The sequence below is a fragment of the Marinobacter sp. GH_1 genome (assembly GCF_048595985.1).
Taxonomy (GTDB): domain Bacteria; phylum Pseudomonadota; class Gammaproteobacteria; order Pseudomonadales; family Oleiphilaceae; genus Marinobacter; species Marinobacter shengliensis.
In genome coordinates, this window is the sequence record NZ_CP184460.1 from 2126230 (window position 1) to 2181496 (window position 55267).

Consider the following 55267-nt stretch of genomic DNA (forward strand, 5'->3'; position numbering starts at 1 on the left):
CACCGCCACCGCGCAACACCACGTGGCCATAGTTGTTGCCCTTGGTGCGGATGATGGCCACCTTGCCTTGCTGGTCGATGCCCAGGAAGCTGTGGGGGTGAGAAACCGATTTCATGGCGTTAACGGCTACGTCCAGGCTGCCATCAGTGCCATTCTTGAAGCCAATGGCCATGGACAGGCCGCTGCTCATTTCCCGGTGGGTTTGAGACTCGGTGGTGCGGGCGCCAATGGCGGACCAGGCAATGGTGTCTTGCAGGTACTGGGGGGAGATCGGGTCAAGGGCCTCGGTGGCGGTTGGCAGGCCCATCTCGTTGATATCCAGCAGCAAGCGACGGCCAATGTGCAGGCCCTGTTCAATATCGAAGGTATCGTTCAGGTGTGGGTCGTTGATCAGGCCTTTCCAGCCAACGGTGGTGCGCGGTTTCTCGAAATATACCCGCATCACCAGCAGCAGGGTATCGCTGACTTCGTCGGCGAGTTTTTTCAGCCGGGCAGCGTAATCGCGGGCTGCCTCCACATCGTGGATAGAGCAGGGGCCAACCACGATAAACAGGCGGTGGTCTTTGCCATCCATGATGTCGTAAATGGCCTGGCGGCCAGAGGCTACGGTTTCGGCAGCTTCATCTGACAGCGGCATTTCGTTCTTCAGCGCTTCAGGAGTGATCAGTGGTTCCTGGCTGGCCACGTTCAGGTTTTCCAGTTTCTTGCCCGACATCTTGTTGTGCTTCCCCGAATCAGATCGTTACATCACCGGGTAACGCTGTCATTATGGGCCCGGTGTTTAATAATTAACGCTAATGGTGCCGGTCTGCAGTTGCTGTAAACCCCGGCGAGTTGGTTATACTGCGTTATTTGAAGACCCTTTTCAACGCTTCCAGTCAACAGGTAACGGATGTCGCCGCCAGCCAGGAAACCACAAGCAGACTCTTCCCCCCGAAAGGTGGTTTCAGAGAGGATTACGCAGGTTCTTTCGGGTATCCGGGTGCCGGATTTACCCTATCCGGCCGGAAAATCGTCACCTGAGTCCAATGCCGATTGGCGCCCGCTGTTGTTTTCCTGTTGGACGGAACAACGGGACGAGCGGGTAACGGACGTTCTGCGGTCGGTGCAGATCGAATGGACCGTGCGCCAGGTCAATGCAGCCTATCTGTCTGACCGGATAATGGACGTGTTCCTGAAAACCAGTGGTTTGCATCGTGCCCTGGTCAGTCGTATTGCCAGATTACGGTTCTGGCTGGCGTGGCAGCTCGATACCCGCGGAACCAATGTGTTCAGCGACGTTGTTCTTGACTGGTTGGACAACCTGCAGGAGTGGCGGGGGTGGAGTGATACCGGGGGGCGATCATCCAGGGTGTTGCTGGACCAATTGGACAGCCTGGTTATCGCGGTGTCCGGCAGCTTTGAAAGTGGCCAGCCCGAACTGGTGGAGAGCTATTGTAAACAATGGCTTGATGACCGGGAGAAAGGTGAGCACCAGGTCAGCCGGTTGCGTGAACGTCTTCTTGAGACCGAGCGTGGTGCTTCGCGGCAGCGTCTTGCCGACCAGGTTTCCCGCGCGCTGATCGGCAGGGCACTGACAGGGCGTGAGTTACCGGTGGTCATCAGTCGATTCATCATCGAAGACTGGTACAAGGTTCTCAAACAGAGCGTCTGGTCCGAGGGCACAGACAGTGAGCTGTATCGACACGCCAACAAACTGCTCGAGTGGTTGGTATGGCTTGGTGATCCTGCACTGTCGGACAGAGACCGGAACCGGCTTTACCATGTAGGCGAGCAGATAGGAGACCGGATACAGGATGTGTGGACCCGGGCCCTCGGCCAGGGGTTACCGGAGAACGCTTTGGCGGATATTCAGACGGTTATCGTAGCGCGTATCCGCGGCGAGGTGCCGGAACTCAAGCCTGCCCTGGGTAGCGGCACCAGTCTGACCTGGGACAGCCGTTGGCTATCGCTGGCTTCGGTAGACCCGCAACAGGCCGAGGGCTTTATCGGCCGCTGGTTTGTCGAAGGTGAGGGCGCCGCTGAGCAAAGGCGTTATTTGTTCGCGCTGCTCGAAGATAGTGGGGAAGTGCTCTGGACCAACGGCGCCGGCGTCAAGCTCGGCCTGCAGGACTGGGCGCTGTTCCTGGCAGATCTTGAAGCCGACACCCTGCGGCCCTTACCGGCTCCGACACCGTTTGGTGAGGTGCTCTCGGAAACCGTGAATCTGTTGTTCAAGGTGTGCGAGAAACAGCAGAAACAACGTGAAGAGGCGGCTCGGGAAGCGAGGGCTCGGGCAGAGGCACTGCGAAAGGAGAAGGAAGCCGCCGAGCGCGCAAGAAAGGCCGAAGAAGAGGCAAAACAGGCAGCCCTGGAGCAACAGAGGGCCGAAGTGGAACGTCAGCGCCAGGAAGATGAGAAAGCGGAGCACGAACGTCTCCAGAAAGAACGTGAGCTGGCGGCGGCCAAACAGGTGGATAGTATTGGTTTGGGAGGCTGGATTGTACTGGCCGCCCAGAAGGATGATGAGGAACCGACCAGGCTGAAACTGGCGGTCAAGATTTCTGCATCCCGGAAGTTCGTGTTCGTGGACCGTCTGGGGCTTAATCGCCGTGAGTTTCTACACGATGAGCTGGTATCCGGGGTTGTATCAGGCCGCATCCGGATATTGGGGAGTGCAGCAGAGTTCGACGACACCCTGAGCCGGGTTGTTGGCCGGATCCGTGTTGGCCGTAACTGAGGATGGCTTATGGTTGATGATAACTACGAGTTCGGAAGCTCCCAGGGGTTACCCGGTGGGCAGGACAATCGCGAGGAATATCGTTTAACCGCCAGGGCTCGGGCATGGCTGTGGCTTGAGTCACCTGAACCGGATGTTGAGGTACAGGATGCCGTTCCTCTTGAATGCCAGATTCGCGATATTTCGGCGAGGGGCCTGAGCCTTGTCTCGTCGGAGCCGTTGGTGCTGAACTCGTTGCTGATGGCGGAGATCAGTCTTGGGCACAAAACGCAGCGGTTTCGGTTAATGGTGGAGGTTGTGTGGTGCCGTGAAACGGGCCAGGAATACCTGATGGGTGTCCAGATTCTGGAATCGGATGAGACGGATTATCTGGAATGGATGGATGCAGTTGCCACAGCCCTTGCTGAGAGTTGAACAAATAAGCCGGCATGGAGCCGGCTTATTTGATGACTTCACAGGATGACAATCAGGATTCCAGTTCGCTCATCCCGGTGATGTTAAAGCCGCCATCCACGTAGAGAATCTCACCAGTAATACCAGAGGCAAGATCGGAAGACATGAACGCTGCGGCGTTACCGACTTCTTCAGTGGTGACGTTGCGGCGCAGGGGAGCCTGCTTGGCGTTCTCGGCCAGCATTCGGCGGAAACTCTTGATGCCGGAAGCAGCCAGAGTCTTGATCGGGCCTGCGGAAATACCGTTTACCCGAATACCTTCCCGGCCAAGGCTGGCGGCCATGTAGCGCACGTTGGCTTCCAGTGAGGCCTTGGCAAGCCCCATGACGTTGTAGTTCTGCAGAACCCTTTCCGCACCGAGATAGCTCAAGGTCAGCAGGCTGCTGCCCTCATGCATCATCTTGCGAGCGCCCTTGGCCAGTGCGACAAAGCTGTAGGAGCTGATGTCGTGGGCGATACGGAAACCGTCACGGGTGGTCACATCCACATAGTTACCGTCGAGTTCATGCGCTGGCGCGTAACCAACAGCGTGAATAATGATGTCGATGTTATCCCAGTGTTTGTTGAGCTCGGTGAACACAGCGTCAATCTGCTCGTCACTGGCCACATCGCAGGGGAACGTCAGCTGACTGCCCCACTGATCCGCGAATTTCTCAACCCGGGACTGAAGCTTTTCGTTCTGGTAAGTGAAGGCCAGTTCAGCGCCTTCACGGGCGAATGCCTCGGCGATGCCGTAGGCGATGGAATGTTTGCTGGCTACACCAACAATCAGTGCTTTCTTGCCACTGAGGATTCCCATGGGTATCTGCTCCCTGTGTTCCTTGGTTTCAGCGCATTATCCCCGACATGCGTCGGCGGGCGTAACGGTCAATTGGTCGTAGGCTGATAAAAGAAAGCCGCGGTCAGCAGTTCCCGGGTGTAGTCCTGTTTCGGTGCCCGGAAAATAGCCTCTGCGGCCCCGTACTCCACTATCTGGCCGTTCTTCAGCACCAGCAATTTGTGGCTGAGTGCCCGAACGACAGCCAGATCATGACTGATAAAGATGTAGCTTAGCTTATATCTGGCCTGAATTTCCCGTAAAAGCTCAATCACTTGCTTCTGGACGGTCCGGTCCAGGGCGGAGGTAGGCTCATCGAGAATGATCAGTTCCGGCTGCAACACCAGTGCCCGGGCAATGGCAATGCGTTGTCGCTGCCCGCCGGAAAATTCGTGGGGGTAACGGTGCCTGGCGTCTGGGTCCAGCCCCACATCCTTCAGTGCCTGAATCACTCTGGCGTCGTGTTGCTCGGCATCGTTGGTGTCGTGTATCTCTAGCCCTTCACGGACAATTTCAGCCACCGACATCCGGGGGCTCAGACTACCGAAAGGATCCTGAAAGACAATCTGGACCCGCTTGCGCCAGGGTCGGAACTGCTTCTGGGACAGAGGCCCAAGTTCGGTTCCCGCCAACCGGATACTCCCGGTGCTGGCGGTTAACTTCAGTAGCGCATGTCCGATGGTGGTTTTGCCACTGCCGCTTTCACCGACAATACCCAGTGTCTCGCCTGGTTGCAGGGCAAAACTCACGTTCTGAACCGCGTGGAAACTCTCCTTGACCTTGCCCAGCAGGTTCTTGCGAATAGGGAACTGAACATTCAGCCCCGTGACTTCCATCAGTGTTCTACCACCATCAGTCGGTGGGAGAGGGTTTTCTGGTGGTTCCGCATCAATGAGCTTCCGGGTATAGGGGTGCGCAGGCGCGGTGAACAGTTGCTCGGTGGCGGCTTCCTCAACGCATTGACCCTGTTCCATAACCACCACTCTATCCGCATAGCGGCGGACAATGCTCAGGTCGTGAGTGATCATCAGAATGGCCATGCCGAGTTTCTGTTTCAGCGATTCCAGCAACTCCAGTACTTGTTTCTGTACGGTCACATCCAGAGCCGTGGTGGGTTCGTCGGCGATTAGCAGATCCGGTTCGTTGGCCAGGGCCATGGCGATCATGATCCTCTGTTTCTGGCCACCGGACAGCTGGTGTGGGTAGCTGTTCAGGCGCCGCTCTGGCTCGGGAATGCCCACCAGGTCGAGCAGTTCAATACAACGCTTTCGGGCCTGGGGGCCACGCATGCCCTTGTGTAGCTCCAGAGTTTCGGTGATCTGCTTTTCAACCGTGTGTAAGGGGTTGAGCGAGGTCATGGGCTCCTGGAAGATCATGCTGATCTCCCGGCCGCGGATTTGCCTCAACCTGCTATCGTTTGCGCCCAGCAAGTCTTCGCCACGATACAGAATCTTGCCAGAAGGATAACGGGCGTGCCGGGCATCCAGTAACCTGAGAACAGACAGGGCCGACACCGATTTGCCAGAGCCGCTTTCGCCCACCAGCGCCAGGGTTTCGCCGAGACCAACCCGCAGCGACAGGCTGTCTACGACCAACGGGCCGTTATCAAAGTGGATGGACAGATCCGAGATGGTCAGGAGGTCGCTCATATCAGTTCTTTCTCGGGTCAAAGGCATCGCGCACTGCTTCGCCTACAAATACCAGCAGCGTCAGCATCACCGACAGGGACACAAAGGCAGAAATGCCCAGCCAGGGGGCATGGAGGTTGGCCTTACCCTGGGCGATCAGCTCCCCCAGGGACGGTGAACCGGACGGCAGGCCAAAGCCCAGGAAATCCAGCGAGGTAAGCCCGGTAATCGCGCCAGTCAGGATAAACGGCAGAAAGGTGAGGGTGGCCACCATGGCGTTCGGCAGAATGTGCCGGAACATAATATGCCGGTTACCCAACCCGAGCGCCCGGGCCGCTTTTACGTATTCGAAGTTTCTCGCCCGCAGGAATTCGGCACGAACCACATCCACCAGCCCCATCCAGCTGAACAGCAACATAATGCCCAGCAACCACCAGAAGTTGGGCTGGACAATGGCGGAGAGGATAATCAGCAAGTACAGCATTGGCAGGCCGGACCAGATCTCAATAAAGCGCTGGCCGAACAGGTCCACCTTGCCGCCGTAAAAGCCCTGAATGGCACCGACGATCACGCCGACAATGCAGCTGGCGATGGTCAAGGTCAGACCAAAAACCACGGAAATCCGGAAGCCGTAGATGACCCGGGCAGCCACGTCCCGGCCCTGGTCGTCTGTACCCAGCCAGTGTTCGGCGCTGGGTGGTGCGGGCGAGGGTACGCTCAGTTCATAGTTGATGGTGTTGTAGCTGAATTTGATCGGCGGCCAGAGGATCCAGCCGTTGGCCTCTATTTCGTCCCGGATGAAGCGATCCCGGTAGTCGGTTTCTGTGGGCAGAAAGCCGCCAAAGGTTTCCTCGGGCACCATCTGGACTACCGGGAAATAGACATCGCCCTGATAGGAGACCACCAGTGGCTTGTCGTTGGCGATTAGCTCTGCCACCAGGGAAAGACCGAACAGGGCCAGGAAAAGCCACAGTGACCAGAAACCACGGCGATTATTCCTGAAATTCCGCAGCCGGCGCTGTTGGATGGGCGTCAGTCGGGGCATGGTTATGCGCCCTCCCGGCTTTCAAAATCGATGCGCGGGTCTACCAGCACATAGGTGATGTCGCTGATCAGCTTCAGAATCAAACCCATCAGGGTGAAGATGTATAGAGTGCCGAAAATCACCGGGTAATCCCGGTTCAGGGCCGCCTCAAAGCCGAGCAGGCCAAGGCCGTCCAGGGAGAAAATCACTTCAATCAGCAAGGACCCGGTAAAGAACAGGGACACCAGAACACCCGGCATGCTGGCGATCACAATCAGCATGGCGTTGCGGAACACATGGCCATACAGCACTTGTTTTTCTCCCAGACCCTTGGCCCGGGCCGTCACCACGTATTGTTTGCCGATCTCATCCAGGAATGAGTTCTTGGTCAGCAGGGTGAGGGTGGCAAAGCCGCCAATCACATTGGCGGTCACCGGCAAGGCAAGGTGCCAGAAGTAATCAGCGATCTTCTGGTACCAGTTGAGCTCATCGAAATTCGGCGAGGTGAGGCCCCGGAGGGGGAACCAGTCGAAATAGCTGCCGCCGGCAAACAGCACGATCAACAGAATGGCAAACAGGAAGCCGGGAATGGCATAGCCAACCACGATGGCAGAGCTTGTCCAGACATCGAATCGGGAGCCGTCAGACACGGCTTTGCGAATGCCCAGGGGGATGGAAATCAGGTAAATGATCAGGGTGGACCAGAGCCCCAGGGAAATGGAAACCGGCATCTTGTCGATGATCAGCTCAACGACGGTACGGTCCCGGAAAAAGGATTCGCCGAAATTGAACGTGGCGTAATCCTTGAGCATCTTCAGGAAGCGTTCATGGGCGGGCTTGTCGAAACCGTACATCACCTCGATTTCTTTCAGCAATTCCGGTGGCAGGCCTCGGGAACCCCGGCTGTCGCCGGAGCTGGTGACGACTTCACCACCGGTATCTCCACCGCCCGCCCGTGCCAGGGCACTGCTGCCGTGGCCTTCCATCTGGGCAATAAGCTGGTCAACCGGGCCGCCCGGTGCAGCCTGAACAATGATGAAATTGAGTAGCATAATCCCCACCAGCGTGGGGATGATCAGTGCTAGCCGCCGGAGAATGTAGATGCCCATTTAGGGGAGGAATCCTTTCGTTACAGCGTTGGTGACAGTCGGCGGATCAACGGTTGATCCACCAGTTGTTCAGGTCGATACCATTTTTCGGTGTGACCTCAGGTCGCTGTAAATGGTTCCAGTAGGCTACCCGGTCTTTGGTCAGGTGCCAGTGCGGAATTACATAGTGGCTGTGCAGAAGCACCCGGTCGAGCGCTCGAACACGGTGCACCAGCTGTTCCCGGTCCGGCGCCTGGATGACCATGTCGACCAGTTGGTCTACCACGGGATCATTAACGCCCATGAAATTCCGGGAGCCGGATACCTCTGCGGTACTGGAGTGCCAGTATTCCCGTTGCTCGTTACCCGGGGAGTCTGATTGCGGCAGCACCTGGGTGATCATGTCGAAGTCAAAGCTGCGCACCCGTTGAATGTACTGGTTGCTGTCAACAAGGCGCACGGTGACGTCTATGCCCAGGCGTTCCAGGTTGCGGGTAAAGGGCAGCACCACCCGCTCAAAACTCTTCTGGAACAGCAGCACTTCAAAGCTCAGTTGCTTGCCGGTTTCCTCATGCACCATTTTGCCGCCACGGATGCTGTAGCCGGCCTCGTTCAGCAGTTCCATGGCCGCCCGCAGATTGTCTCGCATGGACCGGCTGTCGCTGGTGTCCGGTGGGGTGTACTCGCGGGTAAAGACCTCCGGGTTCAGCTGATCCCGGAAGCGTTCCAGGATGTCCAGTTCAGGGCCTTCAGGTAGGCCGGATGAGGCCAGTTCACTGTTTTCAAAATAGCTGTTGGTCCGGGTGTACTGGTCAAAGAACAGGTTACGGTTAGCCCACTGGAAGTCAAAGCCGTAAGCCAGGGCCTGGCGGACCTTCGGGTCACGGAATACCGGCTTTCGGGTGTTGAAGACAAAACCCTGCATACCGCTTGGGCGTTGATGAGGGATGGCCTCGCGAACGATTCGGCCATCTTCGAAACGCCGGCCGGTGTAGGCGGTTGCCCAGTTCTTTGCGGAGGTTTCCTGGCGGAAGTCGAAGTTGCCTGCTTTGAAGGCTTCCAGCGCTACCGTGTCATCGTTGTAGTATTCGTACTGGATGCGCTGGAAATTGAAACGTCCTACACGTACGGGCAGGTCCTTTGCCCAGTAGTCTTCAATTAGCTCATAGGTAACAGAGCGCCCAGCATCAAACGAACCAATGCGGTAGGGCCCACTGCCCACCGGAATGTCCAGACCGTTTCGACCAAACTCCCGCTCTTCCCAGTAATGGGCCGGGAGAATAGGCATTTGCCCCAGGATCAGAGGCAGCTCACGGTTATCGGTTTCGCCGAAATCGAATCGGATACGATGACTGTTCTCGATCGTGACCTTGCGCACATCCGCGTAGTAGTTGCGGTAGAAGGGGTGCCCTTCAGTGGTCAGGATACGGTGCGAGAACTCGACGTCTTTGGCGGTGATCGGGGTGCCGTCCTGAAATCTCGCTTCTTCCCGCAAATTGAATATGACGTACCGGCGGTCTTCGGGAAACTCCACGCTCTCGGCAATCAACCCATACTCGGAGAATGGCTCGTCAGAAGACGATTCCATCAGTGTGTCATAGACGTAAGTGCTGACGCCGGCAGCTGCTACGCCGCGAATCACAAACGGGTTGAAGCTGTCGAACCCGTTGGATACCACGGACAGCTTCAGGGTGCCGCCTTTGGGCGCCTCGGGATTAACGTAATCGAAGTGGCTGAAGCCTTCCGGGTATTTCAACTCACCATGCATGGCGATCCCATGAACGGGCGCTGGCCCGTTTTCATGGTGATCGTCAGCAGCGGAAAAAAGCGGAGTGGCCATCAAGGCCAGGGACGTGATCAGTCCAGACAGGGTCAGGTGAGGTGCTTTCCGTGTTTTTGTCATGGTTCTCGCACGTTATGGGCTGTTTCTTATGTCCACGTAGAGTACCAGACTTTGGCCGGGTTGCAGATAACGGTTGGTATTAAGATCGTTCCATGATGCGATATCCCGCACATTCACCGAGAAGCGGCTTGCAATGGCAGACAGCGAGTCACCCTGGCGCACACGATATCCCACCTTGCGAACCATGGCGCTGTCCCGCTGGCTACTGGCAACATTCTTGGTGGGTTGTGCGGTTTTAGACCAGATCACCAGTTGTTTGCCCGGGATCAGTGGGTCGCCCGGCGCCATACCGTTCCAGGCCGCCACTTCCCGTACCGAAACCCGGTGTTCCCGGGCAATGTCCCAGAAGGTATCGCCACGGCGGACCGTGTAGTTAACCTTGTTGCCATCCCGTTGCCGCTCCTGGGTGCGTTGCAGGCGCTGGCTCTGGCTCAGCGCATAGGTCTCTGAACCCTTGGTGGCCGAGGGAATCAGCAGCTGCTGGCCGATGCGGATGAGATCGCTGTTCAGCTTGTTAACCTGCTGGATGACGGAAGGTGTTGTCGAAAACTTTCGGGCGATGGTGTTCAGGCTATCGCCTTTCTGCACCCGGTAATTCTGCCAGGACACCCGCTGCTCGGTCGGGAAATCGGCAAGCGCTGTACGGAAGCCCTCGGCTTTCTCGACCGGAACCAGCAGCCGGTGAGGGCCATCCGGATTGGTGGCCCAGCGGTTATAGGCGGGGTTGAGCAAATAGATTTCATTGATTTCGACGCCAGCAAGTTCTGCGGCCTGAGCGATATCCAGTTGCGAGCCAGTATCAACCACCTCGAAAAACGGTTCGTTCTTCAGGGCAGGCAACTCGATGCCATAGGCTTCTGGGTCGTCAAAGATCTTGGCCAGCGCAATCAGCTTGGGTACGTAGTGCCGGGTCTCGGTGGGTAGGCTCAGCGACCAGTAGTCTGTGGACTTGCCGGCGTTGCGGTTACGGCGAATGGAGCTGGATACTGTGCCGCCACCCGCGTTGTAGGCAGCCAGGGCCAGGGTGTAGTCGCCATCAAAGCGGTTGGCCAGGCGGTCAAGGTACGTAAGGGCTGCATCGGTTGCCGCAATGACATCCCGGCGGTCATCGTGCCACCAGCTTTGTGTCAACCCGAAATACTTGCCGGTTGACGGGATGAACTGCCATAAGCCTGCCGCACGCCCGTGGGAATAGGCGAAGGGGTCAAAGGCACTTTCAACAACGGGCAGCAGTGCGAGTTCGTTGGGTAGACCCCGTTTTTCGGTTTCTTCCAGGATGTGGTAGAGGTATCGGGAGCCACGTTCAACCACCCGGTCAATGTAGCGGGGGTGGCGGGCATACCAGTCCAGCTGTGCCTGAACCCGGGCGTTGTCAACGGAATGGTCCATCTGGAATCCGGCTCGAAGCCGGTCCCATAAATCGGATTCCGAAGTCGCAACGTCCTGGCTGTTACGGGGGTTATCCAGTTTCTCCCGTGCTTCCCTGGCTTGCTTGCGCAGTTCGGGGGCGATGGCGTCGTCCAGCGGTGCATCGCTGGCCTGGTCACCGTTTCCGGACGCAACCGATTTCTTTAGACCCTCGTCGCCCTGCGCAACCACGACTTCGTCAGAATCCAGGGGGTTGCTGTCTGCGGTGTTGTTGTCTTCACCAAACCAGGCTGACGGTGTGTGCCAGTTTTCAAGAACCTGACTGGTGCTGCAGCCTGAGAGGAGGGTGCTGGCAATCAGCACATAAGACAATCGTTTCACCGACATAAGCACAGCTTCCGGATATTGGCCGGGTATGGACAGAAACCCGGCACATTAATGAGTTACGGTAACAAACAGGCTTGGATTCTATGGGAGCCCTTTTCCGGGGGTCAATACAGCTGATGTTACGGCTGTGAGAAGAAATGTTAAGAACTCAACCATTAACGGCTTAGAAATGGTCCTTGCCGTGTCGAATGGCCGCGAACACCGAATCCGCTGAATCGCATGGCAGACCCTGCCTTGCAGCATATTGACGGGCGCTTTCAATCACTTCCGGCTGGTCCCAGCGCATAAATGGGTTGAGGGTTTTTTCTGCGCCAATACTGGAGGGTACGGTTGGCTCGCCACGGTCTCTCATGGCCTGACAGTCCTGCTCAAACTGCTCGAGGGCCTTGTCGTCTGGCAACCAGCTGCGGGCAAACCGGAGATTGGCCAGGGTGTATTCGTGGGCACAGTAAACCCCGGTCTGATCTGGCAGGGCGCGCAACGACTCCAGGGACTGTCGCATCTGCTCGGGTTTGCCCTCGAACAGCCTCCCGCAGCCGCAAACGAACAACGTGTCGCCGCAGAACAGCACAGGGCGATCATCAATCTCAGTTTCCGAGTAGTAGGCAACATGGTCGAGAGTGTGGCCCGGTACCGCCATGACGTCGAAGGTCAGGCCTTGCCAGACCACTTCGTCACCGGGATGGATCGGGTTGGTGGTGCCCTTGAAGGGGGAATCCTCCGGGCCCGTTATGCGTACATTCGGAAAGGTCTTTGCCAGGCCGGCGATGCCGCCCGTGTGGTCGGGGTGGTGGTGGGTGACCAGTATGGTATCCAGAACCAGCTGCTGACTTTCCAGGTAGTCTTCCACCGGCTGGGCCTGCCCCGGGTCTACCACCAGCGCTTTGCCGGATGACCGGTCGCAGAGGCACCAGATATAGTTATCGGAAAACGCAGGAATGGCCTGGATATCGAACATGCATGACCCCATGTGCTCTTTGGATGTGGCTGTTATGATAGTCCAACGCCGTTTCTATCCCAAGGGTCGTTCGTGAGCCGGGAACAAAAGGCGGTGCAGGGGAATCCGGTTAATGCAGAGATTCAGATTGGGCGCCTCAGGGGCGGTGGACTACTCACAAAGGCATGAGAGTTTCGAACGCTGGTTCCAGACTCCGCTTGGCAGATCGTTGCTGGCCAGCCAGCGCCGGGTACTTGATCATGCATTCGAAGACCTGGCCGGGGCCCGGCAACTGCAGGTGGGGCTAAGCCACAGGCTGCCGCTTGCCAGCGGCGCCGATTTCGTCCAGAAAATCATAACCACGCCTGGCTGGCACCCGCAAATGCCGGATGGAGTAGCGGTTTGTGATGCTGACGAACTGCCGTTTCCAGGGGACTCCATGGACCTGGTGATACTGCACCACACAGCGGATTTCTCCCCGGATCCCCACGAGGTATTGCGGGAATCGGCCCGGGTGCTGAGGGGCGAGGGGCGTATTGCGCTGATTGGATTCAATCCACTGAGCCTTTGGGGTGTCAGGCGTCTGCTTTCAAGGCACCATCAAGGGCCCTGGGGAGGACGCTTCCTGATGCGATCACGGATGGAGGATTGGCTCCGGCTACTCGGCTTTGAGCTTGAGACTTCCTGCACCCATTTCTGCACCCTGCCGGTTCAGAGAAAGGAAGGCTACTCCACCAGGAATCACCGTACCCTGAATGAGAACGGTCATTTCCTGCCGGTCGGCGCATATTACTGTATCCTTGCCCGCAAGCGCGTTTACGCCCCCATCCGCAGGCGGGCGCCCTGGCGCAAGAGCAAAGTGATCTCAATGCCCGGCACCGTGGGCGCCTCGCGGGGGTGTTCAAACCAGAGTGCTGGCGCGACAGAGAATCAATGAATGATTGGGAGAGTAAATGGCTGGCAAGGTGGTGATGTACACCGATGGTGCCTGTAAAGGCAATCCTGGTCCCGGTGGGTGGGGTGTGGTTCTGCGATACGGAGATGCCTGCAAGACCCTGCATGGTGGTGAGCGCCAGACCACGAACAACCGCATGGAGCTCATGGCCGCTATTCGCGGCCTGAGGGCACTGAACCGTGCCTGTGAGGTTGAGCTGTATACAGACTCCCAGTATGTCCGTAAGGGCATCACGGAATGGATGGCGGGCTGGAAGCGAAACGGCTGGAAGAATTCGGCGAAGAAGCCAGTCAAGAATGCCGACTTATGGCAAGAGCTGGACACCGAAACTGCACGACATAAGGTGAGCTGGCACTGGGTCAAGGGCCATTCCGGTAACCCCGACAACGAGCTTGCGGATGAACTGGCCAACCGTGGCGTTGATGAACTGACCAGCGCCTGACGCGGCCTGTGGCGCGGGCGACGACGGAAACAGAGAGCACAGAGACATGAGACAGATCGTACTGGATACCGAAACCACGGGTATCGACCCGAACGACGGACACCGCATTATCGAGATTGGCTGCGTTGAAGTCATTGAGCGTGAGCTGACGGGCCGCAATTACCACGTCTACATCAATCCAGAGCGGGAAGTCGAGGCCGAAGCTATCACCGTTCACGGCATCACCAACGAGTTTCTGACCGACAAGCCCAGGTTTGCTGAAATCGCCGACGAATTTTTCGAGTTTATCAAGGGTGCGGAGCTGGTTATCCATAACGCGGCTTTTGACGTCGGCTTCATGGACGCCGAGTTTGCTCGTCTCAAGCCGGTCCGGAAAACCGCTGACCACTGCGGCATCGTCGACTCGCTGGCCATCGCCCGGGCCAAGCATCCGGGCCAGAAGAACAACCTGGATGCCCTGTGCAAACGTTACGGAGTAGACAACAGCAACCGGGAACTGCACGGCGCGTTGCTGGATGCGGAGATTCTGGCGGACGTTTATCTGTTGATGACCGGCGGGCAAACCGCGTTATCCCTGGATGCCGGGGCTGGCGATGATGGATCTGCCGGCGGCATCCGCCGCCTGACTGGCAGCCGACCGGCTTTGACGGTGATCCGTGCTGATGACGCCGAGGCCTCGGCCCATGAAGAATTTCTGGCGATGATGGAGAAGCAGGCCGGCCACACAGTCTGGAGCAAATTACAGCAATCGGAATGAGAACCACGTCAGGGTGTACCATTTGTTACATTCCGCCTTTCTTGAGGTACTTGAGTTTTATGTTATAAGTAATGATAAGTTCGCCAGTTTTCTGCGAGCTGAATGTTGGCCGGCAGGGTGCATGGCCCATAACAAACGCCGGCCCCATGTCCCCGGCATTAGTTCACGAACAGGATGCGGTAGTCTCCGCAAAGTAACAGGAAGCGTTTATGGTTCAATCGTCTCTGGCGACGAAATCGCAGTCGTTTGATTTGGTCAAAAGCGAAATCGAACAGACCATCAAACAGGCAGAATCCAGCCTTGAGCGCTTTCAGGAAAATCGTGAGAGTGGGGAAGACCTGCAGAACTGTGTTGATTATCTCAATCAGTTGCGGGGCATCTTCATTCTGGTGGAGTTGCGTGGTGGAACCCTGCTGTGTCAGGAAGCAGTGAACCTGGCCAACGACGTGCCCGTTGGCGCCAACGACGACAAGAACATTCTGCTGACGACCCTCAACAGCGCCCTGTTTATCCTGCGTCGCTACGTTGAATATTACCACCAGCAACGGGAAGATCATCCGGAATTGCTGCTGCCGGTTATCAATGATCTGCGCGAGGCGCGGCGCGAGAAACCCTATCCCGAATCCTGTTTCTTTGATGTGGATGTGAAAGAGCGTCCGGATTTTTGTTCCGGGCTCTCGCTTCAGCCGCTTGAAGGCGGCGATGCCGAATACGAAATTCTCGCCCGGCGTATGCGCCTGACCCTCCAGGTCGCTCTGCTTGGCATTCTTCGTGAGCGTAATGAGGTGGTCAGCAAAAAGCTGGTGGCCAGGGCTTCCCGTGGCTTTGCCAGGCTTTGCCAGGGAGCGCCAATGGGGCAGATGTGGTGCTTGCTGTCTGTGGTTGCAGACACCATGCTGGACCGGGCCATGGGCTTCAATAAAGCCCGCAAACGTCTGCTTATGCGAATAGAGAAGTACGCCCGCGAAGTGGTGTACGTTGGCAAAGTGGCCACCACCAAAGATGCCCCTGACTCGGTCATCAAAGACCTTGTCTACCTTTTGTACCGCAGCGGGTCCGCTAATCCCGAGGTGGCGAGCGTTCTTTCCGCCTACCGGCTGGCGCCCTCTGAGTTTCCTGATGCTATCCTTGAAGCCCACTCGCGCCGGCTGTACGGCCCGGGTTCGGATGTACTGAAATCCTTGTCGGAAGCGCTGCAGGAAGAGCTCAATCAACTGAAGGATAAGCTGGACATCATCGAACGGGGTATCGAGCCAGACCTGGCCGAGCTGGCGTCCATCGCTGACGCCCTCGAGCGCCTGGCGAACACCCTGGTGATGCTCGATCTCAATCGCCTGGCCGGTATTGCCCGTGAGGAAGCGACGAAACTCCGTCAGTGGGAGGAGGAGAAGCGCCTGCCGGCAGAGGACGAACTCTATCGCCTGGCCGATTCGGTGCTGGGGGTGGAGGATGCCGTCATGCAGATCGTCATTCGAGGTATTACCTCGGAGACCGATGCGTTGGCAGGCAGTGAACGCAAGCGGGACGAGTCCGTCTACCTGCAGGAAGCCATCTGGGTGGTTGCAGACGAGGCGCGTAGCGCCCTGACCCTGGCCAAGCGTGCTATTACCGCGTTTATCGAATCCGACTACGACAAGTTGCACCTGGCCAACCTGCCGGGCACCCTGCGCAGTATCTGGGGTGGTTTGCAGATGGTGAACGACCCCCAGGCTGCCAGTGTCATTGCGCGGGTAGCGGCATCCATTCAGGAGCAGCTACTGGATGCGAGGGAAGCGCCGGCACCTCAGGTGCTTGAAGCGCTGGCGGACGCGCTTACGTCGCTGGAGTACTACATTGAAAGCATTGGCCGCCGCGAAGAGAGCAACAGCGACCTGCTGAAACTGGCGGAATCGTCGTTGGGCGACGTCGGGCTGTAATAACGGCTTCGGTGTCGTTGAAGCGACCAAAAAAAACCTGCGACTTGCGCAGGTTTTTTTATGGCCTGTTAAGCGGGGCTTAGCCCATTTTGAACAGTTCACCCAGCTTGGTTGCCAGCATCATGTCGCCTTCGGCGCGCAGCTGACCAGCCATGAATGCCTGCATGCCGTCGGTTTCGCCGGAAACGATACCCTGCAGGGTGTCGGAGTTCATGATCAGGGTAACGGAAGGATCGTCGTTCGCGCCTTCGTGCAGCTTGCAAGTGCCGTCGTTGATCACCAGGTGGTAGGTTTTGTCATCTTCGATGTCGAACTGGAACACCAGATCCAGGCCTTGTGCCGCGTCTGCGTTGAAATTCTGTTCGAGTTTTTCAAATACCTGAGCTACAGACATTGTTTTACCCTTTTGAGTGGTTGTCTTGTCATGGTGACGGCTTGGAATCCCTGGCCTCAGAAGCCTGTTTGATAGCCCGGGTAGCGCCGACCTCGCCATCCGACTTTATGGTTAGAACACGGTTGTGTCAAGCTTGATCGAACGCTTGTTTTAATTTTCTTTTGGACTTATCACGCCCCCTGTGAGGGGGTACACTCATGGCTTTGCAACGACGTCTGGAGACTGCATTTTGGAATTTCTGACCGAATACGGACTTTTCCTCGCTAAAGTGGTGACCTTCGTGGTGGCCGCCATCATTCTGGCCTCGGTGATTTTCTCCGCCACCCAGCGGGACCGGAGTGATCATGAAGGAGAGGGCGAGCTCAAAATTCGCAAACTGAACGACCAGTACCGGAAACTGAAAGAGTCCATCCAGTCCCGGTTGATGTCAGACGCCGAACACAAGGCCTGGCAGAAACAAAAGAAAAAAGAAGAGAAAGCCGAGAAAAAATCGGCCAAACAGGATAAAACCGCTGAGGAAGAAAAGGCCTCCAAACCACGCATCTATGTCATCGACTTCGATGGCGACATCAAAGCCAGCGATACCGACACGCTCAGGCGGTCGGTCTCTGCGGTGCTCAGTGTCGCCAACCCGGAGACAGACGAGGTGGTGGTTCGCCTGGAAAGCGGTGGCGGCCTCGTGCACGCCTATGGTCTGGCAGCCGCACAGCTTGACCGGATTCGCAGTAAAGGGGTTCCCCTGACGGCCTGCGTAGACAAGGTGGCGGCCAGCGGTGGTTACATGATGGCTTGCGTTGCCGACAAGATCATTGCGTCGCCCTTTGCAGTTCTGGGTTCGATTGGTGTGGTTGCCCAGCTGCCGAACTTCCATCGTTTCCTGCAGAAGAACGATGTGGATTTTGAAGTGCTGACCGCCGGTGAGCACAAGCGCACACTAACCGTGTTTGGAGAGAACACCGAAAAGGGCCGGCAGAAATTTCTCGCGGACCTTGAAGATACCCACGGCCTGTTCAAGGAATACGTCAGCGAGCGGCGCCCTGCGCTGGATATCCAGGCGGTGGCCAATGGCGACATCTGGTTTGGCAAGCGTGCCCTTGAGGTCAAACTCATTGACGATATCAAGACGTCGGACGAATACCTGATAGAGGCCTGCGACCGGGGTGAGGTGGTCTCGGTGTCATTCCAGCGTAAGAGAACCCTGCCGGAACGGCTTGGCCTGGCCACCAGTGCGGCGCTTGAGCATACCGTTTGGCGGGTGCTCAGTGCTTTCCGTAATCAGAAAATTCAGTAAGTCAGGGCTGGGCGCGGAGAGTTTAACGCTCTGCGCCCACCCGTGATCGCTCAGGAAGCCCTGCGACGGAACAGGGGCTGGTCGGTATCGGTGGCGGCCTGGTAGGCCTGGCTGAAGAAGTTCAGGCAGCGAGCTGCCTTGCTGATGTCCTTGTCGGCCCGCAGCACGTAGGAATCGAAGCCGCACCGTTTCATGAACTGCAACTGGTCCAGCAGTACATCTCCGATAGCTCTCAGCTCTCCCTGGTAGCCAAACCTTTCCCGCAGCAGGCGGGCGATACTGTAACCCCGGCCATCCACAAAGCGTGGAAAGTTCACCGCAATCAACGGTAATTCCTTAACCTTTTCCCCGAGCATTTCGGGCTCGTCATGGCTGTCGAACCAGACTCCGATATCATCCCGGCCTACGTAGTGCTCGTAGCCTGCAAGCCACAGATCCGCGGGAATCAGCGCAGGCTGGCCTGCGGCTACATTGAGGGATTCACCCTCGGCAGGGCGCTCTACGACCACCCAGCTGTCGTTACGGATGCTGCCGTCAGCAGCGATTACATCAGGCATAGACCCGCTCCTTGAATGGTTCAATACCAACACGGCGATAGGTATCCAGGAAGGTTTCTTCCTCGCTCCGTTTGTCGACATATACATCAATGATCTTGGCAATCACTTCGGGCATCTGGTCCCTTGCAAACGAGGGCCCCAGAATCTTGCCAATGGCGGCGTCATGATGGGAGTCGCCACCGAGACTGATCTGGTAGAACTCTTCGCCTTTCTTGTCAACGCCCAGCACGCCAATGTTACCAACGTGGTGGTGGCCACAGGCATTCATGCAGCCGGAGATGTTGAGGTCGATGGGGCCGAGGTCGTACAGGTAATCCAGATCATCAAAGCGACGCTGGATAGCCTCAGCAACGGGAATCGATTTGGCGTTGGCCAGGGCGCAGAAATCGCCGCCCGGGCAGCAGATGACGTCGGTCAGGGTGTTCAGGTTGGCAGTGGCAAAGCCCAAGGGAACGAGGCGCTGCCAGAGCTCGAACAGCTGGTCCTGGCGAACATCGGCCAGAACCACATTCTGCTCGTGTGTCGCGCGGGCCTCACCAAAGCTGAACTGGTCCGCCAGGTCAGCAATCTGCTCAAGCTGATAATCGGTCACGTCACCCGGCGGGGTCCCGGTTTTTTTCAGGGTCAGGGTGACACTGGCATAGCCGGGCTTCTTGTGCTCGCTGACGTTGTGAGTCAGCCACTTGTCGAATTCGCGGTTCTCAAATCGTTGCTCACTCAGCAGGGCAGTGGCGTTCTCCAGTGTCTCGTAGTCAGGCTCGGTGAAATAGCCCTGGAATTTGCGGATCGCTTCCGGGGTCAGCCGAGTCGGGGAGTCTTTGATGTGTGCCCATTCAGCTTCGACTTTCTCGGCGAAACCTTCCGGGGTCAGTGCCTTCACCAGAATCTTGATGCGTGCCTTGAACTTGTTGTCGCGCCGGCCGTAACGGTTATAGACCCGCAGGACCGCCTCCAGGTAAGTCAGAAGGTCGAGTTCCGGCAGGAATTCCCGAATGACTGGCCCCACCATGGGCGTGCGGCCCAGGCCGCCACCGACGTGTACGCGGAAGCCCAGCTCACCCTGATCATTCCGGACCAGTTGCAGGCCGATATCGTGTACCTGAATGGCTGCCCGGTCCGTCTTTTCGGAGGCATTAACCGCCACCTTGAATTTGCGAGGAAGGAAAGCGAATTCCGGGTGGAAGGTAGACCACTGCCGGATAATCTCGCAGTAAGGGCGAGGGTCGGCGATTTCATCGGCCTGAACACCGGAGAACTGGTCTGTGGTGGTGTTACGGATGCAGTTACCGCTGGTCTGGTTGGCATGCATTTCCACTTCGGCCAGTTCGGCCAGGATATCCGGAACGTCTTCCAGGTTTGGCCAGTTCAGCTGGATGTTGGTACGGGTTGTAAAATGCGCATAACCCTTGTCGTAATCACGGGTGATGCGGGCCAGGCGGCGGATCTGGTCTGAACGGAGCATGCCATAGGGCACACAGATACGCAGCATGGGTGCAAGACGCTGAACGTAGAGACCGTTCTGCAGACGAAGTGGAAGAAACTCTTCTTCCGCCAGCTCGCCCGCCAGGGCCCGCTCGGTTTGGTCCCGAAACTGTGCGACACGTTCCGCGGCAATTTGCCGGTCGTGCTCATCATAAACGTACATAGGGTAACGTCCTGCCTGGTAACTTCTGAAATGCGGTTGTTGAATGGCGCCAAAATGACATTGGGCCTTATTCCTGAAGCGGAGGATATCACTGGGTTTTTATTCTTAAAATGATTATTTCAAAATATCATTATCGATTCAGGTGATAAGCAGGAAAATCAGCAGCGGCGGGCAGGACTGGACGAATATCAATTTCCTGCTTTAATAAAAGCCGGGTACTGAAACAATAACAAGACTGGATAACCGAGGAGTAAGCTATGAAAAAGACAGCGGATTCAGATAGCCAGGCCGATGCCGTTGCAGCAGTGTTACTGGTGTTGCTGGCTGTTGCCTTTGCGGTAGTGTGGGTTGCCGGCCAGTAGCGCTACTGGCCTGCCAGCACCACCTTTACCACCAGTATCAGCCCGCCCACAAACGCAGCGCCAAACAGCAGCCCGGCAATGATGTAGGGCACCGGGCTGTGGCTGGCAAAATCCTCTTGTCGGCGCTTTTCAGACTGCACCCCCAAAGCGCCGGCGAGGATACTTTGCATGATTTTCAGAACGCCCGGCGAACCGGGCTTTTTCTTGCTGCTATTATTGTTGTTGTCAGCCATATCGTTCATTGAGTCACCCTGATTTATTCGGCCGGATCGTAGGCCAGGCTGGGCATCAGCCAGCGCTCAGCTTCTGCTTTGGACAGCCCTTTTCGTTCAGCATAGTCTTCAACCTGGTCCACGCCAATTTTGCCGACGGCAAAGTATTTGGATTCCGGGTGGGCAAAGTACCAGCCAGAGACCGCTGCCGTTGGGTACATGGCAAAGTGTTCGGTCAGCTGGAGGCTGGTGTTGGCTGTTGCATCCAGCAGTTTGAACAGGGTGGCTTTCTCTGTATGGTCAGGGCAGGCAGGATAGCCGGGGGCCGGGCGGATGCCCTGGTACCGTTCCTTGATCAGGTCATCGTTGGCCAGCTGTTCATCGGTTGCATAGCCCCAGAATTCTTTGCGAACCCGTTCGTGCATACGCTCGGCAAAGGCTTCTGCAAGCCGGTCTGCCAGAGCCTGGACCATAATGGCGCTGTAATCGTCGTGGGCATCCTTGAACTCTTTGGTCAGTTCGTCCACCCCAATACCGGTGGTTACGGCAAAGCCGCCGACATAGTCACCCACGTGGGAGTCTTCAGGGGCCACAAAATCAGACAGGGCCATCATGGGTTTGCCGGGCGCTTTTTCGTCTTGCTGGCGAAGTTGGTGCAGGGTGGTCAGCTCCTCGGTGCGGGACTCGTCTGTGTAAACGACAATGTCGTCTCCGCGACGGTTGGCCGGCCAGAAGCCAATCACGCCTCTGGCGGTGATGCGTTTATCTTCGATCATCTTCTTGAGCAGTTTCTGGGCGTCGTCGAACAGGGTGCGTGCAGCTTCGCCCCGCTTCGGATCGTCGAAGATTGCCGGGTATTTGCCGGCAATGTCCCAGGAAATGAAAAACGGCGTCCAATCGATGTAGTCCACCAGTTCGTTCAGGTCGTAATCGTTGAACGCCCGCACCCCGGTGAAGGCTGGTTTCGGTGGCTGGTAAGTCTCGAAATCGAGTTCCGGTGCCCGTGCCCGTGCTTCTGACATTGACACCAGCTTTGTACGGTCGCCACGGTTCTTGCGGCGCTCACGGATCTCGTCGTACTCGGTACGGGCGGCTTCCACGAGCGTGGGCTTTGCGGTCTTGCTCAGAAGCTGAGAGGCCACGTTTACGCACCGGGACGCATCGGATACGTACAGGGCAATGTCGTTCTTGTACTGGGGCTCGATCTTCACCGCAGTGTGGGCTTTGGAGGTGGTGGCACCGCCAATCATCAGCGGGATATTGAAATCCAGCCTCTGCATTTCCCGGGCAACATGGACCATTTCATCCAGCGAGGGTGTGATCAGGCCGCTCAGACCAATAATGTCGACATTCTCTTTTTTCGCAACGTCCAGAATCTTCTCGCAGGGCACCATCACGCCTAGGTCGATGACTTCGTAGTTATTGCACTGCAGGACCACGCCCACGATGTTCTTGCCAATGTCGTGTACGTCGCCCTTCACGGTGGCCATCAGAATCTTGCCCTTGGCCTGCTGGTCTTCTGTTTTCTCAGCCTCGATGAACGGGATCAAGTGGGCGACGGCCTGCTTCATTACCCGGGCGCTCTTGACCACCTGGGGCAGGAACATCTTGCCATCACCGAACAGGTCGCCGACCACATTCATACCCGCCATCAGCGGGCCTTCGATCACTTCGATGGGGTGGCTGGCGTTCTGCCGGCAGGCTTCTGTGTCGTCAATAATGTAACTGGTGATGCCTTTCACCAGGGCATGCTCAAGACGCTTCTCGACGGGCCACTCACGCCAGGCAAGGTCTTCTTCTTTGGTCTGGCCGCCTTTGCCTTTGAACTTTTCGGCCGCCTCAAGCAAGCGATCTGTTGAGTCATCGCGGCGGTTCAGGACGACGTCTTCCACCAATTCCTTCAGGTCTGGCTCGATCTCGTCATAGATCACCAACTGGCCCGGGTTCACTATGCCCATGTTCATGCCGGCCTTGACCGCGTGATACAGGAAAACGGAGTGAATGGCCTCACGCACCGCATCGTTACCGCGGAAAGAAAACGAGACGTTACTCACGCCACCGGAGATGGACGCGTGGGGCAGGTTTTCCCTGATCCAGCGGGTGGCATTGATGAAGTCCACCGCATAGTTGTTGTGCTCTTCGATGCCGGTGGCGATGGCGAAGATGTTCGGATCAAAAATAATGTCGGCCGGGTTAAAGCCGATACTGGTCAGCACGTCGTAAGAGCGTTTGCAGATCTCGGTTTTACGCTCGAAGGTGTCGGCCTGGCCGTCTTCGTCAAAGGCCATGACGACAACGGCCGCACCGTAGCGCATGCAGTCTTTTGCCCGCTTGATGAACTCTTCCTCGCCTTCCTTGAGGCTGATGGAGTTCACCACCGCCTTGCCCTGAATGCATCGAAGACCGGCCTCGATCACTTCCCACTTGGAAGAATCGATCATGATCGGCACGCGGGAAATGTCAGGTTCGGATGCCACCAGTTTCAGGAAGGTCTCCATAACCTCCCTTGAATCCAACATGCCCTCGTCCATGTTGATATCGATGATCTGGGCGCCGTTTTCCACCTGGTCCCGGGCCACGCTCAGCGCTTCCTCGTACTGTTCTTCCTTGATCAGCCTCAAAAATCGCTTGGAGCCGGTCACATTAGTGCGTTCGCCCACGTTAATGAACAGCGTGTTTTCGTCACCGGTAAAGGGTTCGAGGCCTGACAGGCGCAGTGCCTTGGGGCGATCGGGAATCTTCCGGGGTGGATACTTGGATACCGCCTTGGCAATGGCTTCAATGTGATCCGGGCGTGAGCCGCAACAACCCCCGATGATGTTCAGGAACCCGTCCTTGGCGAAGCCCTCAATGATATCGGCCATTTCTTCGGGGGTCTGGTCGTATTCGCCAAATTCGTTGGGCAGCCCGGCGTTGGGGTGGGCTGACACATAGGTTTCTGCCTTGTTGGCCAGCTCTTCCACATAAGGGCGCAACGCGTCCGCACCCAGGGCGCAGTTAAGACCCACTGAGATGGGTTTTGCATGGGCGATTGAGTTGTAGAAGGCCTCGGTGGTCTGGCCCGACAGTGTTCGACCGGATGCGTCGGTAATGGTGCCGGAGATCATGATCGGCAGTTCAAAACCGTTGTCCTCAAAGAACTGCTGGGTCGCGTAAATGGCGGCCTTGGCGTTCAGCGTGTCGAAAATGGTTTCAATCAGGATCAGATCGGAGCCGCCTTCCACCAGCCCGGAGACCGCTTCATAGTAATTATCCACCAGGGTCTGGAAATCCACATTCCGGTAGCCCGGGTTATTGACGTCTGGTGAGATGGAGGCGGTGCGCGAGGTAGGGCCCACGGCGCCGGCAACAAACCGTGGTTTGTCCGGATTGCGGGCGGTGAACTCATCAGCGATTTCCCGAGCGATCCTGGCCGCTTCCACGTTCAATTCACGGGCCAGATCTTCCATGCCGTAGTCCGCCTGGGAAAGGCGGGTGGAATTGAAAGTGTTGGTTTCGATGATGTCTGCGCCGGCATCCAGGTAGTCTGCGTGGATATTGCGGAGCAGGGCCGGCTGGGTCAGGTTGAGGAGATCGTTGTTGCCCTGAACGTCCCGGTCGAAATCCTTGAATCGGTCGCCCCGGAATGCGGCTTCGTCCAGCTTCTGGTTCTGGATCATGGTGCCCATGCCACCATCGAGGATGATGATGCGTTCCTTGAGGGCCTTATGAAGCTGGTCCAGGCGGGTAGTACGATCGGTCATAGGGAATTCTTCCGGGGTCATTAATAACGTCGTGTTTGTTCGGACGGCGCGGGATCATAGCAAAATTGTACGTATACGTCTTAATACAGATGATCATTATCAAGCACTGACCACAAAGTTCCTGGCGGGAGGTTATACGTGCAATTCATTATCCTGTTAAAGCCCGACTATTTTACTTGGTCTTTTAAGTTCCTGCGAACTCTCCTAAAATAGAGACTACATTTGAAAACAGGTAGGAAGCATGGCTTTGGTAACTGTCACTGATTCCGCAAGGGATTATCTTGCGCAACTGATTGAAAAGCAGGATGTCGAGGGCATGGGCGTTCGTATCTTCGTCACCCAGCCGGGTACCCGCAATGCCGAGACCTGTCTGGCCTATTGCCCGCCAAACGAAGTCGTCCCTACAGACGAGCAGGTTGATCTGCAGAAATTCACCCTGTTCCTGGACCATAACTCGGTACCGTTTCTGGAAGATGCCTACGTGGACTACTCCAAAGACCAGATGGGCGGCCAGTTGACCATCAAGGCGCCGAACGCCAAAGTGCCCCAGGTGTCTGATGACGCCCCCCTTCCTGAGCGGGTGAACTACGTGCTGGCGTCTGAGATCAACCCCAATCTGGCGGCCCACGGCGGTGATGTATCGCTGGTCGAGATCGTTGAGGAGTCGGTGGCAGTGCTGCGTTTCGGTGGCGGTTGCCAGGGCTGTTCCGCCGTCAGCCTGACCCTCAAGCAAGGTGTTGAGAAAACCCTCAAGGAGCGGGTTCCGGAGATCACTGCGGTTCGTGATGTGACCGACCACTCGAACACTGAAAACGCCTACTATCAGTAAATTCTGCATTACCTCTGCCAGGCCGTCGTTCACCGCGGCGGCTGCCGCAGATGCCTGTCTTTCGTGGCTACACGGCCAATGTCCTGATATCTGCAATACTCCATTATCCTGTTGATTAACAGAACCGTGCACGGTTGCTGTACCGTGCCATAAAAAACAGTGATATCAGCGGCGCCATTGCCGCCAGACTTGAAACCGGGGTAACACTTGCTCGACCTTGCTCTCTTATCCGTACCTGTGATGGCTGCTGTCGTCGGCTGGTTTACGAACTGGCTTGCGATACAGATGTCATTTCACCCGGTGCGTTTCATCGGCATTGGCGTTATTGGTTGGCAGGGTGTTATCCCCCGTAAAGCCGAGAAGATGGCGCACATCTGTATCGACCGGACGCTGCAGCAGTTTGGTGATCTGAATACCGTCTATCAAAAGCTGGAGCCCCAGCGCATTGTTCAACAGGTGGTGGCACAGGTTTCACCACGGATGGATGAATACATCGACGAAGTCATGTACGAAGTGCAGCCGGTGTTGTGGGATAACCTGCCGCTGTTTGTTCGCGCCAGGATCTACCAATGGGCCAGGCAGCAGCTGCCGGACAGGATTGAAGAGCTGGTTGAGGATTTCGGTGACGACCTGAATGAGCTGGTGGATCTGAAAGCACTGCTCAGCCGCGAATTGCAGAATCATCCTGACCTGATGAATCGCATTTTCCGGGAAGCCGGTTCCGTTGAATTGCAATCGGTCATTAACCGTGGTGCCATCATTGGCGGTTTGCTGGGTGCCATCCTGGCGCCGCTGTGGCTGGCCTATCCGGAGCCATGGCTGCTGCCGGTCGGTGGTTTTGCCATTGGCTTTATCACCAACTGGATCGCCATTAATCTGATTTTTGCACCGCTTCGCCCTCGCCGGGTTCTGTTTTGGCGGATTCAGGGGTTGTTTCTGCGCCGTCAGGAGCAGATCAGTGATACCTGGGCACGTCTGGTGGCCGAGGAACTGATCACCGTTGAGAAGGTGGCGGACGCCATGATCAATGGCCAGCACGGAGCACGAACCCGAGCCATCATCCAGAAGCATCTGCGCCCAATGCTCGATAACTCCATGGTTATGAAGCTGGCGGCACAGGTGACGGTTGGTATGACTGGCTACACTGATCTCAAGCGAGTGATGAACCAGAAGGCGGTGATCGCCACCCGGGATGTGTTCAACGATCCCGCTTTTAACAAGGAGCGGGCACCCATTGTGGCCGGTGTGCTGGCGGGCCAGATGAAATCGCTCCGTCCGGAGGAGTTCCAGGACATATTGCGGCCGGCGTTCAGAGAAGAAGAGCTCCAGCTGATGTTTGTTGGGGGGTTGTTCGGCGCAGTGGCCGGCCTGATTCAGTTTATCGCGATGAACCAGCTGCCCATGCCGCCACTGGGTGGCTAACAAGGGAGACAGGTAATGTCTGTGTGGGTTTTGATGATTGTTCAGGTGCTGTTGACCGCTGGTACGGTGGCGGCTGTTCTGTTTGCGTTCTGGTACCTCGTAGTTCGGCCCTGGCTGGCTGAACGCATGCGGGAGTTGGTGGAAGCCGCTGACCAGATCGAGCCCAAGGTGGCCAAGGGCGTCAATAAAGGCGTCGCCGATGCCGTCCGGCAGCTCCCGCAAAATGCATGGGAAGGCGCGACCAAGGAGTCGACCAAGCAATTCCTGAAGTTTGGCTCCAATCTGTTCGAGAACGGGCTCAGCAGCTTTCTGGGCTCGACTGCCGAAATGCAGAAATCCCAATCCAGCAGTGGTAGCCGGCCACCAGGGCAGGGCGATCGCTGATCAAAGGCAGTTGGTTGGCCTGGGTAGCCCGGCAATCCGGCAGGCGGTTTTGGCGGGTGTGCCTGGGAACAACTGCATCAGGTAGATACTGTTGCCCTTGTCGTCCCCGAACGCTTCTTTCACCGCCTTCACAAATAACCGGTTTGACGGCGGAGACATTTCATGTTGTTTGTAGAATTCCCTCAGGAAATCTATGATCTCCCAGTGATTTTCATTTAGCTGTATGCTGTCCTCGGCGGCAATCTCCTGTGCTACGTCAGGGGTCCAGCTGCCAGCGTCTTCCAGAAAACCCTCGTTGTTGCGCAACGGCAAAGTCGTCATTGTATTACCAGCTCACCGTACGTGAATGTTCGGCGGTCAGGCGCACCAGATCGCCATAGCTGATGATTTGTACATTGGGGTTGCCTGCCAGGCCTCTGGCCTCAAGGTCTGCGCCAAGGGCAACACAGTTTCGGGGGAGGCCAGCAGTGCTGTCTGTTACCGCCAGTACCGCATTTTCCGCCAGTGCCAGCGTGTCTCCTTCGTGAAGGGCTGCCAGACAGGTTGCGAACCTTGGGTGACTGGGTGATTTGTTCAGGATATGAAGTGTCGCCTGAATCGTTTGTTCCTGTGTCATTCCGTCATCCTTAGCCTGCAAAAACGATGCGTTCAAAGCGATCAAGGGCGTCTCTGACCGATGGAATCAGTTCCACGCCATTCAGCCTGTCTTCCTCACCAAGCCGAAAACGCTCGCAGGCGGATTGTTCCGCGAGAATCTGTTCGACTCCGAACACCGGTGCCGCAGCAAGGTTCTTTTCAACCGTTTTCTGGCCGATGCCTCCGGCATCCTGGGATTTGCGCAGCCAGTTAACACCAGCGCCGATAAAGAGCAATGCCGCTGGTTGATCGAAGGCTGCCAGGGAAAACACCATATCCAGCGCTTCGCGACCGGACCAGGAGCCATACGGAACCTGATCAATCACAATCAAGGTGGTCATCTTAGTGGCTCCCATGAAAGTAGATCACACGGTCAGACTTCAGGTTGCCTTCCACCCATTCCCCCAAGCCCGCTATCTGGTAAGGCTGACGAAGGTTGTTGGCGCTGAGTTCATACCTTGCCTGTTCGCCCTGGTCGACGATTCCCCGGCGCAAGGCCGAGGCAATGCAGGCGACCCCAGGCGTCTGGTTGTCAGCAAGGAAATCTGCCCACTGGCCTGGCCAGTCGGGTTCATCGGAGGGGGGCGTACTCAGGGCTGAAGCTAGGTGTACGCCCTCGCCATAAAGAAACACCCGGTCGATGTGGTGGCCGGCTGCAATCAGCTCCTGTGCGAATGCCAGTGCTGTTTGTGGTGCCTGGCTAGACCAGGGAGCGCCGGTAATAACCAGGGTGTAAGAAAGGCCAGGGGACATAACGATAGGTTGCCGGTCAGGAATGGATCGGATTTCAGTTTACCGAAAGCAAGAACCCCGGCAAAGGCCGGGGTTCCTGTTCAACGCGTTGCTCTGGCGAATTAATCGTCGCCGCTGAATGCCGCCAGCAGGTGCAGCAGGCTGACAAACAGGTTGTAGATGGCCACGTATAGGCCAACGGTTGCGATCACGTAGTTACGCTCGCCGCCTTTGATGATCCGGCTGGTTTCAAACAGGATCATGATGGAGGCGAAAATGGTGAAGCCAGCGGATACCGCCAGGTGCAGGGCAGAGCTCTGCATGAAGAAGGCCAGCAGCATGGCACCGATTAGCACGAACGCACCGGCCGTCAGGAAGCTGGACATAAAGCTGAAGTCTTTCTTGGTGATCAGCGCGGTGGCTGACAGACCAACAAAGGCTACGGCTGTCAGGGTCAGTGCCTGGGCGACAATCTGAGAGGCACCCGCGGCAACGAACGCGCCGATGATCGGGCCCAGGGTGTACCCCATGAAGCCGGTCAGGGCGAAGGTGGTTACGATGCCCCAGGGGCTGTTCTTGAGCTTATAGGTCGCGAACAGCAGGCCAATATAGCCAACGATGGTGATCAGGAAGCCCGGGTGCGTGCCGTTCATGTTCAGGAACGCAGTCAGGGCCGAGAAGGCCAGGGTCATGCCAAGCAGCATGTAGGTGTTGCGCAGTACCTTCAGCGCATCTTCATCAATGCCCGCTGTTACGCCGGTGGCTTGACCGGACTGCGGGTAGGCAGCCTGGTTGTTCTGAACGCCGAAACGTCTGTCTTCCATTGTCATCTCCGTTTATTGCAACTGGATACTGAGTCCCATGATAATGTCGAATCCGCAACTTTCAATCATTTACGACAGAAAATGCCCCAATGGATTCCATTAAACTGGTGTAATCTTGCTCGCACCGTGACCAGAACCAGTGGAATTTCCAACGTTTTTTCTTCAAGGCGTTGACAGTAATGGCAAATCCGGTATCATTCCACCCGCTGTCGCAATGGCAGCAACGGAAATACGCCTTCTGGCGTTTTTTCGGTAAGACGGTGGGCTGGCAGAGTGGCTGAATGCAGCGGTCTTGAAAACCGCCGACGGTTAATAGCCGTCCCGGGGTTCGAATCCCTGGCCCACCGCCATTTTTCTTCCTGACACCGGTCTCTATACTCCCCAATCGATACCTTCGACAGACTACGTAACTTCCTGCGTATTAAACTTCTTTGCGAATCCAGTACACTGGTGTGAAATCGAATGCCCGTTGTGAGCAGGTGCTTTAATGGATCAGGATCAGAGCCAGATTCCGAAAACCGAGCAGGATCGAAAGAACCGGCGCTATGCCGTCTCTGCCAATCGTGGGAGCCCTAGCCATCGGGTGCGTTACGTGGAAACCGGCGGTGCTGCAGTGGATACCGAGGAATGCACCTTTTGCCAGACGGTTCCCGACCTGGGCCATGCTGGAGGCATCAGAGCCACTCAAGTTCCTGGCCGGTCTGACACCAGCGAGTGTGCTGGTAATGGAGCTCAAACAGGCGCCGCTGATTCTGCACAGTAGCCAGGTCACACAATTCAAACCGGACGCTGGCACCAGGCAGTTGTTGGGCCAGAAGGCCGCAATCCACGGCGGGAACGACGCCGGACTTCGGGTAGCCACCAATGGTCTGGCAATCGTTCAGCAAGACGATAGGTTGACCATCACCGGGAAACTGGACGGCTCCAAGGGCGATGCCTTCGGAAATAATTCCGGGGGGCGGGGAGCTCAGGGGCGTTCCCTGGAGTCGAAAGCCCATGCGGTCGGATTGGTCGCCAACCGTATAGCGGCTGGTTGTTAGCCGGATGATATCCGCTCGCTGAAACTGAGGGTATTGATAGCCCGGAATCAGCCGGATAACCGTTTCTGCATCAAGGTCGGGACGCTGGTGATCGGGTACTTTCCGCTCTGGCACTTGGCGCTTTGGCTGCAACGGCATCAATCGGTCTCCCGCCTGCACCGGGCCCTGGCCCTCGAGCTTTTCCCGAACAACCACCGAATGGCTCCCGAATTGTTCCGGCGCATCCAACCCACCCACCACGGCCAGGTAGACAAGCCGATGGTGCGTTGAGTGGTCAATCGTTAGTTCGTCACCATCGTTGAGGTTCAGGGTTTGCCACAAATCAACCGTTTGCCTGTTCACCGTTACGCGTGTTCTGGCGCCGGTGAGGGCTACCTGAAGCGCACCATGGGCAATGGCACGAAATCCACCCAGCACTATCTCCAGACAGGCGGCATTGCGAGGGTTGTCCAGCAGCTTGTTGGCCCAGGTATAGCTGATCAGGTCCAGCGCGCCGCCTGCGGCCAGCCCATGGTGGCGATAACCCCGACGACCGCTGTCTTGAATGGTGCTTTGTACGCCGGGGCGGACGACTTCAAGAAAGCTCATGGGGTCAGCTCCCCGCCCGCGGCCAGAAACGCCTCCCGGCTTATGGCTTTGAATCTCACCCGGTCGCTGACCCTGAGCAGTGATAGGCTGGTTTGGTCGAACAAGGGTGTCGGGCACCGGCCAATCAATTGCCAGCCGCCAGGGGATGCCTGCGGGTAGACCGCGGTCTGCCGGTTGGCTATGCCAACACTGCCAGCGGGCACCCGTTTGCGGGGGCTGGTCTTTCGGGGCGCGGCGATGGTGGGGTCCACTTGCCCCATAAAGGCAAATCCGGGAGCAAACCCAAGGGCATGGACCCGGTACTCAACGGCGCTGTGTTTGCGGATGATGTCCTCGCACTCCAGGCCGCACTCTGAGGCCAGCCATTGCAGGTCAGGCCCGGTCTCGGTGCTGTAGTAAACCGGCAGCTCAACCAGTCGGCCCTTCTCATCCGGCGCGCGCTTACAGGTGTTTTCGAGGGTAACCAGTGGCCTCAGCTCAGACACAGCCTGCCGAAAGTCGATCTTCAATGGATCGTAGACCACCATCAGCGTTGTATATGAGGGAACTATATCGACTAACCAGGGGGAACCGGCACTGCGAATGTTGTCGGCAAGTCCGGCGATGCGGGCAGGCAGGCTCTCGTCGATGGCCTCGGCCAGGGTAATCAGGATGGTATCTTCCGAAACCGCTTCAATCATTGCCCGGGTTTGCCAAGAGCCTTGCGGATGGCCTTGATCGCCTCAAGCGCGGCTTCGTTGTCGCCATGAACGCACAGGCTGTCTGCAGGAAGTTCAAGCCAGTTACCGGTGGCACTGAATACGCCACCTTTTTCGGCAAAGTACCGGGCCTGGCGCACAATGATTTCAGGGTCTTCGTGCACCGCCCCAGCCTGGCGTCTGGACACCAGTTGGCCTTCGTCGTCGTAGGCTCGGTCGGCAAAGGCTTCCAGCAGCAGGGGAACGCCGACATCGGCGGCCATTTGCTGATGCTCCCGGTATTTCCGGGTGACCGGAATCATCAGGGGCAGATCCTGCCGGAAGGTTCGGGTGGCAACCATGACCGCGTGCAACAGGGTTGGGTCCCGCATCATGTCGTTGTTCAAGGCGCCGTGGGGCTTCACGTAACTCAGGCTTAAACCTTCTTTACGACACATGCCCTCCAGGGCGCCCAACTGATAAAGCAGAAGGGCTTCGATTTCTTCCGGGGTGTGGTGGATAGACCGCCGGCCAAATCCGCTGAGGTCGTGGTACGAAGGGTGAGCGCCAATCTCCACGTGGTAACGCGATGCCAGCGCCAGCGTGTCGCGGATGACCATGGGATCTGCGGCGTGGAACCCGCAGGCCACATTAGCCATGTCGATCAGGGGCATGACCAGATCGTCCTGGCCCATCTGCCAGGCGCCGTAACTCTCGCCGAGATCGCAATTCAGTTTCATAGCGTACCGGTCGTCTCAGATATCCGTCCGGCCGGGAAACGTCGCCTGTTTCCGGGCTTCTGCGCATTTCTGCCTGGCAGCCAGATTGTCCGGGCTGTTGTCAGGCACGGCCCACCCTTTCAGGTTGTCTTCCACCAGTTGCACCAATGCGTCGATATGGCCGGGTGTGGCGTTCAGGCAAGGGATGTAGCCAAAGGCTTCACCCCCGGACTCCATGAAGTATTCCCGGTTTTCTTCGTTGATTTCCTCGATGGTTTCGAGGCAGTCCGAAGAGAACCCCGGGCAGAAGACATCTACAGATTTTACACCTTTTTCCGGTAGGGATTTAAGGGTTTCGTCGGTGTAGGGTTGCAGCCATTCTTCCCGCCCAAAGCGCGATTGGAAGGTCGTCAGGTAGTCGTCCTGGCCAAGGCCAAGCCGTTCGGCCAGCAAGCGTGAGGTTTTATGGCATTCACAGTGATAAGGATCGCCCTTGAGCAGGTATTTCAGGGGGACGCCATGGTACGACAGGATGAGTTTTTCGTGCCGGCCATGATTGGCCCAGTGCGCCTCAATATGGCGTGCCATGGCCTCAATGTAGGGCGGGTAGTCGTGATAGTGAGACACAAACCGGAAATCCGGCAGCCAGCGGCGGCGGGTAAAGTCGGCGGAGATGGCATCAAAGGTAGACGCAGTGGTGGATGCCGAATACTGGGGGTACAGCGGCAGGACAAGCAGCTTGCGAACACCTTGTTGCTGCATGTCTTCCAATACCCGGGAAATTGACGGGTTGCCGTAGCGCATGGCAAAACCCACCACCACGTTGCTGCCATACTTTTTCTTCAGCGCTTCCCGAATGCCTTCCGCCTGTTTGGCGGTGTGTATCAGCAGGGGAGAGCCCTCCGGTTGCCAGACACTGGCATAGGCCTGGGCGCTTTTTCTTGGCCGGATTCTCAGGATGATGCCATGGAGGATCAACCACCAGATGGGGCGTGGTACTTCCACCACCCTTGGGTCCCACAGGAACTCGGCAAGATACTTTCTCAGTGCTGGTGTGGTGGGGGCGTCTGGTGTGCCAAGGTTGGTCACAAGTACCCCCAGGCGTTCGGGCTCGTTATGGCTGAACTGATCCGTCCCTTTATATGGCATTGATGCTATCCGATGGTGGTGGGTTAATGCTTGCCAGCCTGCTGTGCCAATCGCGGTATAAGGCCCGTGATGTCATATCCCGCGCGATGAGCTTTGGACAGAATCTCCTCCGGCTGGGTTTCCCGTGCGGCACTCAGGGCCCACAGCACGGTACAGCGGGTTCCAGAGCGACAGAAGGCCAGTACGGGTTTATCGGCATTCCGGATCATCGGCGCAAACTGGTCAACGTCCTGGTCGGTGATATTGCCAGACTCCACCGGGAGGAATACCCACTCCAGGCCATGTTCCCGCGCTGCCGCTTCTATGTCCGCCATGGCGGGTTGGCCGGGCTCTTCACGGTCCGGGCGATTTGCAACCAGGGTCCGGAAGCCGAGTCGGGCAATTTCGGCAACATCCTGAACCGAAATCTGGGGGGCTACCGATAGGGTTTCATCAATCTTTCTGATATCCACTTAGGGCTCCAATGGTTGATGGCCGGGGATTTAAAGACGGGCCCCTTGGGGCCCGGCACAATGCTGTGATCGGGCCGTGTTGCTCAGGGGTTAGGCATTATGACCGGATGATGCCCGTATACGCTCAGCAATTTCAAACAGAATCATACCTGTGACCATCGATGCAACAAAGACCACAGCTTTGATTTCGCCCGCACCAAAGGCAACCAAAGCCGGCCCCGGGCAGAATCCCGCAATACCCCAGCCGACCCCAAACATCATACTACCGACGATCAGCCGTTTATCGATCTGGGTGTTGGTGGGGAGCTTTATGTTGAAGCCCAGGAATGACAATGTGCGTCTGCGGGCGATGGTGAAGGCTACCAGCCCAACAATAACCGCACCGCCCATGACAAAGGCCAGGGATGGGTCCCAGGCACCGGCGATATCCAGAAATCCGAGGACTTTTTCCGGGTTGGCCATACCGGAAACAATCAAACCAAGGCCAAAAATCAGGCCGGCAAACAGGGAAGCAATATGATATTTCACGGCTTCAGGCTCCAATCAGGTGACGGATAACATAAACGGTCACGAACCCCATGCCCATAAAGCTGAGGGTGGCCACCAGGGAACGAACTGACAGCCGGGACAAACCGCAAACCCCATGACCGCTGGTACAGCCGGACCCATAGCGTGTTCCAATGCCCACCAGCAGGCCGGCGGCAATCAGGGCAGGGTAACCGGCGTTGATTTCGATAGGTGGTAACTGGCCTGCCAGTGTCCAAATCGCTGGTGCCCCAATCAGCCCGGCAAGAAAGGCAATTCGCCACAGAATGTCGCTTCTGGTGGGGGTAAGCAAACCGCCGAGTATGCCGCTGATGCCGGCAATGCGGCCGTTCAGAAGCAGGAAGCTGGCGGCGGCCAGCCCAATCAGAATACCGCCAGTTAGTGCAGTGCCAGGGGTAAACTGGCTCCAGGCAATCTCAATCATTTACGTGCTCCAGGTTTCGCTTTGAGGAATAAGCTTATAAGTATGGGCGATAATACCAAAAAAAAAGCCCGGCAAGGAATGCCGGGCAGAGGCGTGCGAGTAGTATCCATGAAAGACTTCCAGACAAACCGACATCAACTGGGATGCCGGTAACGGGAAGTATTGACCATAATGTGAGCAGTTCAAGTGAGAGCGGCTTTCGTTTGAAAACATTTTTTCATATGCCTTGGGTGTTTATACTGCGCCCCTTCGTTATGCGGGTTTCAGGGAGGTGTGTATGACCACTGAAATCCCCGTTTGGCTGTAATACAATGGGGCCAGACCGTTCCCGCTTTGTTGCCAAGAGGTATTCATGTCAGACCACGACGATAAAAACCCGGAAAATGATCCGCAGCTGGCGGACAAAATCAAGGATTCCGCCCGCCAGATCTGGCTTGCGGGTCTGGGTGCCTACACCAAGGCCGAGGAAGACGCGGGTAAGTTTTTTGAGCGCCTGGTGCAGGAGGGTGAGCAACTGGAAACCAGGACCCGGGGCGTGGTGGAAAAGCAGATCAAGACCGTAGAGGGTCGCGTTGGTGAGGTTAAGGAAAAGGCGACCGGAACCTGGGACAAGCTTGAGCACATGTTCGACCAGCGCGTATCCGGTGCTTTGCGTCGCCTTGGTATTCACCGGCGCGAGGAAATTGAAGCGATGGAGCGCAGGATTGAAGCGCTGGAAAGCGAATTGGCCAGATTGCGGGGTGATTCACCAGCCTCGGATGAAGAAGAATAACCCTCAAAGGTAGCTGCGGCTGGTCAGCTGAATCTCCTGTTGCTCCTGTTCCGCCAGGTACGGAAGGATCAGGTGCAGCATTTGATACACTCCCTTGCCCGGATCTACCGATTCCCGGTCATCCAGATGGGACAGCGTGTCAAAGCTGCTCCAATAGCAGGCCGTCAGGGTGAGCTGTTCGCACAGCGAGAGCAGCTCGTCTTCACTGATGGTCATGACCCCTTGGCTTTGAAAGCTCTCACACAAAACCCGAAACGCATTTTTTTTCTTCGCCAGAATCCGTTTAAACCGCACTTGCAGCTGGCTGTAGCGAGACAGCACGTTCACCAGATCCTGATACAGAAAACGATATCGGGCGACAGCCTCAAACAGCAAATGCAGGAAAAAACTGAACTGGTCCAGTGAAATATCGGCGTCGTCCGGCACCGCGAGTAAGTCCACCATTTCCGCTTCAAAGCTCTGGAACAGCTCGTCGACAATGTCGCTTTTACTTTTGAAGTGGTAATAGAGGTTGCCCGGGCTGATGTCCAGCTCATCGGAGATCAGCAGGGTGGTGACATTCGGCTCGCCCAGGCTGTTGAACAGCGCCAGGCTGGTGCCGAGAATCCTGTCCCTGGTTTTGATTTTTTTCATAATCGCTGAATCGATTCCTCAGAGGTCAAACCGCGCCCATACCGGGCAGTGGTCTGATGGCCGTTCCATACCTCGGATATCATAGGATACGCCGGCCTCTGTGGCTTTGGGCAGCAGGCTGTCGCTGGCCATTATCAGGTCAATTCGCAGGCCCCGTTTAGGGTCCCGTTCAAAGCCTTTGCTACGGTAGTCAAACCAGCTGAAGGTATTGGCTTCGTCCGGGTGCAGGTGGCGGAAGACGTCGGTATAGCCCCGGCTTTCAACCTGGGCAAGCCATTCCCGTTCCTCTGGCAGAAAACTGCATTTCCCGGTGCGCAGCCAGCGCTTGGCGTTATCCGCGCCAATGCCGATGTCTTTGTCTGTGGGCGAGATGTTCATGTCACCCATGACAATCACATGGCCAGGTTGGCTTTTCAAGTCGTCCAGGTAGGCCATCAGATCCCGGTAAAACTTCTGTTTTGCGGGAAATTTCACCGGATGATCCCGGCTCTCACCCTGGGGGAAGTAGCCGTTGATCACTGTCAGCGGCTCTCCGTTCACGGTAAAGCGACCGGTTATAAGACGGCGCTGGGCATCGTCGTCATCGGTGCTGTATCCCTTCTGGACCGACTCGGGCTCGGCCCGGGAAAGCAGGGCGACGCCATAATGGGTTTTCTGGCCGTGAAAGTGCACGTGGTAGCCGAGTTTGCGGATGTCATCTACCGGGAATTCCTGGTCAGTGACCTTGGTTTCCTGAAGCCCGATGATATCCGGGTTCAGTTGCTCGATCACAGCTTCAAGCTGGTGCAGACGGGTGCGGATACTGTTGACGTTAAACGACACAAACATCATGGGGGTGGAGTCTCCGGTACGTTTTGCCCGAGAGTTTACCACACCGTGGCCGGTTATCTGTTTGGCGGCCGGGCCGGGTTCAGGGCGTCAGTTCACAATCCGGGTATTGTTCCACCTCGTAGCGGATGTGCGCGGTGAAATTGGCATCTGCGTTTTCACGGATGTTGGTAAGGCCCAGGTACTCGGTCAGTGCGCCCTCTTTGTTGTACCCCAGCACGATAGGGTCAACCAGAAACCGGAGAACCAGGCTGGTGGGGCGAATACGAAGGACAACATCGGAGTTCAATTGGTTATTGCGGGTGGGTTCCAGTACAAACCCATAATGCTCGCCCCGTGTCGGGCCCAGGAAGCGAAACTCCACCGACTCTCCCCGGGTAACCTGGCCCCAGTTGGCGCGGACCAGATGATCAAAACCGGCATCCACCACTAACCGATTATCAAAATCTACCTCGTACCTCTCAACGTCGCCGGCGGGAGTCTGCCATTCAATATCCAGGCGGTTCGCCTCCGGGTAGGTGATTTTCAGGCTCTCGTTGAAGTCCGGTTGCTGAAAATCCACGCTCGGGCGGAGCGAGGAGTCTTCATAGTTCATCTGTTTGGTTGCGAAGGGGTCCTCGCCAGGTTCCTTTCGGTAGTTCACTGAGTGAGTTTGGGGTTCGAAGATGCCTTCCGCACAATGGCCCTCAACCCGATGGACTTCCTGGTAAAGCAACGTGCCACCGTTACTCTTGGCTGTGCCGGTGAACACGAACTGGTTGGCGTTTACGGGCAGTGCCAGAATGGTCAGGGCGCTGAAGGTAATGGCTGAACGAATCATGGCTGCAACTCCGAGTACAGGGTCTTCCGAACGAAAAGCAGCAACGGGAATAACAGGAACCACCCCACGGCCATGGCGGCCAGAGAGATCGTGAGGTCGGGCAGGGTGACGATACCCAGTTTGCTGGCGGACCAATAGGCGAACGGCCCTCCGATCGGCGCAAACACATAAGGTAGCCATTTGCGTTGCGCTATCCAGCCCAGTGAGTGGCACAGGGTGGTCATGAATATGGCCCAGATAGCGACCAGCCAGGGGGGCGCAACCAGCACTTCATCGGCACCATTGATGCCCAGTACACCGGTTCGGAACCAGAGTGTATCCATCAGGCTGCCAAGCACCACCCCGAAGCCGATGAACTGGAGCTCGGTAAAGCGCTTCTGGCTCACCAACGCAAAGTGGATGGCCAGAAATATCAACACCAGCCCGGCGGCAGCCAGGCCGGGAAACAGAACGCACACCAGCCAGCCTGTCTGGAACAGGGCGAAGTTCAGGATATTGCGGGCGGTGTCTGAGGCGATCATAAACTGAGTATGTTGGCGCGTTTGTTGGCGGGCTTGGCCAGCACCAGGTGGGCCACGCCAATGGCCCGTTCGCTGAAGCCCGCCTCACAGTAGGCAAAGTAGAAGTGCCATAGACGCTGGAAGGCCTCGTCGTAGCCACGTTCAAGCAGGGTGTTCCGGTTTGCCATGAACCGGTCACACCAGTCGCGCAGGGTGCGGGCGTAATGGAAGCCGAAGTCTTCGGAGTGGGTCAGCACCAGGTTGGATCCGCGGCGCATGGACGTGATAATGGCTCCGAATGAGGGTATGAAGCTGCCCGGGAAAATGTACCGTTGAATGAAGTCGACGTTCTTCAGGGCCCGGTCGTAACGCTGCTCCGGCATATTAATAGCCTGCACCAGGGCAAGGCCGTCCGGCTTGAGCAGCGTGCTGATCTGGGCCAGGTAGCTGTCCAGGAACTGCGGTCCAACGGCCTCAATCATTTCGATCGACACCAGCTTGTCGAATTGCCCGGTCAGGTCACGGTAGTCATCAAACAGCAGGGTGATACGGTCTTCCAGGCCTTCGGCTTTCACCCGCTCTTTGGCCAGCTCAAGCTGCTCCCGGGAGATGGTGGTAGTGGTTACGTGGCAGCCATAATGCTTGGCGGCGTGAATGGCAAACCCGCCCCAGCCGGTGCCTATTTCGATCACACGGTCCTCTGGCTGCAGGTCCAGCTTCTTGCAGATGGTATCCAGCTTGTAGACCGCGGCTTCTTCGAGTGTTGAGTCCGCGCTCGGGTAAATGGCCGATGAATACATCATGGTTGGGTCAAGAAAGAGCTGGAACAAATCGTTACCCAGATCGTAGTGGGCACTGATGTTCTTGCGCGAACCGGCAGGGGTGTTGCGGTTCAGCCAATGCAGCGCTTTCAGGGTCGGCTTGCTTACCCAGCTGAACTTGTCTTCAAAGGCATTCATGGTGTCCAGGTTTCGGCTGAAAAAACGCAGGAGGGCGGTCAGGTCCGGAGAGCTCCAGTCCCCTGCAACGAAGGACTCGGCGGCCCCAACGCTGCCACCAGTCACCAGATCACGCCAGGTGGTGTGATCATGGATGACCAGTTCCGCTGCCGGATACTGCGGGTCCCCGTCACCGTAGACGAGATCCTCAGCACCGTATTCCTTGACCACCAGTTTGCCGTGGGCCAGTTGTGACAGCTGCTGGCAGACAAGCTGTTTTGCAATCCGGCTTACCAGCGGCGTTTGGCTGGTGCGCTGGCTGTCTACGGATGTGTTCAGGTTCTCCATGAGCTTACCCTTCCCGCTATATCTGAATCTGAGTGCCTGGGTGCCGGTGTTAAAGTGATCTCCGCGCCTTTATCTTCCACGCCCTTTCGATATTGGCTGTCCGTTTTGTCCAGCTTGTCCGGGTGGGTGTAGAAAGGCGCGCCCTTGAGCTTCAGCTTCAGGGCATTCCAGTAAATGCCGGCCGTGCCTTTGAGGGTTTCCAGGGGAAAACGCCTCAGGCTTCTGTGCAGTGTTTTACGTTCAAACGGGCTGCGTTGGACTACCAGGGTGGCATCAAAATGTTTTTCCTGTCCCTGTTGCACGTTCATGTGAATACGTAGCTCGGGGCCTTTGAAACTGAACAGCCACTGGTACTGCTGATCCATGCCGTTGAACGGGGACACGTGAAAGCGCTTGCTGAAGGCAAAGCGTTCGGTATGCCACGCCCCGGTCAGGGTAGATCCGGGCTGATGGCACTCAAGGCAGTAAACATGGCGTTGCTTCCAGGGTGTGTTGGTAATCTGCGCCAGAATCACTCGGGGAACGTCGCCGTTTTGAGGGCTTTCGCCGTGGTTGTAGCAAAGATAAAAGCTGACTGGATTGAAGACGTATCCCAGGTAGCGCGGATGAGTGATCAGCTCTATTGGGCCGTCCGGTGCCCAGCCAGTGGCGCTTTTCACCTGGTTGAACACTGCCTGGCGCAGACTGGGCACTTCCGGGTTCAGGTAATCCCGCCGGTACAGAGACATCCAGTTAAACCGTTCCAGGGAAAAGAACGGGCTCGAAGAGGTGATGGTCTCCCAGTCATCCAGGTCTAACGCCAGCATACCGATCTTGTACTTAAACTCGTGCAAAACCGGAATCTTACGCCGATGTCTTATAGTGCCTTCTAGCCACTGGCTGGCCATGATCAGAGCTCCACCCCGAACGCGCGGGTAACGCGCAATGCGCTGCGTACACCGTCTTCATGGAAGCCGTTGAACCAGTAGGCGCCACAGTAGTGGGTCCGGTTACGGTTGCCGATCTCGTCATAGCGCTCCTGGGCGGCCACGGCTTCGAGGGTAAACACCGGATGGTCGTATTCAAATCGCTTGATGACCTTGGCGGGGTCGATGTCATGGCTGCGGTTGAGCGTAACGCAGAAGGTTTCAGGCGCATCATCGAAGTTCTGCAAGGTATTCATGTTGTAGGTCACCGACACCGGCTGGGTGCTGTGTTCGGGAATCATGTAGTTCCAGGCTGCCCAGGCCAGCCGGGTGGATGGCAAAACGCTGGCATCGGTGTGCAACACTACATCGTTCTTCTGGTAGCCGATGGCACCAAGGATGTCCTGTTCCTGATCGGTCGGATCATTCAGCATCGCCAGCGCCTGGTTGCTGTGGCAGGCCAGCACAACCTGATCGAACCGGTGCTGTTGGCCGTTCACGACAATGGTGACGCCTTCTTCATCCCGAGTAATCGCCGTTACCGGACTGTTCAGGTGAGTGCGGTCGCCCAGCCGCGCCATCATCTTGTCCACGTAGGTGGCAGAACCACCGGAAATCACCTGCCAGGTTGGGCGGTCGTCCACCGAAAGCATGCCGTGATTGTTAAAAAACTGCAGGAAAAACCGGATCGGGAACTGCTCCAATACGATTTCCGGTGCAGACCAGATAGCCGCACCCATTGGAACAATGTAGTTGTTACGGAAATAGCGGCTGTAGCGATTGCGGTTGAGGTATTCGCCCAGGGTTTCGCCTTCCGGAATCTGGCCAGCGGCGAGATCGGCGCGGGATTCTTTGTTGAACCGCAGAATCTCCCGGATCATCTTGAGAAAATTCAGGTTGAGCACATTCTTGCGTTGGGCAAACAGTGTGTTCAGGCTGGTGCCATTGTACTGAAGGCCGGATGCATGGCAGTCCACGCTGAAACTCATGTTACTGACTTCCGATTTCACTCCCAGGCGGTCCATCAGTTTGATGAAGTTCGGGTAGGTCCAGTCATTGAACACGATAAAACCGGTGTTCACCGGCCAAACGCGCCCGCCAGCCTCAACTTGCTCGGTGTTGGTGTGGCCACCCGCATAATCGCCAGCCTCGAACAGTTGAACGTCGTGTTTTTCGCTGAGCAGCCAGGCCGCCGTTAAGCCGGATACACCGGCACCAATCACAGCAATACGCTGACGATTCGGGTTCATGCAATCTTTTCCTGTTACCAAAGTGTTCAAGAGTGGTTGTTACGGGCCATGGATGCGGCCATGCGATCCACAAGGCCTTGAGGTAAGGCGCCCAGCGCTTTGAGCAGCCAGGTAAAACGCCGGGGAAAGGCGATTTCCGTTTTACCCTTTTCAAGCCCTTTAACGATGCGGTGGGCTGCATCTTCCGAGCTGATGATGAAGGGCATGGGGAAGTCGTTACGGTCCGTCAGAGGTGTTTTTACAAAGCCCGGTGAGACCACCACCACGTCGATGCCTTCCGCCGCCAAGTCGGCACGCAGCGCGTGAGCAAAGTAGGTCAGGGCAGCCTTTGAAGCGCCGTAACCCTCTGCCCGGCCAAAGGGAAACCACCAGGCCGACGAGCTGACGATCACCAGTGTTGCCGGTTTACCTTTGGCCCGTGTGGCCCTGAGCGCTGGGAGCACGATATCCAGGCTGCGGGCGGTGCCAACCACATTGGTTATCATGTTGGCTTCAATAACGCGGCTGTCGTACTCGGCGATTTCCAGGTATTCGCAGGTACCGGCATTGAGTATCGCCATATCCAGATCACCAAAGTGGCCCAGAGAATCCTTTAAAGCCTCAAGATCACTCTTACTGGTGGTGTCGGCGGGGGCTGCCAGCATCTGTTCGGGATGCTGATTCACCAGGGCATCCAGTGCCTCCTTCCGGCGCCCGGTGACAATCAGCCTGTGCCCGTGGGTGGCAAGTTGTTTTGCCAGTGCCTCGCCAATACCGGACGATGCGCCGGTCAGCCAGATGTTGCTGGCGGTTTCCAGGCGTCTGCTCATCCTGCCTGCTCCTTGACCCAGCGGATCACGCCGCCCACTACCGGAAGATTTTCATAGAGTAACTGGCCGGCATCGAAGTAATCCCGGTGGTACCGTACCCGACCGTCCAGAATCCGGAGGTGGCTGATACCCTCAACCTCTACGGTTTTTCCCCCTTTGATGCGTTTGTGCTGCAACTCCATTACCCAGGGAATCGTGCACCAGGAGTCCTGGATCACTGGGCTGTTGAAGCGGAACTGGCAGCGGATAACGTTGCCGTAGGCGTCGGCAAAGTAATTCGTCAGTTCATCCAGGCCGTTCACCGTTCCAAATGGATCCTGAAACTCGATGTCTTCACCATAAACCTGCTGCAGTTTGTGCAGATTGCCCTTATCCAGCTGATTGAACAAGGCGCAGAACTGGTCGAGCACAGCTGGCAGGGCGGGGTTCGGTGAGCCGACCTCGATGGCAGAAGCAGTCGTCATTTGCGCTTCCTCCTCTGTTCGTCCAATTCACGGGTTTCTTTCTGGATGTGTGCCGGTATTGGATTCAAATCCCACACTATCCCGAGCTTGGACAACGCCCAGAGCCCGTACCAGGTAATATCTATTTCATACCACCGGAACCCCTGGCGCACGGATTGTGGCCACCGGTGATGATTGTTGTGCCATCCTTCGCCCAGCGTAATGAGCGCGAGCCAGAAATTGTTTCGGCTGTCGTCGTCGGTTTCGAACCGGCGTTTTCCCCACACGTGCGACAAGGAGTTGATGGATACCGTCGCGTGGAACAAGCACACCGTTGAGATGAAAAATCCCCAAACCAGCAGTTGCAAACCATTGGTGCCCAGCCCCGGTGCCCAAACCGCCAGGGCTTCACCGAGGAGGTAGATCAGCACGGCTGCCGCGACCGGGATCAATGAATCGAAACGGTTGATAAACTTGAGTTCCGGAAATTTCAACCAGTCTCGTACCCGGCGTTCATCCATGCTGAAACCGGCATCACAGGTAAACCAGCCAGCGTGAGACCACCAGAACCCGCCGTGGTGGGGGGAATGCAGGTCTTCCGCATTATCAGAGTGTTGGTGATGATGGCGGTGGTGAGCGGCCCACCACAATGGGCCCCGCTGGGCCGAACTGGCACCCAGTACGGCGAACACGAACTGGGCGGCGCGACTGGTTTTGAATGTCTTGTGGGAAAAGTAACGATGATAGAAGCCAGTGATGGCAAACATCCGGATGATGAAAAAGGCTGCGGCGAACACGACGGCAAACGTGCTGACACCAGTGAAAAATGCGAGTAGGCAAGCAAGATGCAATGCGATAAAAGGCAGCACTCTCACCCAGTTAAAGGATCTGGAACTGGAGTCCAGGTGATCTGAACCGGCTTCGGAATCGAACCATCTCAGAATGTTTGTTAACCAGTAATTCAATCGGGCCATATACAACCATGCTTAAAGTGACATCAGACACCACATCAATACGCAGCGTAGCGGTTATCGGTTCAGGTCTGGCAGGCCTCACGGCTGCAATTTTACTTGGCCAACTGGGCCATAGTGTCACGGTGTTTGAGAAAAGTCGCGGGCCCGGTGGTCGTATGGCCTCCAAGAGAGTGGGTAGTGGCTCTGCCGATGTTGGTGCTCAATATTTTACCGCCCGCAACCGTGAGTTTCTTTCGTTCTTGCAGCGCTGGGCGGGAAGCGATGCGTTCCTCGAATGGCCGGCCAGATTTCGTTTTCAGGACGACACCCTGAACTGGCAGGCGTTTCCGGAAGAGAAGCGTTATGTTGGCGTACCGAGAATGACCGCCATCACCCGCGCATTGTCTGCTCACGTTGATGTCACTGCCCAGGTGAGAATTGAACGGTTGGAGCGTTCCGGTAACCAGTGGCAACTGGTGTGTACAGAAGGACTGAACCACGGTGTTTTCGACCAGGTGATCATCACCGCGCCCCCGGCCCAGGCCCAGGAACTGTTACGGGCGAGCCAGCTTGACGGGCTGGCGGAAGAGCTGGAAAAGCCGGTTGATCAGATTCTCCCGTGCTGGGCAGTGGCGGCTCACTATTCGGAGCCACCGGAAGTAGACGCAGACGCCATGCGCCCGCACTCTGAGGTGCTCTACTGGGTTGGTAACAACTCCTCCAAGCCGGGCCGGGATGATTCCGGCCAATGGTGGGTACTGCATGCCACCCCGGAGTGGACCAAGGCCCATGTGGATGCAGAGCCGGGCTATGTCAGCAACGCTTTGGTGGGCGAATTCGCGGCGTTAACCGGTGCCGATGCCCGGCCCGATGAGACGGTGGCCCACCGCTGGCTTTATGCCCGGTCGGCCTGGAGTAGTCAGCCCGGTTATCGGTACGATGCCGAGAATGGGGTTGGGCTGGCGGGCGACTGGCTGGCTGGCGGCCGGGTGGAAGGCGCGTGGGAAAGCGCCACCCGCTTGGTTGCCGCGATTCAGTAGCGCACCAGTCTATTCAAGCAGGTCGGGAGGCGCCATCCTGGTGACTTCCGGCCGGCTGTAGAAATGGGTGATGGTGCCGTCACCAAACTTCGAGAAAAACGCGCTGACCTCGGTAATCTTGCGCAATGAGCGCTCCCGGGAGATCGGATTCTTCACCAATACCTTTATGCCGTTGAAGTTGTCCTGGATATTCGAGAAACGGGCGCGCATGGAGCAGGTCACCACGTTGCCCGGGTCCATGGCCAACTCGCCAGCCAGCCAGTGGCTGTGGTCGGCAATCTGCTGTTTGTCGAGATTTTCCCGGGTATCCAGGTGGTGCAGCTTCACCCGGTTTACTATGCAGAATGAATAACTTTTCGGATGCTTGCGGGCCACTTTCCGGAAAGCTTCCCAGAAGAAGTTATCGGTCAGCTCGGCAAAGTACCTCATATCGCTCAGGCAGGTGTCGATCCAGTCGAAGCTTTCCGCGTCTTCCAGTACTTCGTTGATGGCTTCCCGCAGCAGCCAGTCGAAACCCAGGGCTGTTTTGTGGGCGTAGACTTTCCGGTACATCTGATACCGGCTGTAAACGAAATCTTCCAGCGCACCCAGGCCTTTCTGGGTAATCGCCAGGCCCATCCAGGGTTCGGACACATCCCAGCCAAACCTCAGGTTGCTTAGAAGGTGGTCGAGGTTGAACCCGCCGATGGTAACGGAACTGTGGAAACCATCCCTCAGCATGTAATCTGCCCGGTCAGCGTCGATCTCACCGGACACGATGGACGACAGCAACCCCATGACCAGGGCCGGCACGTCCTGTTCACCGATGGTGCCGGCGACCGCATCTTCGCCGGCAATGAATGCCCAGAAGGTGCGGGCGTGGCGGCAGAAGGTGTCGCTTGGGGTTACGTCGGTGGTCTCCATGATGCCAATCACATCAACGGCGTTCAGCCCAGCGTTCTCCAGATCTACCGATGAAAGCACGTCATGGGCAACCCGGACGGAATAATGTTCATGTTCCAGTTCTCCTGGCTCCTCCGGGTGATAACGGGTGAAGTCGACCCCGCGCCAGAGGTCCCGGAAACGCTGGGGGCGCGACATGAGTTCCCGGATGCGGCGGGCCTGGGTGAACTGGTGCGAAAAGCTGGAGTGGCCGCTGTCGTGCAGCAGGCAACCGAGGCGAATGGTTTTGGCCAGGTAATCGATGGCGTCCAGCTGGCTCAGGCTCAGATCTGTGCGTTCGCTGAGTTGCCTTTCCCGAAGGTAGGCGTCGATCATTGAACGAAACATGCGGGTGCCCACATGCATTACGCCAATGCTGTGCAGGAACCGGGAGTGGGTCGCGCCGGGGAACACCAGGCTCAGGATGTCGTTCTGGCAGATGTTTCTCAGACGCTGGAACAGGGGATGGTCAATCACCTGGATTTCATGCCGATACAAGGGAATGCCGCCGTGCACGGGGTCCATGATGAGCTTGTCGTAGGCTCCGAGCAGGTCGTTGACGGCACGTCGCATGGTTACAAATCTCCCAATTTAATGACACGGCCCTTGTTATATCACAGGGGCATGCCAGAATAGGCGTAATGAAGCCAATTTCTCTTTTATCGCTGGTAGTTTAAGGCCATCAACATGACCTCGCGCACCGAGCGCATTCTGATTATTGACGCCAACGAACAGGCTAGATCGGATTTGTCCCGCTACCTTGAAGCGAGAGGCTTCTACGTGACTGGATTTCCCGATGTCAGCGCCGCCCGAAGCCTTTTCGAAGATAACATTCCCGATGTCATCTTTGCAGATTTGCCCCCCGAGGCCATCCGAGAGCTGTCAAAGCGACTGGATGAAGCCGACAGCTTTACCCCTATCGTTGCCTGTACCTGCAGTGAGTCCAGTGCGGAGATTGTCCAGGCCCTCAGAGCAGGTGCAGCGGATGTTGTTCTTAAACCCTGTAACGACGACAAGGGCGCCCTGGACGACGTTATCGGCAAACTGTTTGACCGGGTAAGGGTGAATCGCCTGAACCAGTTGTACCGGCAGGAGCTTGAAGAAGCCAACCGCGAACTGCGCACCGGTATCGCGGAATTGAGGGCTGACCAGAATGCCGGGCGCAAGGTCCAGCTCAAAATGTTACCGGACCACGAGCTGCGTCTGTCCGGTTTACAGGTGGACCACCTGATCAAGCCTTCGCTCTACCTGAGCGGCGATTTCCTGGACTACTTCCGCATCACCGAAGACAAAGTGCTGGTCTATATTGCCGATGTATCGGGGCATGGCGCCAGCTCGGCGTTTGTCACGGTGCTGCTCAAGAACCTGACTAATCGCCTGCAGCGCAATATGCGCCGCCAATCCAGCGACGATATCCTGTACCCGGAACGGTTTCTGGAACGGATCAATTCGGAGCTTCTGGATACTGGTCTCGGTAAGCACGTAACCGTATTTGTTGGCATTATCTCGATTTCCACCCGTACATTAAGTTATGCGGTTGGTGCACACTTCCCGATGCCGATTTTGTCGTTCGAGGGCGGCGAAACCCGTTTTCTGGAAGGCAGTGGGCTCCCGGTAGGGTTGTTTGAGGCACCAGAGTGGGAGGTTTACGAGGTCAAGCTGGACAAGCCGTTCCGGCTGTTGCTGTTTTCAGACGGGATTCTGGAAGTGATTCCTGCCAAATCCCTGGATGAAAAGGAGAAGACACTACTTGAACTCGTATCAGGAGGTAGTCACACTATCGCATCGCTGAGCGACGCTCTGGGGCTTGGTAAGATCTCGGAGCTGCCGGATGATATCGCGATAGTATCGGTAACTGATACCATAGATGGTTCAGACAACACGTCGTCGACTTAGTGGCAGTGTGAAAATGGCTGGTTATAAAATCCTGCAAGCTGAGAAGCAGGGAATCTACGTCCTGAAGTTTATTGGGGAAATCCGGCTGAACCTGTGTTCGACGCTGGACAATCTGGTTGAGTCCATCACCCATGATCCCCAGTTCAAAACGGTTGTGGTCGATCTCACGGAAACGGAAATCATCGACAGCACCACCCTTGGGCTGCTGGCCAAGATAGCCCTGGCGGCGCAGAAACAAAGTCAGTTTTTGCCAACTCTGATCTCTACCAACCCCGACATTACCCGCATTATCGGCTCTATGGGTTTCGACAAGATTTTTATCATTGTTCGGGAGCCCGCCTCCAGAATTGAAGAGCTCGAAGAAATTCCCGTACTGAAGGCCAGTGAACAGCAGGTCAGAGACAAAGTGCTCGATGCCCACAAAGTGCTGATGAGCATGAATAGCAAGAACAGGGAAGAATTCAAAAACCTGGTGCGCGCACTGGAGTGCGAAGAACCGGGCTGAACGCTCGGTTAAGCGTTCCCTGCAGTGCCGCTTAAGCAACAAAACGGAACAGATATGTCTGAAAACGCAACTCTCCGCACCGCAGGCGCGGGCCCTCGTGACGTCGCCGTTCTGGGCGGTGGCAGTTTTGGTACTGCCATGACCAAGGTGCTTGGCGAAAATGGCCACACGGTCCATTTCTGGATGCGTGATGAAGAGCAGGCCGAAGATGTTCGTCAGAATCGTATCAACAAACGCTATATGCCAGGCATAACCCTGGAAGGCGATATCCAGCCCACGACCGATCTTTCAGACGCGGTTCGCAAAGCCGAAGTGGTGCTGGTTGCCATTCCCTCCAAGGCATTTCGTGCCGTTATCCGGGAAAACAGCCAGGTATTCCGGGACGGCCAGATTGTTGTCAGCCTGACCAAAGGCATTGAAGAGCACGGCTTCAAGCTGATGAGCGAGATACTTCAGGAGGAAATTCCCCGTTGTCGCTCTGGCGTGCTCAGCGGCCCAAACCTGGCGGCGGAAATTGTGAACCGGGAACTGACAGCCACGGTCATTGCCGCCAAAGATTCGGAGGTGCGCCGTGCCATCCAGGAACTGCTTGGTTGCGAGTATTTCCGCGTATACGCCAATGTCGACGTGTACGGCGTGGAGTTGGCTGGTGCGCTGAAGAACATCTATGCCATTGTCGCGGGTCTGGCCAATGCCCTGGAAATGGGTGAGAACGCCAAGGCGATGCTGATTACCCGGGGCCTGGCGGAAATGAGCCGGTTTGCGGTTAGTCTGGGCGCGAACCCGATGACTTTCATGGGGCTGGCCGGTGTCGGCGATCTCATTGCCACCTGCACGTCGAACAAAAGCCGGAACTTCCGTGTAGGTTATGCGGTCGGTAAGGGCAAGAAACTCGACGAAGCGGCTAAGGAGCTGGGGCAGGTAGCCGAGGGTATCTACACCCTGAAACTGGTCCGGGAGAAATCCGAAGCCATCGGTATCTACATGCCTCTGGTGCGCGGGCTCTATGAGATCCTATACGAGGGGGCGTCTATCAACGCGGTGATCAACAGCCTGATGATGGCGGTGCAGAATTCCGACGTCGAATTTATTCTGCCCCGCACCATCAGCCAGTAAGCCCACGCCGGGCAGGGAGGATTACCTTGCATCTGATCATCATGCGCCACGGTGAGGCCGGCTGGCACACCCTGGACCAGGAACGGGAGCTGACGGAAGCCGGCCGAGCCGGAGTCGCCTCTGTGGCTGCGCAGATTGCCAAGTCTCCCTGGCGGCCGGAGCGAATCTGGGCCAGTCCGTATACGCGCGCCCGCCAGACCGCGGCGATCGTGTCTGAAGTGCTCAATTGCCCGGTTGAAGAATGCCCGGTCATCACCCCGGATGACGACCCCGGAAAGTGCCTCGATCTGCTGCTGGAGAACAAGGCCTCGCCGCTGATGCTAGTGTCTCACATGCCGTTCGTTGGCTGTCTGTCCACCCTGTTGGTGGATGGCCACCGCAAAGGCATACCGTTCATGACTGCGCAGGCGGTGTTGCTCGACATGCCAGTGGTGGGACCCGGCTGCGCAGACTTGAAAGCCCAGTTTTTGCCCTGATCTTACCCATATCCAACTTCCCTGAATTGTTGCTGAGACGCCATGTACAGCTTTCCGATTGAGTACGTTGAGCCGGTGTTCCGGCCACCGAGTGAAGCCAAATCGCTGATACTGCCGGTAACCAACGGGTGCTCCTGGAACCAGTGCACCTTCTGTGAAATGTACACCCAACCCCAGAAAAAGTTCCGCGCGCGCAAACCCGACGATATCCGCCGTGATATTGCCCGGGCCGCTGAGGCCTTCGAATCCGTACCAAGGGTGTTTCTCGCGGACGGCGACGCCATGGTTCTGCCAACCCGACGCTTACTGGAAATTCTGGCAGACCTGAAGCAGGCTTTCCCAGGTCTGCGGAGGGTGTCGAGTTACTGTTTGCCCCGCAACCTGGCCAGGAAATCCCTGGAAGAACTTGTCGAGTTGCGGGAAGCCGGTTTGGGCATTTTGTACGTCGGTATGGAATCGGGTGATGACGAAGTGCTTCGCCGAATCAACAAGGGCGAAACCTGGGAGTCTACCCGGTCGGCTCTGGAGAAGATAAAGCAGGCGGGGCTGACCAGCTCTGTGATGGTGCTCAACGGTCTGGGGGGCGAGGTGCTCTCCCGGCAGCATGCCATCAACACGGCCACTCTGTGCAACGAGACTCAGCCCGATTACCTGTCCACGCTGGTGGTGAGCTTTCCCCAGGGTGAGGAGCGCTTTCGCGCCGGTTTCGGCGACGACTTCGTTCCCCTGAGTCAGCAGGGTCTGTTCGAAGAGATTCGGGTGTTTCTCGAGCACCTGGAACTGGACAGCACCATATTCCGTAGTGATCACGCATCCAATTACCTGGTCCTCAAGGGCAACCTTGGGCGCGATAAGCAGCGACTTCTCGGCGAGGTTGACCTTGCTATTCGTGACCCCGGCGCGGCGCCGCTGCGTGCCGAATGGATGCGCGGCCTGTAACCTGGGAGTTTCCGCCAATGAACATGAAGCCTGATGATATCGAACGATCGGTACAGCAACACAGTAGCGCAAAGGGCCTTCCGCCACTGCACCAGTGGCATCCGGAGTTGTCCGGCGACATGGACCTGGTGATCACCCGAGACGGCCAGTGGCTTTATCAGGGAGCCCCAATCGCGCGGGAAGCCACGGTTAAACTGTTCTCAACCATTTTGCGCCGGGAAGACGACGGGCACCATTACCTGGTCACACCTGTCGAGAAATGGCGCATCCAGGTGGAAGACACCCCCTTGTTGGCACACTCCCTGGAGCGCAAAGGAGAGGGCGCCGGGCAGGTGCTTTCACTAACCACCAACGTGGGTGAAATTCTTGAAATAGGGCCAGAGCATCCCCTGGCGGTGAGCCAGTACCCGAACAGCGACGAGCCCCGCCCAGTGGTTTACGTCCGCCACGGTATTGAGGCCCGATTGGTGACGGCGGCATTCTACGAGCTGGCTGATCTGGTGGAAGAGCAGCACGAAAATGGGGAAACCCAGTATGGCGTGCTTAGTCACGGAAAATTCTGGAAAATCGGGCAGGGCGGTTGAAAAGCGGAAGTTCGCCTCTATAAATAGGGTAGAAAACGCAGTCTGTCACTTGTTAAACTGTGTTTTCATACTTGTTACCGAGCCTGGCTCTCTAACGAGGCCCGGTGGTCGTTAGTCCCTCTGTGCAGTATGGCTGTTCACGAACACTTTCGATTGCCTACAATCTAAATACACAGTCATTGCGACACGCAAGGAGATCACATGGCCCAACCTCGTGTTGTCACCATCCATTACACGCTCACTAACGACCAGGGAGAGCAACTCGATTCCTCCCGTGTAGAAGGCCGTGAGCCGCTGTCTTACCTGGAAGGTGCACAAAACATTATCGGTGGACTGGAAAGTGCGCTGAACGAAAAGAACGCAGGCGATCAGGTGAAAGTATCCGTTGCTCCCGCCGAAGGCTATGGCGAAGTCAACGAAGAGCTGATTCAGCCGGTTCCGCGCTCTGCCTTTGAAGGCGTAGACACCATCGAGCCGGGCATGCAGTTCCAGGCTCAGACTCCGGGCGGTCCCCAGATCGTTCGTGTTGTGGAAGTCAGCGACGAAACCGTCACTATTGATGCCAACCACCCGCTGGCGGGCCAGACTCTGCACTTCGACGTAGAAGTGGTAGAAGCTCGCGAAGCAACTGACGAAGAGCAGGAGCACGGCCACGTGCACTGATCTCTTCCGAAAGGTTGATCAAAAAACGGCTCCTGCGGGAGCCGTTTTTTTTTGGAGTTTTGGCGCGGACACAAAAAAGCCGGAGACGAGCTCCGGCTTTTCTGGCTAGTGCACCCGATTACATATTCGGATAGTTCGGGCCACCGCCGCCTTCCGGCGTTACCCAGGTAATGTTCTGGGCAGGATCCTTGATGTCACAGGTCTTGCAGTGAACACAGTTCTGGGCATTGATCTGGAACTTCTTGCCACTGCCGTCGTCTTTCTCGACCACTTCGTATACGCCGGCCGGGCAGTAACGCTGTGCTGGCTCGTCGTACTTGGGCAGATTTTCCTTCAGCGGAATGTCCGGATCAGTCAGTTTCAGGTGAACCGGCTGGTCTTCCTCATGGTTGGTGTTGGAAATGAACACCGAGGACAGGCGATCGAAGGTCAATTTGTTATCCGGCTTCGGATAGCTGATCTTCTTGCACTCAGACGCTGGCTTCAGGGTGGCGTAGTCCGGAGTGGTATCGCGGAAGGTGATCGGCAGACTACCACGCAGAATGTTCTGCTCAAAGAAGGCAATGGCGCCGCCTACAACGTTACCGAACTTGTGCATGGCCGGGCCAAAGTTGCGCTCGGCGTAAAGTTCTTTGTACAGCCAGCTGTCTTCAAAGCGCTTCTGGAAGCTGGTGATCTCTTCGCCAGCCTTACCTTCCTTCAGGGCCTCAAACACGGCTTCTGCGCCCAGCAGGCCAGACTTCATGGCGGTATGGGAGCCTTTGATCTTGGAGCTGTTCAGGGTGCCGGCGTCACAACCCAGCAACAGACCACCGGGGAAGCTCATCTTCGGCAAGGCGTTGTAGCCACCCTTGGAAATGGCGCGGGCGCCGTAGGCAACGCGCTTGCCGCCTTCCAGATACTTCTTGATTTCCGGATGGTGCTTGAGGCGCTGGAATTCCTCGAACGGGCTCAGATGCGGGTTGCTGTAAGACAGATCGGTGATCAGGCCGACATAAACCTGGCCGTTTTCCAGGTGATACAGGAAGGACCCACCGGTGGAACCGGACTCGTTCAGCGGCCAGCCAGTGGTATGAACCACCAGGCCGGGCTCGTGTTTGGCCGGGTCAATGTCCCACAGCTCCTTGATGCCGATGCCGTAGTGCTGCGGGTCTTTGCCTTCGTCCAGCTTGAAATCGCTGATCAGGCGCTTGCCCAGGTGACCGCGACAGCCTTCGGTGAACAGGGTGTACTTGGCGCGCAGTTCCATGCCCGGCATATAGCCGTCTTTCTCGGAGCCGTCACGGGCCACGCCCATATCGCCAGTAATGATGCCTTTAACCTGGCCATCTTCGATGATGGTCTCAGACGCGGCAAACCCCGGGTAAACCTCAACGCCCAGCTGCTCGGCCTGTTCGGCGAGCCAGCGGCACAGGTTGCCAAGGCTGATAATGTAGTTGCCGTGGTTGTGCATGTTCTTGGGCACAAAGGCGTTAGGAATCTTGGTGGCTTTTTCCTGGTTCTTGAGCAGGAAAATATCGTCCCGGGTAACCGGCGTGTTCAGTGGCGCGCCTTTCTCTTTCCAGTCCGGGAACAGTTCGTTCAGGGCTGTTGGCTCAAATACGGTACCGGCGAGGATGTGCGCGCCGATTTCGGAACCTTTTTCAACCACACATACAGTCAGTTCTTCGCCAGCTTCCTGCGCCAGTTGCATCACGCGGCAGGCTGCAGACAGGCCAGCAGGGCCGCCGCCGACGATCAGAACATCAAATTCCATCGATTCGCGTTCCACGTTGGTCTCCTCAAACAGCTTCTTTTAGTGGGTGTTGTTTGCCCGCAGGCCTAACTCAATTCATTCAGGGGCGCCATCATACCGGTAAAAGTGCCTATAGACGACAGCCCCAAGCCTGAAACACAGGCCCTTTGTCCCGAAAGGATAACGCATTTCAGGAATCAAACAAACGTTTGTTTGAAATTTGCGCTTACCTTTGGCATTGTACGTATACACCGAAATATCGTGTGTTTTGAGTCGATTTTTAGTATCGTCTCATTGCCAGGCCGGGTCAACCCGGTCTATTGGCTGTGAAGGCAGTCCTGAAGCGTCGAATGGGGCTATTGACCGTGTAGACCGTAGCCTGCAATATTATTGCGCACTACCCGGCAGGCTCCCCGTTTAGGATTGCGAGTCATTAAACCCATCGTAGAAGAACGAGGAATCTATGAAGGTTCTGGTCGCTGTAAAACGAGTTATCGACTACAACGTGAAGGTGCGCGTCAAGCCGGACAACACCGGTGTTGACCTCGCCAACGTCAAGATGGCAATGAACCCGTTCTGCGAAATCGCTGTTGAAGAAGCGGTTCGTCTGAAAGAGAAGGGTGTTGCCAGTGAAATCGTTGTTGTATCCATTGGACCGAAAGCTGCTCAGGAGCAAATCCGTACTGCTCTGGCTCTGGGTGCTGACCGTGGTATCCACATCGAGACTGACGAAGAAGTTCAGTCCCTCGAAGCGGCCAAGCTGCTGAAGGCTGTCGTTGAGAAAGAAGAGCCGAAGCTGGTTATTCTTGGCAAACAGTCTATCGATTCCGACAACAACCAGACTGGCCAGATGCTGGCTGCTCTGACTGGCATGGGTCAGGGTACTTTCGCTTCCGAAGTGGTTGTTGATGGTGAAAAGGTTAACGTAACCCGTGAAGTAGACGGCGGTCTGATGACTGTTGCTCTGAACCTGCCTGCGGTTGTTACCACTGACCTGCGCCTGAACGAGCCGCGTTACGCTTCTCTGCCGAACATCATGAAGGCCAAGAAGAAGCCGCTGGACGCCGTGAGCCCCGCCGATCTGGGTGTTGAAATCGCCCCGCGCCTGTCCACCCTGAAGGTCGAAGCCCCGGCTGCACGCCAGGCTGGTATCAAGGTGGCTGACGTAGCTGA

General features: G+C 56.8%; 56 protein-coding genes, 1 tRNA gene and 1 pseudogene (2 of these 58 running past the window's edge). 21 read left to right on the top strand and 37 right to left on the bottom strand.

Features of this window, described 5'->3' with window-relative positions:
• Positions 1–715: the 5' portion of a 3-deoxy-7-phosphoheptulonate synthase gene (locus tag ACNSOI_RS09645; protein WP_061331154.1), read on the bottom strand. It extends 359 nt beyond the left edge of the window; only the first 715 of its 1074 coding nucleotides appear in the window; its start codon is at positions 713–715; its stop codon lies beyond the left edge, outside the window.
• Positions 716–982: 267 nt separating this feature from the next.
• Between ACNSOI_RS09645 and ACNSOI_RS09650 the strand changes: the two genes are divergently transcribed.
• Positions 983–2719 carry a DUF1631 family protein gene (locus ACNSOI_RS09650; RefSeq protein ID WP_286255478.1) on the top strand — a complete coding sequence of 579 codons (1737 nt, stop codon included), beginning with the start codon at positions 983–985 and terminating at the stop codon, positions 2717–2719.
• A 9-nt stretch (positions 2720–2728) separates the two neighbouring features.
• The gene (locus ACNSOI_RS09655; RefSeq protein ID WP_061331156.1) at positions 2729–3133 is read left to right on the top strand and encodes a PilZ domain-containing protein; all 405 of its coding nucleotides are present in this window, start codon (positions 2729–2731) and stop codon (positions 3131–3133) included.
• 52 nt (positions 3134–3185) lie between these two features.
• On the opposite strand, the gene ACNSOI_RS09660 is transcribed toward ACNSOI_RS09655, so the two are convergent.
• The 7 genes from ACNSOI_RS09660 to gloB form a co-directional block, all read right to left on the bottom strand.
• Positions 3186–3971, bottom strand: coding sequence for an enoyl-ACP reductase FabI (locus tag ACNSOI_RS09660; RefSeq protein ID WP_061331157.1), 786 nt, complete (start codon positions 3969–3971; stop codon positions 3186–3188).
• Positions 3972–4039: 68 nt separating this feature from the next.
• The gene (locus ACNSOI_RS09665; protein WP_420195679.1) at positions 4040–5638 is read right to left on the bottom strand and encodes an ABC transporter ATP-binding protein; all 1599 of its coding nucleotides are present in this window, start codon (positions 5636–5638) and stop codon (positions 4040–4042) included.
• Position 5639: 1 nt separating this feature from the next.
• Positions 5640–6662, bottom strand: coding sequence for an ABC transporter permease (locus ACNSOI_RS09670; protein WP_058089731.1), 1023 nt, complete (start codon positions 6660–6662; stop codon positions 5640–5642).
• Positions 6663–6664: 2 nt separating this feature from the next.
• Positions 6665–7750, bottom strand: a complete 1086-nt coding sequence (locus tag ACNSOI_RS09675) for a microcin C ABC transporter permease YejB (RefSeq protein WP_420195680.1) — start codon at positions 7748–7750, stop codon at positions 6665–6667.
• Positions 7751–7796: 46 nt separating this feature from the next.
• A complete protein-coding gene (locus tag ACNSOI_RS09680) occupies positions 7797–9632 on the bottom strand; it encodes an extracellular solute-binding protein (protein ID WP_420195681.1) in 1836 nt (611 codons plus the stop codon).
• A 12-nt stretch (positions 9633–9644) separates the two neighbouring features.
• The gene (locus ACNSOI_RS09685; RefSeq protein ID WP_420195682.1) at positions 9645–11387 is read right to left on the bottom strand and encodes a LysM peptidoglycan-binding domain-containing protein; all 1743 of its coding nucleotides are present in this window, start codon (positions 11385–11387) and stop codon (positions 9645–9647) included.
• A gap of 163 nt (positions 11388–11550) precedes the next feature.
• Positions 11551–12345 (bottom strand): hydroxyacylglutathione hydrolase, encoded by a 795-nt coding sequence (gene gloB / locus ACNSOI_RS09690; protein ID WP_420195683.1) that lies wholly within the window; start codon positions 12343–12345, stop codon positions 11551–11553.
• Between the two features lie 112 nt (positions 12346–12457).
• Here gloB and ACNSOI_RS09695 point away from each other — a divergent pair, with 112 nt between their 5' ends.
• The 4 genes and pseudogenes from ACNSOI_RS09695 to ACNSOI_RS09710 all read left to right on the top strand — a co-directional run bounded on the left by ACNSOI_RS09695 (position 12458) and on the right by ACNSOI_RS09710 (position 16394).
• Positions 12458–13261, top strand: coding sequence for a class I SAM-dependent methyltransferase (locus ACNSOI_RS09695; RefSeq protein WP_342632430.1), 804 nt, complete (start codon positions 12458–12460; stop codon positions 13259–13261).
• A gap of 16 nt (positions 13262–13277) precedes the next feature.
• On the top strand, positions 13278–13721 hold the full coding sequence (gene rnhA, locus ACNSOI_RS09700) for a ribonuclease HI (protein ID WP_420195684.1): 444 nt from the start codon (positions 13278–13280) through the stop codon (positions 13719–13721).
• Between the two features lie 25 nt (positions 13722–13746).
• Positions 13747–14478: pseudogene (dnaQ, locus tag ACNSOI_RS09705) on the top strand (DNA polymerase III subunit epsilon); the annotation flags it as partial.
• A gap of 209 nt (positions 14479–14687) precedes the next feature.
• Positions 14688–16394, top strand: coding sequence for a hypothetical protein (locus ACNSOI_RS09710; protein ID WP_061332828.1), 1707 nt, complete (start codon positions 14688–14690; stop codon positions 16392–16394).
• A 79-nt stretch (positions 16395–16473) separates the two neighbouring features.
• Here ACNSOI_RS09710 and ACNSOI_RS09715 read toward each other — a convergent pair whose 3' ends face one another.
• On the bottom strand, positions 16474–16788 hold the full coding sequence (locus ACNSOI_RS09715) for an SCP2 sterol-binding domain-containing protein (protein WP_061332831.1): 315 nt from the start codon (positions 16786–16788) through the stop codon (positions 16474–16476).
• Between the two features lie 229 nt (positions 16789–17017).
• Here ACNSOI_RS09715 and sohB point away from each other — a divergent pair, with 229 nt between their 5' ends.
• Positions 17018–18079, top strand: coding sequence for a protease SohB (gene sohB / locus ACNSOI_RS09720; protein ID WP_106695716.1), 1062 nt, complete (start codon positions 17018–17020; stop codon positions 18077–18079).
• Between the two features lie 50 nt (positions 18080–18129).
• On the opposite strand, the gene ACNSOI_RS09725 is transcribed toward sohB, so the two are convergent.
• From ACNSOI_RS09725 to metH, 4 genes are all read right to left on the bottom strand, one after another.
• Entirely contained in the window at positions 18130–18636 is a 507-nt protein-coding gene (locus tag ACNSOI_RS09725) for a DUF934 domain-containing protein (protein ID WP_061332835.1), read from the bottom strand.
• A complete protein-coding gene (locus ACNSOI_RS09730; protein WP_138435562.1) occupies positions 18629–20281 on the bottom strand; it encodes a nitrite/sulfite reductase in 1653 nt (550 codons plus the stop codon). Before ACNSOI_RS09730 ends, ACNSOI_RS09725 begins: the two co-directional genes overlap by 8 nt.
• A gap of 364 nt (positions 20282–20645) precedes the next feature.
• On the bottom strand, positions 20646–20885 hold the full coding sequence (locus ACNSOI_RS09735) for a DUF2970 domain-containing protein (RefSeq protein WP_082780601.1): 240 nt from the start codon (positions 20883–20885) through the stop codon (positions 20646–20648).
• A 14-nt stretch (positions 20886–20899) separates the two neighbouring features.
• The gene (gene metH, locus ACNSOI_RS09740; protein WP_420195685.1) at positions 20900–24598 is read right to left on the bottom strand and encodes a methionine synthase; all 3699 of its coding nucleotides are present in this window, start codon (positions 24596–24598) and stop codon (positions 20900–20902) included.
• Between the two features lie 241 nt (positions 24599–24839).
• On the opposite strand from metH, the gene nfuA reads away from it, so the two are divergent.
• The 3 genes from nfuA (at position 24840) to ACNSOI_RS09755 (ending at position 27233) form a co-directional block, all read left to right on the top strand.
• On the top strand, positions 24840–25427 hold the full coding sequence (gene nfuA, locus ACNSOI_RS09745; RefSeq protein WP_058089746.1) for a Fe-S biogenesis protein NfuA: 588 nt from the start codon (positions 24840–24842) through the stop codon (positions 25425–25427).
• 285 nt (positions 25428–25712) lie between these two features.
• The gene (locus ACNSOI_RS09750) at positions 25713–26849 is read left to right on the top strand and encodes a DUF445 family protein (protein ID WP_228703981.1); all 1137 of its coding nucleotides are present in this window, start codon (positions 25713–25715) and stop codon (positions 26847–26849) included.
• Between the two features lie 15 nt (positions 26850–26864).
• Positions 26865–27233 (top strand): hypothetical protein, encoded by a 369-nt coding sequence (locus tag ACNSOI_RS09755; protein ID WP_061332841.1) that lies wholly within the window; start codon positions 26865–26867, stop codon positions 27231–27233.
• Here ACNSOI_RS09755 and ACNSOI_RS09760 read toward each other — a convergent pair whose 3' ends face one another.
• From ACNSOI_RS09760 to ACNSOI_RS09780, 5 genes are all read right to left on the bottom strand, one after another.
• Positions 27234–27554 carry a TusE/DsrC/DsvC family sulfur relay protein gene (locus ACNSOI_RS09760; RefSeq protein ID WP_420195686.1) on the bottom strand — a complete coding sequence of 107 codons (321 nt, stop codon included), beginning with the start codon at positions 27552–27554 and terminating at the stop codon, positions 27234–27236.
• A 4-nt stretch (positions 27555–27558) separates the two neighbouring features.
• Complete coding sequence (gene tusB / locus ACNSOI_RS09765) at positions 27559–27849, bottom strand: sulfurtransferase complex subunit TusB (protein ID WP_106695721.1); 291 nt, start codon at positions 27847–27849, stop codon at positions 27559–27561.
• Between the two features lie 10 nt (positions 27850–27859).
• A complete protein-coding gene (locus tag ACNSOI_RS09770) occupies positions 27860–28210 on the bottom strand; it encodes a DsrE family protein (protein ID WP_420195687.1) in 351 nt (116 codons plus the stop codon).
• Between the two features lies 1 nt (position 28211).
• Complete coding sequence (gene tusD, locus ACNSOI_RS09775) at positions 28212–28622, bottom strand: sulfurtransferase complex subunit TusD (RefSeq protein ID WP_106695723.1); 411 nt, start codon at positions 28620–28622, stop codon at positions 28212–28214.
• 101 nt (positions 28623–28723) lie between these two features.
• On the bottom strand, positions 28724–29425 hold the full coding sequence (locus tag ACNSOI_RS09780) for a Bax inhibitor-1/YccA family protein (RefSeq protein ID WP_058089752.1): 702 nt from the start codon (positions 29423–29425) through the stop codon (positions 28724–28726).
• A 259-nt stretch (positions 29426–29684) separates the two neighbouring features.
• On the opposite strand from ACNSOI_RS09780, the gene ACNSOI_RS09785 reads away from it, so the two are divergent.
• Positions 29685–29775, top strand: a tRNA-Ser gene (locus tag ACNSOI_RS09785).
• A gap of 324 nt (positions 29776–30099) precedes the next feature.
• On the opposite strand, the gene ACNSOI_RS09790 is transcribed toward ACNSOI_RS09785, so the two are convergent.
• From ACNSOI_RS09790 to ACNSOI_RS09820, 7 genes are all read right to left on the bottom strand, one after another.
• On the bottom strand, positions 30100–31053 hold the full coding sequence (locus tag ACNSOI_RS09790; RefSeq protein ID WP_420195688.1) for a biotin-dependent carboxyltransferase family protein: 954 nt from the start codon (positions 31051–31053) through the stop codon (positions 30100–30102).
• Positions 31050–31733 carry a 5-oxoprolinase subunit PxpB gene (gene pxpB / locus ACNSOI_RS09795; protein WP_420195689.1) on the bottom strand — a complete coding sequence of 228 codons (684 nt, stop codon included), beginning with the start codon at positions 31731–31733 and terminating at the stop codon, positions 31050–31052. The genes ACNSOI_RS09790 and pxpB overlap by 4 nt, the downstream gene beginning before the upstream one ends.
• A complete protein-coding gene (locus tag ACNSOI_RS09800) occupies positions 31730–32470 on the bottom strand; it encodes a 5-oxoprolinase subunit PxpA (RefSeq protein ID WP_420195690.1) in 741 nt (246 codons plus the stop codon). The genes pxpB and ACNSOI_RS09800 overlap by 4 nt, the downstream gene beginning before the upstream one ends.
• A 15-nt stretch (positions 32471–32485) precedes the next feature.
• On the bottom strand, positions 32486–33598 hold the full coding sequence (gene hemH, locus ACNSOI_RS09805; RefSeq protein WP_286255524.1) for a ferrochelatase: 1113 nt from the start codon (positions 33596–33598) through the stop codon (positions 32486–32488).
• A 23-nt stretch (positions 33599–33621) separates the two neighbouring features.
• The gene (locus tag ACNSOI_RS09810) at positions 33622–34050 is read right to left on the bottom strand and encodes a TIGR01244 family sulfur transferase (protein WP_106695729.1); all 429 of its coding nucleotides are present in this window, start codon (positions 34048–34050) and stop codon (positions 33622–33624) included.
• A gap of 90 nt (positions 34051–34140) precedes the next feature.
• Positions 34141–34578: a YeeE/YedE family protein gene (locus ACNSOI_RS09815; protein WP_286255529.1), complete on the bottom strand. Its 438-nt coding sequence runs from the start codon at positions 34576–34578 to the stop codon at positions 34141–34143.
• Positions 34579–34582: 4 nt separating this feature from the next.
• Entirely contained in the window at positions 34583–35020 is a 438-nt protein-coding gene (locus ACNSOI_RS09820) for a YeeE/YedE family protein (protein WP_061332865.1), read from the bottom strand.
• A gap of 352 nt (positions 35021–35372) precedes the next feature.
• On the opposite strand from ACNSOI_RS09820, the gene ACNSOI_RS09825 reads away from it, so the two are divergent.
• Positions 35373–35792, top strand: coding sequence for a phasin family protein (locus ACNSOI_RS09825; protein ID WP_061332867.1), 420 nt, complete (start codon positions 35373–35375; stop codon positions 35790–35792).
• Between the two features lie 3 nt (positions 35793–35795).
• Here ACNSOI_RS09825 and ACNSOI_RS09830 read toward each other — a convergent pair whose 3' ends face one another.
• From ACNSOI_RS09830 to ACNSOI_RS09875, 10 genes are all read right to left on the bottom strand, one after another.
• Positions 35796–36425: a TetR/AcrR family transcriptional regulator gene (locus ACNSOI_RS09830; protein WP_061332869.1), complete on the bottom strand. Its 630-nt coding sequence runs from the start codon at positions 36423–36425 to the stop codon at positions 35796–35798.
• Between the two features lie 18 nt (positions 36426–36443).
• On the bottom strand, positions 36444–37256 hold the full coding sequence (gene xthA, locus ACNSOI_RS09835) for an exodeoxyribonuclease III (RefSeq protein ID WP_286921556.1): 813 nt from the start codon (positions 37254–37256) through the stop codon (positions 36444–36446).
• Positions 37257–37335: 79 nt separating this feature from the next.
• Positions 37336–38073 (bottom strand): hypothetical protein, encoded by a 738-nt coding sequence (locus ACNSOI_RS09840; protein ID WP_061332872.1) that lies wholly within the window; start codon positions 38071–38073, stop codon positions 37336–37338.
• Positions 38070–38594 (bottom strand): DUF2878 domain-containing protein, encoded by a 525-nt coding sequence (locus tag ACNSOI_RS09845; protein WP_420195691.1) that lies wholly within the window; start codon positions 38592–38594, stop codon positions 38070–38072. Before ACNSOI_RS09845 ends, ACNSOI_RS09840 begins: the two co-directional genes overlap by 4 nt.
• Positions 38591–39859, bottom strand: a complete 1269-nt coding sequence (locus ACNSOI_RS09850) for an SAM-dependent methyltransferase (RefSeq protein ID WP_061332874.1) — start codon at positions 39857–39859, stop codon at positions 38591–38593. The genes ACNSOI_RS09845 and ACNSOI_RS09850 overlap by 4 nt, the downstream gene beginning before the upstream one ends.
• Positions 39847–40746, bottom strand: a complete 900-nt coding sequence (locus tag ACNSOI_RS09855) for a DUF1365 domain-containing protein (protein WP_286255543.1) — start codon at positions 40744–40746, stop codon at positions 39847–39849. Before ACNSOI_RS09855 ends, ACNSOI_RS09850 begins: the two co-directional genes overlap by 13 nt.
• A 2-nt stretch (positions 40747–40748) precedes the next feature.
• Positions 40749–42014: an NAD(P)/FAD-dependent oxidoreductase gene (locus ACNSOI_RS09860; RefSeq protein ID WP_420193919.1), complete on the bottom strand. Its 1266-nt coding sequence runs from the start codon at positions 42012–42014 to the stop codon at positions 40749–40751.
• A gap of 26 nt (positions 42015–42040) precedes the next feature.
• The gene (locus ACNSOI_RS09865; protein ID WP_106695736.1) at positions 42041–42823 is read right to left on the bottom strand and encodes an SDR family NAD(P)-dependent oxidoreductase; all 783 of its coding nucleotides are present in this window, start codon (positions 42821–42823) and stop codon (positions 42041–42043) included.
• Positions 42820–43287, bottom strand: coding sequence for a nuclear transport factor 2 family protein (locus ACNSOI_RS09870; RefSeq protein ID WP_106695737.1), 468 nt, complete (start codon positions 43285–43287; stop codon positions 42820–42822). Before ACNSOI_RS09870 ends, ACNSOI_RS09865 begins: the two co-directional genes overlap by 4 nt.
• Entirely contained in the window at positions 43284–44240 is a 957-nt protein-coding gene (locus ACNSOI_RS09875) for an acyl-CoA desaturase (RefSeq protein WP_061332879.1), read from the bottom strand. The genes ACNSOI_RS09870 and ACNSOI_RS09875 overlap by 4 nt, the downstream gene beginning before the upstream one ends.
• An 8-nt stretch (positions 44241–44248) precedes the next feature.
• On the opposite strand from ACNSOI_RS09875, the gene ACNSOI_RS09880 reads away from it, so the two are divergent.
• On the top strand, positions 44249–45259 hold the full coding sequence (locus ACNSOI_RS09880; RefSeq protein ID WP_420193920.1) for an NAD(P)/FAD-dependent oxidoreductase: 1011 nt from the start codon (positions 44249–44251) through the stop codon (positions 45257–45259).
• A 9-nt stretch (positions 45260–45268) separates the two neighbouring features.
• Here ACNSOI_RS09880 and ACNSOI_RS09885 read toward each other — a convergent pair whose 3' ends face one another.
• Positions 45269–46753 carry an HD domain-containing protein gene (locus ACNSOI_RS09885; protein WP_286921547.1) on the bottom strand — a complete coding sequence of 495 codons (1485 nt, stop codon included), beginning with the start codon at positions 46751–46753 and terminating at the stop codon, positions 45269–45271.
• A 114-nt stretch (positions 46754–46867) separates the two neighbouring features.
• Between ACNSOI_RS09885 and ACNSOI_RS09890 the strand changes: the two genes are divergently transcribed.
• The 7 genes from ACNSOI_RS09890 to ACNSOI_RS09920 all read left to right on the top strand — a co-directional run bounded on the left by ACNSOI_RS09890 (position 46868) and on the right by ACNSOI_RS09920 (position 52359).
• The gene (locus tag ACNSOI_RS09890) at positions 46868–48076 is read left to right on the top strand and encodes a PP2C family protein-serine/threonine phosphatase (protein ID WP_061332882.1); all 1209 of its coding nucleotides are present in this window, start codon (positions 46868–46870) and stop codon (positions 48074–48076) included.
• A gap of 13 nt (positions 48077–48089) precedes the next feature.
• Positions 48090–48581, top strand: a complete 492-nt coding sequence (locus ACNSOI_RS09895) for an STAS domain-containing protein (RefSeq protein ID WP_420193921.1) — start codon at positions 48090–48092, stop codon at positions 48579–48581.
• A 54-nt stretch (positions 48582–48635) separates the two neighbouring features.
• Positions 48636–49697, top strand: a complete 1062-nt coding sequence (locus tag ACNSOI_RS09900; protein WP_420193922.1) for an NAD(P)H-dependent glycerol-3-phosphate dehydrogenase — start codon at positions 48636–48638, stop codon at positions 49695–49697.
• Positions 49698–49723: 26 nt separating this feature from the next.
• The gene (sixA, locus tag ACNSOI_RS09905) at positions 49724–50173 is read left to right on the top strand and encodes a phosphohistidine phosphatase SixA (RefSeq protein ID WP_106695740.1); all 450 of its coding nucleotides are present in this window, start codon (positions 49724–49726) and stop codon (positions 50171–50173) included.
• A 42-nt stretch (positions 50174–50215) separates the two neighbouring features.
• On the top strand, positions 50216–51112 hold the full coding sequence (locus ACNSOI_RS09910; RefSeq protein WP_420193923.1) for a radical SAM protein: 897 nt from the start codon (positions 50216–50218) through the stop codon (positions 51110–51112).
• 17 nt (positions 51113–51129) lie between these two features.
• Positions 51130–51696: a DUF1285 domain-containing protein gene (locus ACNSOI_RS09915; protein ID WP_286249679.1), complete on the top strand. Its 567-nt coding sequence runs from the start codon at positions 51130–51132 to the stop codon at positions 51694–51696.
• Between the two features lie 201 nt (positions 51697–51897).
• Positions 51898–52359 carry an FKBP-type peptidyl-prolyl cis-trans isomerase gene (locus ACNSOI_RS09920; protein ID WP_058089788.1) on the top strand — a complete coding sequence of 154 codons (462 nt, stop codon included), beginning with the start codon at positions 51898–51900 and terminating at the stop codon, positions 52357–52359.
• A 118-nt stretch (positions 52360–52477) separates the two neighbouring features.
• On the opposite strand, the gene ACNSOI_RS09925 is transcribed toward ACNSOI_RS09920, so the two are convergent.
• Positions 52478–54130: an electron transfer flavoprotein-ubiquinone oxidoreductase gene (locus ACNSOI_RS09925; protein ID WP_420193924.1), complete on the bottom strand. Its 1653-nt coding sequence runs from the start codon at positions 54128–54130 to the stop codon at positions 52478–52480.
• Positions 54131–54557: 427 nt separating this feature from the next.
• On the opposite strand from ACNSOI_RS09925, the gene ACNSOI_RS09930 reads away from it, so the two are divergent.
• Positions 54558–55267 carry the 5' portion of an electron transfer flavoprotein subunit beta/FixA family protein gene (locus ACNSOI_RS09930; protein WP_061332887.1) on the top strand. It continues 40 nt past the right edge of the window, so 710 of the gene's 750 nt are visible here — the first part of the coding sequence; its start codon is at positions 54558–54560; the stop codon falls past the right edge of the window.

Excerpts from the sequence above, each read along its gene's own strand:
- nfuA (WP_058089746.1), top strand. The coding sequence starts at position 24,840 with ATGGCTTTGGTAACTGTCACTGATTCCGCAAGGGATTATCTTGCGCAA.
- ACNSOI_RS09755 (WP_061332841.1), top strand. The coding sequence starts at position 26,865 with ATGTCTGTGTGGGTTTTGATGATTGTTCAGGTGCTGTTGACCGCTGGT.
- ACNSOI_RS09760 (WP_420195686.1), bottom strand. The coding sequence starts at position 27,554 with ATGACGACTTTGCCGTTGCGCAACAACGAGGGTTTTCTGGAAGACGCT.
- ACNSOI_RS09695 (WP_342632430.1), top strand. The coding sequence starts at position 12,458 with ATGCAGAGATTCAGATTGGGCGCCTCAGGGGCGGTGGACTACTCACAA.
- hemH (WP_286255524.1), bottom strand. The coding sequence starts at position 33,598 with ATGCCATATAAAGGGACGGATCAGTTCAGCCATAACGAGCCCGAACGC.
- ACNSOI_RS09710 (WP_061332828.1), top strand. The coding sequence starts at position 14,688 with ATGGTTCAATCGTCTCTGGCGACGAAATCGCAGTCGTTTGATTTGGTC.
- ACNSOI_RS09735 (WP_082780601.1), bottom strand. The coding sequence starts at position 20,885 with ATGAACGATATGGCTGACAACAACAATAATAGCAGCAAGAAAAAGCCC.
- tusD (WP_106695723.1), bottom strand. The coding sequence starts at position 28,622 with ATGTCCCCTGGCCTTTCTTACACCCTGGTTATTACCGGCGCTCCCTGG.
- ACNSOI_RS09875 (WP_061332879.1), bottom strand. The coding sequence starts at position 44,240 with ATGGCCCGATTGAATTACTGGTTAACAAACATTCTGAGATGGTTCGAT.
- ACNSOI_RS09880 (WP_420193920.1), top strand. The coding sequence starts at position 44,249 with ATGCTTAAAGTGACATCAGACACCACATCAATACGCAGCGTAGCGGTT.
- ACNSOI_RS09920 (WP_058089788.1), top strand. The coding sequence starts at position 51,898 with ATGGCCCAACCTCGTGTTGTCACCATCCATTACACGCTCACTAACGAC.
- pxpB (WP_420195689.1), bottom strand. The coding sequence starts at position 31,733 with ATGATTGAAGCGGTTTCGGAAGATACCATCCTGATTACCCTGGCCGAG.
- ACNSOI_RS09660 (WP_061331157.1), bottom strand. The coding sequence starts at position 3,971 with ATGGGAATCCTCAGTGGCAAGAAAGCACTGATTGTTGGTGTAGCCAGC.
- ACNSOI_RS09665 (WP_420195679.1), bottom strand. The coding sequence starts at position 5,638 with ATGAGCGACCTCCTGACCATCTCGGATCTGTCCATCCACTTTGATAAC.
- ACNSOI_RS09900 (WP_420193922.1), top strand. The coding sequence starts at position 48,636 with ATGTCTGAAAACGCAACTCTCCGCACCGCAGGCGCGGGCCCTCGTGAC.
- ACNSOI_RS09885 (WP_286921547.1), bottom strand. The coding sequence starts at position 46,753 with ATGCGACGTGCCGTCAACGACCTGCTCGGAGCCTACGACAAGCTCATC.
- ACNSOI_RS09670 (WP_058089731.1), bottom strand. The coding sequence starts at position 6,662 with ATGCCCCGACTGACGCCCATCCAACAGCGCCGGCTGCGGAATTTCAGG.
- ACNSOI_RS09830 (WP_061332869.1), bottom strand. The coding sequence starts at position 36,425 with ATGAAAAAAATCAAAACCAGGGACAGGATTCTCGGCACCAGCCTGGCG.
- ACNSOI_RS09655 (WP_061331156.1), top strand. The coding sequence starts at position 2,729 with ATGGTTGATGATAACTACGAGTTCGGAAGCTCCCAGGGGTTACCCGGT.
- ACNSOI_RS09790 (WP_420195688.1), bottom strand. The coding sequence starts at position 31,053 with ATGAGCTTTCTTGAAGTCGTCCGCCCCGGCGTACAAAGCACCATTCAA.
- ACNSOI_RS09890 (WP_061332882.1), top strand. The coding sequence starts at position 46,868 with ATGACCTCGCGCACCGAGCGCATTCTGATTATTGACGCCAACGAACAG.
- ACNSOI_RS09680 (WP_420195681.1), bottom strand. The coding sequence starts at position 9,632 with ATGACAAAAACACGGAAAGCACCTCACCTGACCCTGTCTGGACTGATC.
- ACNSOI_RS09825 (WP_061332867.1), top strand. The coding sequence starts at position 35,373 with ATGTCAGACCACGACGATAAAAACCCGGAAAATGATCCGCAGCTGGCG.
- ACNSOI_RS09675 (WP_420195680.1), bottom strand. The coding sequence starts at position 7,750 with ATGGGCATCTACATTCTCCGGCGGCTAGCACTGATCATCCCCACGCTG.
- ACNSOI_RS09685 (WP_420195682.1), bottom strand. The coding sequence starts at position 11,387 with ATGTCGGTGAAACGATTGTCTTATGTGCTGATTGCCAGCACCCTCCTC.
- ACNSOI_RS09840 (WP_061332872.1), bottom strand. The coding sequence starts at position 38,073 with ATGATTCGTTCAGCCATTACCTTCAGCGCCCTGACCATTCTGGCACTG.
- xthA (WP_286921556.1), bottom strand. The coding sequence starts at position 37,256 with ATGATGTTTGTGTCGTTTAACGTCAACAGTATCCGCACCCGTCTGCAC.
- ACNSOI_RS09910 (WP_420193923.1), top strand. The coding sequence starts at position 50,216 with ATGTACAGCTTTCCGATTGAGTACGTTGAGCCGGTGTTCCGGCCACCG.
- ACNSOI_RS09895 (WP_420193921.1), top strand. The coding sequence starts at position 48,090 with ATGGCTGGTTATAAAATCCTGCAAGCTGAGAAGCAGGGAATCTACGTC.
- ACNSOI_RS09800 (WP_420195690.1), bottom strand. The coding sequence starts at position 32,470 with ATGAAACTGAATTGCGATCTCGGCGAGAGTTACGGCGCCTGGCAGATG.
- ACNSOI_RS09855 (WP_286255543.1), bottom strand. The coding sequence starts at position 40,746 with ATGGCCAGCCAGTGGCTAGAAGGCACTATAAGACATCGGCGTAAGATT.
- ACNSOI_RS09780 (WP_058089752.1), bottom strand. The coding sequence starts at position 29,425 with ATGGAAGACAGACGTTTCGGCGTTCAGAACAACCAGGCTGCCTACCCG.
- ACNSOI_RS09725 (WP_061332835.1), bottom strand. The coding sequence starts at position 18,636 with ATGCCTGATGTAATCGCTGCTGACGGCAGCATCCGTAACGACAGCTGG.
- ACNSOI_RS09770 (WP_420195687.1), bottom strand. The coding sequence starts at position 28,210 with ATGACCACCTTGATTGTGATTGATCAGGTTCCGTATGGCTCCTGGTCC.
- metH (WP_420195685.1), bottom strand. The coding sequence starts at position 24,598 with ATGACCGATCGTACTACCCGCCTGGACCAGCTTCATAAGGCCCTCAAG.
- ACNSOI_RS09850 (WP_061332874.1), bottom strand. The coding sequence starts at position 39,859 with ATGGAGAACCTGAACACATCCGTAGACAGCCAGCGCACCAGCCAAACG.
- ACNSOI_RS09820 (WP_061332865.1), bottom strand. The coding sequence starts at position 35,020 with ATGATTGAGATTGCCTGGAGCCAGTTTACCCCTGGCACTGCACTAACT.
- ACNSOI_RS09865 (WP_106695736.1), bottom strand. The coding sequence starts at position 42,823 with ATGAGCAGACGCCTGGAAACCGCCAGCAACATCTGGCTGACCGGCGCA.
- ACNSOI_RS09870 (WP_106695737.1), bottom strand. The coding sequence starts at position 43,287 with ATGACGACTGCTTCTGCCATCGAGGTCGGCTCACCGAACCCCGCCCTG.
- gloB (WP_420195683.1), bottom strand. The coding sequence starts at position 12,345 with ATGTTCGATATCCAGGCCATTCCTGCGTTTTCCGATAACTATATCTGG.
- ACNSOI_RS09730 (WP_138435562.1), bottom strand. The coding sequence starts at position 20,281 with ATGTACGTTTATGATGAGCACGACCGGCAAATTGCCGCGGAACGTGTC.
- ACNSOI_RS09860 (WP_420193919.1), bottom strand. The coding sequence starts at position 42,014 with ATGAACCCGAATCGTCAGCGTATTGCTGTGATTGGTGCCGGTGTATCC.
- rnhA (WP_420195684.1), top strand. The coding sequence starts at position 13,278 with ATGGCTGGCAAGGTGGTGATGTACACCGATGGTGCCTGTAAAGGCAAT.
- ACNSOI_RS09750 (WP_228703981.1), top strand. The coding sequence starts at position 25,713 with ATGTCATTTCACCCGGTGCGTTTCATCGGCATTGGCGTTATTGGTTGG.
- ACNSOI_RS09715 (WP_061332831.1), bottom strand. The coding sequence starts at position 16,788 with ATGTCTGTAGCTCAGGTATTTGAAAAACTCGAACAGAATTTCAACGCA.
- tusB (WP_106695721.1), bottom strand. The coding sequence starts at position 27,849 with ATGACACAGGAACAAACGATTCAGGCGACACTTCATATCCTGAACAAA.
- ACNSOI_RS09845 (WP_420195691.1), bottom strand. The coding sequence starts at position 38,594 with ATGATCGCCTCAGACACCGCCCGCAATATCCTGAACTTCGCCCTGTTC.
- ACNSOI_RS09915 (WP_286249679.1), top strand. The coding sequence starts at position 51,130 with ATGAACATGAAGCCTGATGATATCGAACGATCGGTACAGCAACACAGT.